The 54,398-nt window shown below is 56.3% G+C and carries 60 protein-coding genes and 2 tRNA genes (2 of these 62 only partly in view); 31 read left to right on the forward strand and 31 right to left on the reverse strand.

The window, feature by feature from the left end; genetic code table 11:
- From AC2TCY_RS16455 to AC2TCY_RS16470, 4 genes are all read left to right on the forward strand, one after another.
- A protein-coding gene (locus AC2TCY_RS16455; protein WP_480848972.1) for an NAD+ synthase crosses the window boundary here: on the forward strand, positions 1 to 282 show its final stretch. 1,377 nt of this gene lie to the left of the window's left edge; 282 of the gene's 1,659 nt are visible here — the last part of the coding sequence; its start codon lies off the left edge, out of view; its stop codon occupies positions 280 to 282.
- 361 nt (positions 283 to 643) lie between these two features.
- On the forward strand, positions 644 to 877 hold the full coding sequence (locus tag AC2TCY_RS16460) for a hypothetical protein (RefSeq protein WP_480848973.1): 234 nt from the start codon (positions 644 to 646) through the stop codon (positions 875 to 877).
- A gap of 161 nt (positions 878 to 1,038) precedes the next feature.
- Positions 1,039 to 2,370, forward strand: coding sequence for an NAD(P)/FAD-dependent oxidoreductase (locus AC2TCY_RS16465; protein ID WP_480848974.1), 1,332 nt, complete (start codon positions 1,039 to 1,041; stop codon positions 2,368 to 2,370).
- Between the two features lie 392 nt (positions 2,371 to 2,762).
- Positions 2,763 to 2,930 carry a hypothetical protein gene (locus AC2TCY_RS16470; protein ID WP_480848975.1) on the forward strand — a complete coding sequence of 56 codons (168 nt, stop codon included), beginning with the start codon at positions 2,763 to 2,765 and terminating at the stop codon, positions 2,928 to 2,930.
- Positions 2,931 to 3,437: 507 nt separating this feature from the next.
- Here AC2TCY_RS16470 and AC2TCY_RS16475 read toward each other — a convergent pair.
- A complete protein-coding gene (locus tag AC2TCY_RS16475) occupies positions 3,438 to 4,370 on the reverse strand; it encodes an MBL fold metallo-hydrolase (protein WP_480848977.1) in 933 nt (310 codons plus the stop codon).
- Between the two features lie 115 nt (positions 4,371 to 4,485).
- Between AC2TCY_RS16475 and AC2TCY_RS16480 the strand changes: the two genes are divergently transcribed.
- Together AC2TCY_RS16480 and gltX are read left to right on the forward strand one after the other, a co-directional pair.
- Entirely contained in the window at positions 4,486 to 4,920 is a 435-nt protein-coding gene (locus tag AC2TCY_RS16480) for a DUF1801 domain-containing protein (RefSeq protein ID WP_480848979.1), read from the forward strand.
- 86 nt (positions 4,921 to 5,006) lie between these two features.
- Positions 5,007 to 6,332: a glutamate--tRNA ligase gene (gene gltX / locus AC2TCY_RS16485; RefSeq protein ID WP_480848980.1), complete on the forward strand. Its 1,326-nt coding sequence runs from the start codon at positions 5,007 to 5,009 to the stop codon at positions 6,330 to 6,332.
- An 80-nt stretch (positions 6,333 to 6,412) separates the two neighbouring features.
- On the opposite strand, the gene AC2TCY_RS16490 is transcribed toward gltX, so the two are convergent.
- On the reverse strand, positions 6,413 to 6,985 hold the full coding sequence (locus AC2TCY_RS16490) for a gamma-glutamylcyclotransferase family protein (protein WP_480848982.1): 573 nt from the start codon (positions 6,983 to 6,985) through the stop codon (positions 6,413 to 6,415).
- Between the two features lie 95 nt (positions 6,986 to 7,080).
- Here AC2TCY_RS16490 and AC2TCY_RS16495 point away from each other — a divergent pair, with 95 nt between their 5' ends.
- Complete coding sequence (locus AC2TCY_RS16495) at positions 7,081 to 7,527, forward strand: RrF2 family transcriptional regulator (RefSeq protein WP_480848983.1); 447 nt, start codon at positions 7,081 to 7,083, stop codon at positions 7,525 to 7,527.
- 2 nt (positions 7,528 to 7,529) lie between these two features.
- Here AC2TCY_RS16495 and AC2TCY_RS16500 read toward each other — a convergent pair whose 3' ends face one another.
- Both AC2TCY_RS16500 and AC2TCY_RS16505 read right to left on the reverse strand, forming a co-directional pair.
- Positions 7,530 to 10,058, reverse strand: coding sequence for an ABC transporter permease (locus AC2TCY_RS16500; protein ID WP_480848984.1), 2,529 nt, complete (start codon positions 10,056 to 10,058; stop codon positions 7,530 to 7,532).
- Entirely contained in the window at positions 10,055 to 10,750 is a 696-nt protein-coding gene (locus tag AC2TCY_RS16505) for an ABC transporter ATP-binding protein (protein WP_480848986.1), read from the reverse strand. Before AC2TCY_RS16505 ends, AC2TCY_RS16500 begins: the two co-directional genes overlap by 4 nt.
- 27 nt (positions 10,751 to 10,777) lie before the next feature.
- On the opposite strand from AC2TCY_RS16505, the gene AC2TCY_RS16510 reads away from it, so the two are divergent.
- Positions 10,778 to 11,437 carry an arylesterase gene (locus tag AC2TCY_RS16510; RefSeq protein ID WP_480848987.1) on the forward strand — a complete coding sequence of 220 codons (660 nt, stop codon included), beginning with the start codon at positions 10,778 to 10,780 and terminating at the stop codon, positions 11,435 to 11,437.
- 8 nt (positions 11,438 to 11,445) lie between these two features.
- On the opposite strand, the gene AC2TCY_RS16515 is transcribed toward AC2TCY_RS16510, so the two are convergent.
- The 4 genes from AC2TCY_RS16515 to ettA form a co-directional block, all read right to left on the reverse strand.
- The gene (locus tag AC2TCY_RS16515) at positions 11,446 to 12,006 is read right to left on the reverse strand and encodes a L,D-transpeptidase (RefSeq protein ID WP_480848989.1); all 561 of its coding nucleotides are present in this window, start codon (positions 12,004 to 12,006) and stop codon (positions 11,446 to 11,448) included.
- Positions 12,007 to 12,174: 168 nt separating this feature from the next.
- Positions 12,175 to 12,381 carry a cold-shock protein gene (locus tag AC2TCY_RS16520; RefSeq protein WP_008757902.1) on the reverse strand — a complete coding sequence of 69 codons (207 nt, stop codon included), beginning with the start codon at positions 12,379 to 12,381 and terminating at the stop codon, positions 12,175 to 12,177.
- A 410-nt stretch (positions 12,382 to 12,791) separates the two neighbouring features.
- Complete coding sequence (locus AC2TCY_RS16525) at positions 12,792 to 13,370, reverse strand: hypothetical protein (protein ID WP_480848991.1); 579 nt, start codon at positions 13,368 to 13,370, stop codon at positions 12,792 to 12,794.
- Positions 13,371 to 13,373: 3 nt separating this feature from the next.
- A complete protein-coding gene (gene ettA / locus AC2TCY_RS16530; RefSeq protein WP_480848992.1) occupies positions 13,374 to 15,041 on the reverse strand; it encodes an energy-dependent translational throttle protein EttA in 1,668 nt (555 codons plus the stop codon).
- Positions 15,042 to 15,111: 70 nt separating this feature from the next.
- Here ettA and AC2TCY_RS16535 point away from each other — a divergent pair, with 70 nt between their 5' ends.
- From AC2TCY_RS16535 to dacB, 4 genes are all read left to right on the forward strand, one after another.
- Positions 15,112 to 15,798: an HNH endonuclease gene (locus AC2TCY_RS16535; RefSeq protein ID WP_480848994.1), complete on the forward strand. Its 687-nt coding sequence runs from the start codon at positions 15,112 to 15,114 to the stop codon at positions 15,796 to 15,798.
- A complete protein-coding gene (locus AC2TCY_RS16540) occupies positions 15,795 to 16,259 on the forward strand; it encodes an MOSC domain-containing protein (RefSeq protein WP_480848996.1) in 465 nt (154 codons plus the stop codon). The genes AC2TCY_RS16535 and AC2TCY_RS16540 overlap by 4 nt, the downstream gene beginning before the upstream one ends.
- 36 nt (positions 16,260 to 16,295) lie before the next feature.
- The gene (locus AC2TCY_RS16545) at positions 16,296 to 16,916 is read left to right on the forward strand and encodes a nicotinate-nucleotide adenylyltransferase (protein ID WP_480848997.1); all 621 of its coding nucleotides are present in this window, start codon (positions 16,296 to 16,298) and stop codon (positions 16,914 to 16,916) included.
- Positions 16,917 to 16,981: 65 nt separating this feature from the next.
- Complete coding sequence (gene dacB, locus AC2TCY_RS16550) at positions 16,982 to 18,460, forward strand: D-alanyl-D-alanine carboxypeptidase/D-alanyl-D-alanine endopeptidase (RefSeq protein ID WP_480848999.1); 1,479 nt, start codon at positions 16,982 to 16,984, stop codon at positions 18,458 to 18,460.
- An 8-nt stretch (positions 18,461 to 18,468) separates the two neighbouring features.
- Here dacB and AC2TCY_RS16555 read toward each other — a convergent pair whose 3' ends face one another.
- Both AC2TCY_RS16555 and AC2TCY_RS16560 read right to left on the reverse strand, forming a co-directional pair.
- Positions 18,469 to 18,891 (reverse strand): tellurite resistance TerB family protein, encoded by a 423-nt coding sequence (locus AC2TCY_RS16555; RefSeq protein ID WP_480849001.1) that lies wholly within the window; start codon positions 18,889 to 18,891, stop codon positions 18,469 to 18,471.
- 211 nt (positions 18,892 to 19,102) lie between these two features.
- Positions 19,103 to 19,768, reverse strand: a complete 666-nt coding sequence (locus AC2TCY_RS16560; RefSeq protein WP_480849002.1) for a cyclic nucleotide-binding domain-containing protein — start codon at positions 19,766 to 19,768, stop codon at positions 19,103 to 19,105.
- 209 nt (positions 19,769 to 19,977) lie between these two features.
- Between AC2TCY_RS16560 and AC2TCY_RS16565 the strand changes: the two genes are divergently transcribed.
- From AC2TCY_RS16565 to AC2TCY_RS16575, 3 genes are all read left to right on the forward strand, one after another.
- Positions 19,978 to 21,552 carry a lysine--tRNA ligase gene (locus tag AC2TCY_RS16565; protein WP_480849003.1) on the forward strand — a complete coding sequence of 525 codons (1,575 nt, stop codon included), beginning with the start codon at positions 19,978 to 19,980 and terminating at the stop codon, positions 21,550 to 21,552.
- Between the two features lie 48 nt (positions 21,553 to 21,600).
- Entirely contained in the window at positions 21,601 to 22,002 is a 402-nt protein-coding gene (locus tag AC2TCY_RS16570) for a DUF4864 domain-containing protein (protein WP_480849005.1), read from the forward strand.
- A gap of 130 nt (positions 22,003 to 22,132) precedes the next feature.
- Complete coding sequence (locus AC2TCY_RS16575) at positions 22,133 to 24,418, forward strand: glycosyl hydrolase family 28-related protein (RefSeq protein ID WP_480849007.1); 2,286 nt, start codon at positions 22,133 to 22,135, stop codon at positions 24,416 to 24,418.
- Positions 24,419 to 24,456: 38 nt separating this feature from the next.
- On the opposite strand, the gene AC2TCY_RS16580 is transcribed toward AC2TCY_RS16575, so the two are convergent.
- A complete protein-coding gene (locus AC2TCY_RS16580; protein WP_480849009.1) occupies positions 24,457 to 25,104 on the reverse strand; it encodes a hypothetical protein in 648 nt (215 codons plus the stop codon).
- A 165-nt stretch (positions 25,105 to 25,269) separates the two neighbouring features.
- Here AC2TCY_RS16580 and AC2TCY_RS16585 point away from each other — a divergent pair, with 165 nt between their 5' ends.
- Both AC2TCY_RS16585 and AC2TCY_RS16590 read left to right on the forward strand, forming a co-directional pair.
- Complete coding sequence (locus AC2TCY_RS16585) at positions 25,270 to 25,596, forward strand: antibiotic biosynthesis monooxygenase family protein (protein WP_480849010.1); 327 nt, start codon at positions 25,270 to 25,272, stop codon at positions 25,594 to 25,596.
- Positions 25,597 to 25,661: 65 nt separating this feature from the next.
- Positions 25,662 to 26,069, forward strand: a complete 408-nt coding sequence (locus AC2TCY_RS16590) for a universal stress protein (RefSeq protein ID WP_480849011.1) — start codon at positions 25,662 to 25,664, stop codon at positions 26,067 to 26,069.
- 11 nt (positions 26,070 to 26,080) lie between these two features.
- Here the strand turns inward: AC2TCY_RS16590 and AC2TCY_RS16595 are convergent, their stop codons facing one another.
- Positions 26,081 to 26,563: a HugZ family pyridoxamine 5'-phosphate oxidase gene (locus AC2TCY_RS16595; RefSeq protein ID WP_480849013.1), complete on the reverse strand. Its 483-nt coding sequence runs from the start codon at positions 26,561 to 26,563 to the stop codon at positions 26,081 to 26,083.
- Between AC2TCY_RS16595 and AC2TCY_RS16600 the strand changes: the two genes are divergently transcribed.
- From AC2TCY_RS16600 to AC2TCY_RS16615, 4 genes are all read left to right on the forward strand, one after another.
- Positions 26,545 to 27,054 carry an excalibur calcium-binding domain-containing protein gene (locus AC2TCY_RS16600; protein ID WP_480849014.1) on the forward strand — a complete coding sequence of 170 codons (510 nt, stop codon included), beginning with the start codon at positions 26,545 to 26,547 and terminating at the stop codon, positions 27,052 to 27,054. The genes AC2TCY_RS16595 and AC2TCY_RS16600 overlap by 19 nt on opposite strands.
- A gap of 151 nt (positions 27,055 to 27,205) precedes the next feature.
- Positions 27,206 to 27,496: a hypothetical protein gene (locus AC2TCY_RS16605; protein ID WP_480849016.1), complete on the forward strand. Its 291-nt coding sequence runs from the start codon at positions 27,206 to 27,208 to the stop codon at positions 27,494 to 27,496.
- A gap of 75 nt (positions 27,497 to 27,571) precedes the next feature.
- Positions 27,572 to 28,135, forward strand: a complete 564-nt coding sequence (locus AC2TCY_RS16610) for an NYN domain-containing protein (protein WP_480849018.1) — start codon at positions 27,572 to 27,574, stop codon at positions 28,133 to 28,135.
- A gap of 45 nt (positions 28,136 to 28,180) precedes the next feature.
- Positions 28,181 to 28,534, forward strand: coding sequence for an MmcQ/YjbR family DNA-binding protein (locus AC2TCY_RS16615; RefSeq protein ID WP_480849019.1), 354 nt, complete (start codon positions 28,181 to 28,183; stop codon positions 28,532 to 28,534).
- On the opposite strand, the gene AC2TCY_RS16620 is transcribed toward AC2TCY_RS16615, so the two are convergent.
- Complete coding sequence (locus tag AC2TCY_RS16620; RefSeq protein WP_480849021.1) at positions 28,531 to 29,238, reverse strand: ORF6N domain-containing protein; 708 nt, start codon at positions 29,236 to 29,238, stop codon at positions 28,531 to 28,533. The two genes, AC2TCY_RS16615 and AC2TCY_RS16620, sit on opposite strands and share 4 nt — an antisense overlap.
- A 229-nt stretch (positions 29,239 to 29,467) precedes the next feature.
- On the opposite strand from AC2TCY_RS16620, the gene AC2TCY_RS16625 reads away from it, so the two are divergent.
- On the forward strand, positions 29,468 to 30,331 hold the full coding sequence (locus AC2TCY_RS16625) for an FRG domain-containing protein (RefSeq protein ID WP_480849023.1): 864 nt from the start codon (positions 29,468 to 29,470) through the stop codon (positions 30,329 to 30,331).
- Between the two features lie 3 nt (positions 30,332 to 30,334).
- Here the strand turns inward: AC2TCY_RS16625 and uvrB are convergent, their stop codons facing one another.
- Together uvrB and AC2TCY_RS16635 are read right to left on the reverse strand one after the other, a co-directional pair.
- Complete coding sequence (gene uvrB / locus AC2TCY_RS16630) at positions 30,335 to 32,521, reverse strand: excinuclease ABC subunit UvrB (protein ID WP_480849025.1); 2,187 nt, start codon at positions 32,519 to 32,521, stop codon at positions 30,335 to 30,337.
- A gap of 82 nt (positions 32,522 to 32,603) precedes the next feature.
- The gene (locus AC2TCY_RS16635) at positions 32,604 to 33,083 is read right to left on the reverse strand and encodes an SRPBCC family protein (RefSeq protein ID WP_480849027.1); all 480 of its coding nucleotides are present in this window, start codon (positions 33,081 to 33,083) and stop codon (positions 32,604 to 32,606) included.
- 178 nt (positions 33,084 to 33,261) lie between these two features.
- Here AC2TCY_RS16635 and AC2TCY_RS16640 point away from each other — a divergent pair, with 178 nt between their 5' ends.
- The 3 genes from AC2TCY_RS16640 (at position 33,262) to AC2TCY_RS16650 (ending at position 34,162) form a co-directional block, all read left to right on the forward strand.
- Positions 33,262 to 33,573 (forward strand): ETC complex I subunit, encoded by a 312-nt coding sequence (locus AC2TCY_RS16640; protein WP_480849028.1) that lies wholly within the window; start codon positions 33,262 to 33,264, stop codon positions 33,571 to 33,573.
- Positions 33,574 to 33,587: 14 nt separating this feature from the next.
- Positions 33,588 to 34,064, forward strand: coding sequence for a GNAT family N-acetyltransferase (locus AC2TCY_RS16645; protein WP_480849029.1), 477 nt, complete (start codon positions 33,588 to 33,590; stop codon positions 34,062 to 34,064).
- Positions 34,065 to 34,085: 21 nt separating this feature from the next.
- A tRNA-Arg gene (locus AC2TCY_RS16650) sits at positions 34,086 to 34,162 on the forward strand.
- 909 nt (positions 34,163 to 35,071) lie between these two features.
- Here AC2TCY_RS16650 and AC2TCY_RS16655 read toward each other — a convergent pair.
- The 7 genes from AC2TCY_RS16655 to AC2TCY_RS16685 form a co-directional block, all read right to left on the reverse strand.
- Positions 35,072 to 35,491, reverse strand: coding sequence for a DUF4345 domain-containing protein (locus AC2TCY_RS16655; RefSeq protein ID WP_480849030.1), 420 nt, complete (start codon positions 35,489 to 35,491; stop codon positions 35,072 to 35,074).
- A 7-nt stretch (positions 35,492 to 35,498) separates the two neighbouring features.
- The gene (locus tag AC2TCY_RS16660; RefSeq protein ID WP_480849031.1) at positions 35,499 to 36,320 is read right to left on the reverse strand and encodes an SDR family oxidoreductase; all 822 of its coding nucleotides are present in this window, start codon (positions 36,318 to 36,320) and stop codon (positions 35,499 to 35,501) included.
- A gap of 143 nt (positions 36,321 to 36,463) precedes the next feature.
- On the reverse strand, positions 36,464 to 37,318 hold the full coding sequence (locus AC2TCY_RS16665; protein WP_480849032.1) for an SDR family NAD(P)-dependent oxidoreductase: 855 nt from the start codon (positions 37,316 to 37,318) through the stop codon (positions 36,464 to 36,466).
- Position 37,319: 1 nt separating this feature from the next.
- Positions 37,320 to 38,720, reverse strand: coding sequence for an aldehyde dehydrogenase family protein (locus tag AC2TCY_RS16670; RefSeq protein ID WP_480849034.1), 1,401 nt, complete (start codon positions 38,718 to 38,720; stop codon positions 37,320 to 37,322).
- Positions 38,721 to 39,129: 409 nt separating this feature from the next.
- Positions 39,130 to 40,137: a tyrosine-type recombinase/integrase gene (locus AC2TCY_RS16675; protein ID WP_480849035.1), complete on the reverse strand. Its 1,008-nt coding sequence runs from the start codon at positions 40,135 to 40,137 to the stop codon at positions 39,130 to 39,132.
- Positions 40,138 to 40,267: 130 nt separating this feature from the next.
- A tRNA-Val gene (locus AC2TCY_RS16680) sits at positions 40,268 to 40,343 on the reverse strand.
- A gap of 83 nt (positions 40,344 to 40,426) precedes the next feature.
- On the reverse strand, positions 40,427 to 41,680 hold the full coding sequence (locus AC2TCY_RS16685; protein WP_480849036.1) for an aminotransferase class V-fold PLP-dependent enzyme: 1,254 nt from the start codon (positions 41,678 to 41,680) through the stop codon (positions 40,427 to 40,429).
- Between the two features lie 179 nt (positions 41,681 to 41,859).
- On the opposite strand from AC2TCY_RS16685, the gene modA reads away from it, so the two are divergent.
- The 3 genes from modA to modC are packed head-to-tail and all read left to right on the forward strand — an operon-like array spanning position 41,860 to position 44,433.
- Entirely contained in the window at positions 41,860 to 42,630 is a 771-nt protein-coding gene (gene modA, locus AC2TCY_RS16690) for a molybdate ABC transporter substrate-binding protein (protein WP_480849038.1), read from the forward strand.
- 4 nt (positions 42,631 to 42,634) lie between these two features.
- The gene (gene modB, locus AC2TCY_RS16695; protein WP_480849039.1) at positions 42,635 to 43,327 is read left to right on the forward strand and encodes a molybdate ABC transporter permease subunit; all 693 of its coding nucleotides are present in this window, start codon (positions 42,635 to 42,637) and stop codon (positions 43,325 to 43,327) included.
- Entirely contained in the window at positions 43,324 to 44,433 is a 1,110-nt protein-coding gene (modC, locus tag AC2TCY_RS16700) for a molybdenum ABC transporter ATP-binding protein (protein ID WP_480849040.1), read from the forward strand. The genes modB and modC overlap by 4 nt, the downstream gene beginning before the upstream one ends.
- Here modC and AC2TCY_RS16705 read toward each other — a convergent pair.
- Entirely contained in the window at positions 44,430 to 45,347 is a 918-nt protein-coding gene (locus AC2TCY_RS16705) for a Hint domain-containing protein (RefSeq protein WP_480849042.1), read from the reverse strand. The genes modC and AC2TCY_RS16705 overlap by 4 nt on opposite strands.
- Before the next feature lies 1 nt (position 45,348).
- Positions 45,349 to 45,861, reverse strand: a complete 513-nt coding sequence (locus AC2TCY_RS16710) for a toxin-activating lysine-acyltransferase (protein WP_480849043.1) — start codon at positions 45,859 to 45,861, stop codon at positions 45,349 to 45,351.
- A 192-nt stretch (positions 45,862 to 46,053) separates the two neighbouring features.
- On the opposite strand from AC2TCY_RS16710, the gene AC2TCY_RS16715 reads away from it, so the two are divergent.
- Positions 46,054 to 46,467, forward strand: coding sequence for a hypothetical protein (locus tag AC2TCY_RS16715; RefSeq protein WP_480849044.1), 414 nt, complete (start codon positions 46,054 to 46,056; stop codon positions 46,465 to 46,467).
- A gap of 3 nt (positions 46,468 to 46,470) precedes the next feature.
- Here the strand turns inward: AC2TCY_RS16715 and hemF are convergent, their stop codons facing one another.
- The 4 genes from hemF to clpS are packed head-to-tail and all read right to left on the reverse strand — an operon-like array spanning position 46,471 to position 49,552.
- Positions 46,471 to 47,355: an oxygen-dependent coproporphyrinogen oxidase gene (hemF, locus tag AC2TCY_RS16720; RefSeq protein WP_480849045.1), complete on the reverse strand. Its 885-nt coding sequence runs from the start codon at positions 47,353 to 47,355 to the stop codon at positions 46,471 to 46,473.
- 5 nt (positions 47,356 to 47,360) lie between these two features.
- Positions 47,361 to 48,161, reverse strand: a complete 801-nt coding sequence (locus AC2TCY_RS16725) for an SDR family NAD(P)-dependent oxidoreductase (RefSeq protein ID WP_480849047.1) — start codon at positions 48,159 to 48,161, stop codon at positions 47,361 to 47,363.
- A gap of 37 nt (positions 48,162 to 48,198) precedes the next feature.
- The gene (locus tag AC2TCY_RS16730; protein ID WP_480849049.1) at positions 48,199 to 49,164 is read right to left on the reverse strand and encodes a class I SAM-dependent methyltransferase; all 966 of its coding nucleotides are present in this window, start codon (positions 49,162 to 49,164) and stop codon (positions 48,199 to 48,201) included.
- A 46-nt stretch (positions 49,165 to 49,210) separates the two neighbouring features.
- Complete coding sequence (gene clpS / locus AC2TCY_RS16735; RefSeq protein WP_480849051.1) at positions 49,211 to 49,552, reverse strand: ATP-dependent Clp protease adapter ClpS; 342 nt, start codon at positions 49,550 to 49,552, stop codon at positions 49,211 to 49,213.
- Between the two features lie 92 nt (positions 49,553 to 49,644).
- Between clpS and AC2TCY_RS16740 the strand changes: the two genes are divergently transcribed.
- On the forward strand, positions 49,645 to 50,346 hold the full coding sequence (locus AC2TCY_RS16740) for an HAD family hydrolase (RefSeq protein WP_480849052.1): 702 nt from the start codon (positions 49,645 to 49,647) through the stop codon (positions 50,344 to 50,346).
- A 250-nt stretch (positions 50,347 to 50,596) separates the two neighbouring features.
- Positions 50,597 to 52,009 carry a D-alanyl-D-alanine carboxypeptidase family protein gene (locus AC2TCY_RS16745; protein ID WP_480849054.1) on the forward strand — a complete coding sequence of 471 codons (1,413 nt, stop codon included), beginning with the start codon at positions 50,597 to 50,599 and terminating at the stop codon, positions 52,007 to 52,009.
- Positions 52,010 to 52,079: 70 nt separating this feature from the next.
- Here AC2TCY_RS16745 and AC2TCY_RS16750 read toward each other — a convergent pair whose 3' ends face one another.
- The 3 genes from AC2TCY_RS16750 to AC2TCY_RS16760 all read right to left on the reverse strand — a co-directional run.
- Positions 52,080 to 53,327 (reverse strand): hypothetical protein, encoded by a 1,248-nt coding sequence (locus AC2TCY_RS16750; RefSeq protein ID WP_480849056.1) that lies wholly within the window; start codon positions 53,325 to 53,327, stop codon positions 52,080 to 52,082.
- A gap of 170 nt (positions 53,328 to 53,497) precedes the next feature.
- Complete coding sequence (locus AC2TCY_RS16755; protein WP_480849058.1) at positions 53,498 to 54,259, reverse strand: LamB/YcsF family protein; 762 nt, start codon at positions 54,257 to 54,259, stop codon at positions 53,498 to 53,500.
- Positions 54,260 to 54,271: 12 nt separating this feature from the next.
- Positions 54,272 to 54,398: the final stretch of a 5-oxoprolinase subunit C family protein gene (locus tag AC2TCY_RS16760; RefSeq protein ID WP_480849059.1), read on the reverse strand. It continues 872 nt past the right edge of the window; 127 of the gene's 999 nt are visible here — the last part of the coding sequence; its start codon lies beyond the right edge, outside the window; its stop codon occupies positions 54,272 to 54,274.

Consider the following 54,398-nt stretch of genomic DNA (forward strand, 5'->3'; position numbering starts at 1 on the left):
CCGCCGAGCGCCGAGTTGCGCGAAGATCAGAAAGACAGTGATAGCCTGCCGGATTACCCGGTTCTGGACTCCATTCTTGATATTCTTGTGGATCAGGATGGTTCGATTGCTGACTGCGTTGCCGCCGGGTTTGACGAGACTGTCGCGCGACGGGTCGAGCGCCTGATTTATATCAGCGAATACAAGCGGTTCCAGTCTGCGCCAGGAACTCGGTTGACCTCACGCGCCTTTTGGTTGGACCGACGGTATCCCATCGTGAATTGTTGGCGAGACAAGGGCTGAATAGGGGCTGGTTTTCGCGTTGAGAATACAACAGTTGGAGTCCGCACCTCTAATAGTTGACAAATCGGATGTAATTTCGAAAATCTCACATCATTGTCTATAAAAAACAGCTAGTTGCCGAACATTCTGACACCTGCGCCTTGCGCTTTTGTCCATTTTTTGCCACATTTGTGACCGGGGTTTGCCTTAGTTGGGGCAAGCGTGACGCAACCCGGTCGGTCGATCTGCCTTCTGACCAAAGCGCCGGGTTTGTTGAACTGGGAGTATTGCGCCCGTGTGTGTGGGTGCAGGTAAATGTTTTGGTGGTCAAATGTATAATGAATACGATAAGTCGCTTCATTCGCCTTTGAGGTACAAGGCGATGGAGTCACCTGCGCAAGAACTGGACGAGGTAGCATTGGATGTCGCTATTGCCGATATTCTGAGCGAAGAGACAGCTGCCGATCCAAAAACTACCCTAAATGAGCCGAATGTCCGATCCGAGTTTCCAACCCTGATGTCGCATGAGACATCTGAGGAAGAAACCAAGCCTCAGGAAAGCGGCGTAGGCGCGATCCTGCGTCAAACTTGGGCGCATTTGTCCGGCGCGGCGTAAGTCAAACGGATACGGTTGTCCTGAAGGGACTCTATTCCTGTGGGTTCGTTTGCTAATGTGCCACAGGCTCGGGCAATCGCCCGGTTTATTGTTTTTCTACATTGTCTGCACCTACGTCTTGGGGCTCCATACCGGTCCGAAGAAATGAAGTTGAGCAGTTGATGCCCGGCCCTAAGCCAACACATGTCGAATCCGATTTTACCTTGCCCAAACAGGTGGACGTCGTCGTAATAGGCGGCGGCATCATTGGCGCGTCCTCAGCGTTGGAGCTGGCAGAGCGAGGGCTTTCGGTTCTGTTGTGTGAAAAGGGTCAGATTGGGGGCGAACAAAGCTCTCGCAACTGGGGTTGGGTCCGGCTAGGGATGCGCGATCCCCGAGAGATTCCACTAATGCAGGAATCTATTCGTATCTGGCAGGGGTTGGATGCGCGGATCGGGCGAAAAACCGGTTATGTTCCATCGGGAATAATGTTTGGCGCGCGAAACGCACTGTCAGAAGGAAAGCTGAACCGCTGGCTTCGTCATCTTGAGGGGCTTCAGACCGGTGCGCGTATGGTCTGGGGCGCTGAACTGGATCAGCTGTTGCCAGGCGCTACTCTGGATTTGTCTGCGGCCCTGTACACGCCGCAGGATGGCCGGGCAGAACCACAATGGGCCGCGCCCGCAATTGCCGAAAGCGCCCGGGACAACGGAGCTACGATCCTGACCAACTGCGCGGTTCGCAGCCTTGATGTTCAGGCGGGTAAGGTTGCCGGTGTCTACACCGAGCGCGGTCGTGTGGCCTGTGAAGGGGTTGTTCTGGCCGGTGGGGCGTGGTCCCGCCTGTTTGCCGGGAATCTCGGTATCGCGCTGCCGCAGCTCAAAGTCCTGAACACCGTAATGCGGACTTCGCCGACTGAGGCAGGACCGGAAATCGCCTTGTGGTCAGACGATTGTGCGATCCGAAAGCGGGCAGATGGCGGGTTTACCATTGCTTCGGGGCACGAAAACACCGTGGACATCGTTCCCGATAGCTTTCGTCTGGCGTGGCAATTCCTGCCTGCCTTTGCACAGGAGTGGAAATCGCTGCGGTTTCGACTGTCACGACGCTGGTCGGTTGAAGCGCGGCAGAACCGGACCTGGTCTCCATCAGACATCACAGCGTTTGAAGATTGCCGCATTCTGGACCCGGAACCCTCGAAAAAGGCATTGCGGCAGGCGTTGTTCGCAGCGACCAAAGCCTTTCCCGATCTGAAGAATTCGGATGTTGTGGAAAGCTGGGCGGGCATGATCGATGTGACCCCGGATGCTATTCCGGTGATCTCGGATGTGGAAAGTCTGCCGGGTCTGTGGATTGCCACAGGTTTTTCTGGCCACGGTTTCGGGATCGGGCCGGGTGCCGGTCGGTTGGTTGCCGATCTCGTGACGCAGGTTGCGCCGTGTGTCGACCCATCGGCCTTTCGCCTGTCCCGTTTCACAGACGGTTCGAAAGTAAGGCCGGACCCAGGGTATTAGGCTATTGTGTGGTAAGCAATCTAACGCTTTTTGGTTTCCCTGTAGTCAGGATTGAGTGTTGATTTTAGGAAATCAAAATATGGAAACGCATTGTAACCGGCCCGGATTGACGACCTCCAACTGACATGACTGATTCATTGCGTGCGTCTCGGACATATCATCTTGAATCATCACGTCTGGCCGATCTCGGGCTTCGGCGAGAGATGAAGCCGGACCATACCGGTGACCCGGAATTCATCGATAGAAACTATGATTTCGACACGGTTTGGATGACGCCATTCGGGACAAGGGCAGAACTGAGATCAAATGCCCGAAACTATTCGGTCTTCACAGGGTAATTAGTGAGAGCAGTTTTCACGTGGATGGATAACGTAGTCGGCAAGTTTTACAGCATGCAAAAATTTCTATACTTCGATAACGGCTCCACAGGGTACGAAGTAGAAGATGTAGGAGAGGCATCGCAAGGCGCCGGTCTTGTGGAATCCGTCGTGATCAGTGTGCCCTTCCGCTATGGTGAGATCACTCAGCGTTATCACTCAGCGTTTTTGGCTTACCATTAACCGAAGGGCTGGTTTCGTGCGGCTGAGTATTGTGAGGCGATATCCAATGACAAATGGACTGGCCGTCCAGACATTCGGATCATATCCATGCTGACCAGATGATAAGCCTGCGGGGGAAGTACTGAATCAATCCGGCCGGGCGCCGGAGTGTTTCTGAATGGCGCGTTCACGCGATCGGGTTTCTGAGAATCTGAGGCAGGTTTATTGCTCGCGAAAAAGCACGAAAATTGGCCTTGCAAGGCAATCGCGGACAGTGACTGGAGGAGGTGTTGACGCGGCCAATCCGTAGATATTGAAATTGCCAGGAAAACTCAGTCGCAGCTTCGCGCAGGGAACTGGGATGGCGAACAGGGCTACCTGCCCAGAGGCCGAAGGTCAGGTTGCCCCCCGTCACAGTGTTTGCACCACAAAGAAACCACCGAGCGTATCGGCCACATAAGTAAGTGCCGCTCGCGAAGGGCGCGCGTGTTTTTACCCCGACGCTCCGGGCGCCGGGGCTTTGTGATCTCAGCCCATCATCTGATAGCTGACCGGGACAAAACGGAATCCGTCACCGCGGGTTTCGACATACCCGGCGGCGGGGAAAGGCATGTGATAGCCGATCATCGGAACCTTGTCGGCGGCTAGCATGCCCAGCACATTGCGCCGCGCCTCGGTGGCAGCGGCTTTGTCCATGTCAAACTGCACCTCCCATTCCGGATGGGCGAAGGACCAGACATAGTGGTTAGCAAGGTCGGCGGTCAGGATCAGGCGTTGGCCGTTGTTTTCCAGATGATAAACCATATGACCTGGCGTATGCCCAAACGCCGCCATGGCCGTGATACCCGAGGTGACCTCGCCGCCGTCTTCGACAAACGTCATCTTTTCCGCCAGTGGCGTCACCTTGGCGGCCACCAGATCACCCACCCGGTTACCTGCATCCTGAGCTGCCCAGAAGTCATATTCCGTCGCCGCAGTAACGTAGCGCGCGTTCGGAAATGTCGGAGCATCGTCAGTCGTCATGCCGCCGATGTGGTCGGGATGCATGTGAGTGATGACTACCACGTCTACCTGATCCGGAGTCACGCCTGCGTCAGCCAGAGCAGCCTGTATGCCGCCCTGTCCAAGGCCGGTGTCGAACAAAACCAGTTCAGACCCGGTATTGACCAATGTGGGGGTAAAGAAGAAATGCGCCTTGTCAGCAGGTATGAAATTCTCGGCCGAGACCTTGGCAAATTCTTCGTCTGTGGCGCCGCCGCCGAAGATCTCTTTGGCTCCATCGCGCGGCAGGCTACCATCCAGAAGCGTAGTGACTTTAAAACCTCCCAGCTGGAAGGACTTGGCGATCGTAGAATTGGCTTTGGTGTCCGATTCCGCGGCCAGAACCGGTGCTGCCACTGTTGCAAATGGCAAAGCAGCGGCAGTTCCAAGAGCCGACCGGCGTGTCAGTTTAATTGTCATTTTCGTTCTCCCTGTCAGAACATCAGGATTTCAACTAGGTCGATGCGAGCGTCCCGCCACTCTATACCCCAACACATGGGCTGCGCAGATGAACATTACGTGTTAATTTTTGTTCATGCCGCGATCTCAGAACAAAACCGTTCCAACAAAGCAAAGCGTCGAGAGCTTTGTGTCGGGCGTCCTGCCGCCTCGCAAAGCGGAAGAGGCGCGTGTGCTTGACGCGCTGTTTCGCGACATTACGGGGTTCGCACCTGTTATGTGGGGGCCTTCAATCATTGGCTATGGCAGATACCACTACCGTTATGACACCGGGCGCGAGGGGGACTTTCTGGCAACCGGTTTTTCTCCGCGCAAGGCCGCGCATTCCATTTACATCATGCCGGGATACGCCGATTTTGGAGAAATCCTGTCTCGTTTGGGAAAGCACAAGCTGGGCAAGTCGTGCCTGTATGTGAACAAGCTGCCGGACATTGATCTTCAAGTTTTGTCAGAATTGATAACTTCTGGGTTGAATGACCTGGGCCGCTATTGGCCTGTGGAACCAAACTGACACGCCTCTTGGCTGGGTATCTCCTCAAGCGGCTGCTGGACAAAACGCTGTTCATGTGACAAGAGCCGCGCCAACAGGAGACACCCATGACAACCACCCGTTTTGCCCCGTCGCCCACCGGTTACATCCACGTGGGCAACCTGCGTACCGCCCTGATGAACTATCTGATCGCCCGCAAGGCTGGCGGCACGTTCATCCTGCGTATCGACGACACTGATCCTGAGCGGTCGAAAGAAGAGTATGTCGACGCCATCAAGCAGGATCTGGAATGGCTGGGATTGCATTGGGACCGGGTTGAGCGGCAATCCGAGCGGTTGGACAGGTACGCTGAGGCCGCTGACAAGCTGCGTGAGATGGGACGGTTCTACGAGGCGTTCGAGACGCCGACCGAGCTGGACCTGAAGCGTAAGAAGCAATTGAATATGGGCAAGCCGCCGGTCTACGACCGCGCCGCGCTCAACTTGTCGGATGCAGAGAAAGATGCGCTGCGCGCCGAGCGCGGCAACGGCGTCTGGCGCTTCAAGCTGGACCATGAGCGGATCGAATGGACCGACGGTATTCTGGGTGACATCTCGATTGATGCGGCCTCGGTGTCCGACCCGGTGCTGATCCGGGGCGACGGTCAGGTTCTCTATACGATTGCGTCGGTGGTGGACGACACCGAGATGGGCGTGACCGACGTTGTGCGCGGCTCGGACCACGTGACCAACACTGCGACCCAGATCCAGATCATCGAGGCGCTGGGCGGCACATGCCCGCGCTTTGCGCATCATTCGCTGCTAACCGGCCCGCAGGGCGAGGCGCTGTCCAAGCGACTCGGTACGCTGGCACTGCGCGATCTGCGCGAGCAGGGGGTGCAACCGATGGCTCTGCTCAGCCTGATGGCGCGGCTGGGTTCGTCTGATCCGGTCGAGTTGCGGGCCGAGATGGCCGAACTGATCGAAGGGTTCGACGTCACTCGCTTTGGCGCAGCGCCGACCAAATTCGACGTACAGGACCTGTTCCCGCTGACCGCCAAACACCTGCAGTCGCTGCCTCTGGTTGACGTGGCTGATGCCGTTGCCGATGCAGGAGTTCCGGCAGCGTTGGCTGAACCGTTCTGGGCTATGGCGCGCGAGAACATCACCACTCTGGCCGACCTCAAGGGTTGGTGGGAGTTGTGCCGAGACGGAGCAGAGCCTCTGATCGCCGATGAAGATTGCGATTTCATTGCCGAGGCGATGGCATTGCTGCCTGAGGGGCCGTTTGACGGTGAAACCTGGGGTGCATGGACCAAGGCCGTGAAAGAAGCCACAGGCCGCAAGGGTAAAGGCCTGTTCATGCCATTGCGCAAAGCGCTGACCGGTATGGAACGGGGTCCGGAAATGGCGACTCTGTTGCCGTTATTGCAGGTAATCCGCGCGCGGGGCTGACGTTCCCTGCGCAGCAAGGTGAGCTGCCACTGTCAGTAATATGGATTGGAAGAAGGGTGGGGTGAAAACTCCACCCTTTTTTAGCGGGCGTCCTGCAATATCCGCGCGGATATCCGATGCAGCCGGTCGTCCACGAATTCAGTCTCGGAAGGGTTCAACTGCTGATGGCGCGGATAACGCGGTTCACTGCGGTCGTTCAGAATCGGGGCCTCCCAGCCATCAGTGGTGGCAAAGAACAAATCTGCGCCTTCGGAACCGAATGCACGCAAATAACCCTGCACGACAACGTCAATGTAACTCAGCAGCAGAGGGTGGCAGTTGGTGGGTTCGTTTTGACGGCCCTTCGGCACGGCATAAACCGCAATCTCGACATCATGCGTCAGGGGATGGGTGATGGACTGTGTCGCCGGAATTCGGTCATAGGCCCATTCTCGTTCATCCAATGCGACCCAATCGTTTTTAGGGACGTGCGCGACCATGCCCTGAATTTCGGAATTCGAATCGGGGACCGCAGTCAGGAAAGCGACTGGTCGCAGATCTGTGTGCCTCCAGACGCGTCGCCAGCCTTTTAAAACAGCCGGCTGCGGATCGGGAAAATCATGTGTGGCAAGGTTCACCAGGCTGCCATAGCCAAAGAAATAGGGGTCTGCCATGCGCTGAGGCTTCCTTTTGTAGCGATTGATGTATGTCAAACCGCTTTTTTGTCGGGCATGCAATAAGATTGCATCTAGTATTCTGGGAGGATTCCATGCGGATTACCAAACGGACAAATATTGCTGTGCGGCTTTTGATGTATTGTGCTGCACATCAGGATCGGCTGGTGACCAAATCCGAGATTGCAGAGGTGTGCAATATCTCGGAAAATCATCTGGCTCAGGTGATCAACCAACTTGGCCAGCTGAACTATCTCAGTACGCAGCGCGGTCGGAATGGCGGTATGTCGCTAGCGCGGCCCGCGGATCAGATTCGTATCGGGTCGGTCTTTCGCCACGTTGAGGGCGGTCTACCGATCGCCGAGTGTTTTGCCGACGCAGACAATACGTGTCCCCTGACAGATGCCTGCCGGTTGCGGTTGGCCCTGCAGGACGCCGCCGAAGTGTTCTATGCCTCGCTGGACGAAATCACGCTGGATGCACTGGTTTGCGACAATGATCAGCTGCTCAGGATATTGCAGCCCGTCGCTTGTGTGCACTGAGTTCAGTCGCTGGCACGTAGGGTACGGCCTGGCCGGACGGAAAGTGGGCGAATCGCAAAGATCAGGCCGGCGCCCAGCGTCACGGCTATACCGGTGCCGATGATGATCAGTGCTGATGACCAGATGACGGTGAAATCCGTTTCAAAGATATAGGTCGCAACGGCCCATCCACCGAGGATTCCGGTCAAAAGGGCGACGCACCCGGCGGCAGCGCCCAGCAAAATGGCCCGCAAGGCAAAGCTGAACAGAACGCGTCGCCGACCAGCGCCCAGCGTCTTGAGGATCGCGGCCTCGTAACGCCGTGCGGGTTCCCCCGCTGCGGCAGCGCCGATCAGTACAAGAAAACCTGTCAGTAGCGAGACTCCAGCACCATAGGACGTCGCGGCAGCCAGTCCTTCGAGCAGCCCCGAGACTCGGTCGATTGCATCCCTCACGCGGATTGCCGTGATGTTGGGGAATTGCCCGGCAAGATCCCGCAGAATGGCAGCTTCAGCATGTTCCTCAGCATAAACGGTTGCAATAAAACTGTGTGGCGCGCCAGCCAGTGCCGTAGGGTTCATCGACATGACAAAACCCATGCCTGCCGTTGAAAAATCCACTTCGCGTAGCGAAGTAAGTTCCGCGGTGATATCGCGCCCAAGGATGTTGACAGTCAGCTCATCCCCCAGTTTCAAACCCATTTCCAACGCTTCTTCTGCGGCAAAGCTGACCTGTGGGGGTCCTGAATAGGTGTCAGGCCACCATCTTCCTTCGGTTATTCGGGTGTTCGGAGCTGGGCGTTCTGAATAAGTTACGCCCCTGTCGCCCTCCAATACCCAGTGATCACCAGCAACCTCGTGGGCTGGGCGCCCATTGATCTCTGAAATGATGCCGCGCAGCATCGGCGCGCTTTCGATCCGACTAACGGCGGGGTCGGTCTCTAGCCGTTTGGAAAATCCGGGCATCTGGTCCTTTTGAATGTCGACAAAGAAATATGATGGAGCGACGTCGGGCAGATTCCCCGATATTGCGTTTCGCAATGTCCCATCAATCTGACCGACAGTAGCAAGAACCGACAGGCCTAACCCGAGCGACAGTACAACAGAGGCCGCTCCTTCGCGTGGGCCGGAAATCGCAGATAATGCCCACCGCAAGGCAGGACGACCACGTGCCAGGGGGCTGCCTTTGAGCGCAAGCCATTGGATGGCAAAGGCCGATAGCGACAGAAGGAAAAGCGCGCCGACGATCCCGCCGCCAGTCCAGAGCGTCAGCTGGGTAGACCCGCTGAACACTGCAGCAGCGGTGATCAACAACGCCAGCCCGATCCCAGTTGCGAGAACGTAAACAGGGCGTGGAATGCTGCGCGCGGATGACAGGGCATCCCTGAACAACGTTGCTGCGCGTACCTCTTCTGTGCGGGCCAAAGGCCACAAGGTGAACAGAAACGCCGTAAGCAGCCCATACAACGCAGCCTCTGCGAGAGGTTGCGGATAGAGTGTAAATACCGCTGGTACAGGCAGACGGCTTTCGATTGCCGGAGCCAGCAACAGGGGAAGCGCGCCACCAAGAAACACGCCTAACAGAACTCCTATGCCGGAAAGAACGCCGATCTGGATCATATAGGTTTGAAAAATTGTGGCTCTGTCAGCGCCCAATGTGCGTAGTGTTGCGATGGTATCGGTCTTCTGCGCCAGATACGCGCGAACTGCGGCTGAAACGCCGATCCCACCAACAGCCAGCCCGGACAAGCCCACCAGGACCAGAAATGCACTGAGGCGACCAACGAATTCGGTAATACCCGGCGCACCGTTACGGGCATCAGTCCAGCGCATTCCGGTGCCCTCAAAGGCTTGTCCTGCGTCCGCAGAAATTCGGGCGAGATCGGTTTCCCCCGGCAGGTTCAGACGGTACTTGGTAGAAAACAATGTCCCCGGCTCTAGCAAGCCGGAGTTCTCGAGATCTTGTGTGCGAACCAAAGTCCGTGGACCCAAGCCAAACCCGTCTGCGGCGCCGTCCGGTTCGTGTTCCAATGCTGCCATCAGCACAAAATCCTGTGTACCGAGTGCAAACCTGTCGCCGAAAGACAGCCCCATACGTTCAATAAGCGTAGGTTCCATAATTGCGCCCGGCAGGCCGTTCGTCCCATCAAGCGCTGCTGACAACGAAATGCTCGGTTGCAGCTGGACGGAACCCAACAAAGGGTAGGCATCGTCCACTGCCTTAACCTGTGTTAGCGCCCGTTGCGTTTCGCCGTTGTGGTCTGTTACGGCCATCGAACGGAAGTCGACAACTTCGGATACAGCGTGCGCAGCTTCCTCCATCCACGCCCGTTCTCGATCATCCGCAAACCGATTAGTGAATTCCAGCTCGGCGTCTCCGCCAAGTAAAGCTGCCCCTTCCTGCGCCAGACCTGTCTCAATCGCCGATCGTACAGACCCGACGGCTGCAATTGCCGCGACACCCAGGGCAAGGCAGGCCAGAAACACGCGAAAACCGCGTAATCCTCCGCGCAATTCCCGACGCGCCATCCGCGCAGCAAGTCGCAGACTCATTCTGCGGCCTCTCTCGTTATGTACTCGGAAATGCGACCATCCCTTAGCCGGGCAACCCGATTACATTTCTGCGCCAGCGTATGGCTATGGGTGACCAGAACCAGTGTTGCGCCATGCTTGTCTCGCAAGTCAAAGAGCAGGTCGACAATGGCCGCCCCGTTGGCTTCGTCCAGGTTGCCGGTGGGTTCGTCTGCCAGCAAAATCTTTGGGCGCGGGGCCGAGGCCCGGGCCAGTGCCACGCGCTGCTGCTCTCCGCCCGAAAGCTGGGCGGGATAGTGATCGCGCCGATGGAACAGGCCGACAGCGTGCAATTCCTGCTCGGCGCGGACGAATGCATCCTTGTAACCTGCAAGTTCCAGCGGAGTCGCGACATTCTCAAGCGCAGTCATGGTCGGGATCAGGTGAAAATTCTGAAAGACGACGCCCATTGAATCACGCCTGAACCGAGCCAGCGCGTCTTCATCCATTCCGGTTAGGTCACGGCCAAGTGCCATCACGCTGCCAGCCGTCGCTTGTTCCAGCCCGCCCATCAGCATCAGAAGTGAGGATTTTCCTGACCCGGATGGGCCAACCAACGCCAGTGTTTCGCCTTGACCTACCGTTAAGGTGATTTCATGCAGAATATCGACACGACCGGCATTGCCATCCAGCGACAAAGCGGCATCTTTAAGCGTCAGAACTGGTGTCGTCATCGATCATTCCAAAAGGAGTTCAGTCAATTGGGATATGGCGCCGTAGAAAAAATTCGCAAGGCTTTGATTTCAGGTGTCTTCATCTGCTGCGGCTTCGCGGCCACAGCCGAGCCTGTGGTGATTGCGGCTTTGGGGGACTCGCTGACGCAGGGACACGGGCTGGCCAAACAGAACGGATTTGTACCACAATTGGAACGTTGGTTGCAGGATCAAGGGGCTGAGGTGCGTCTGATCAATGCAGGTGTCTCGGGGGATACAACGGCGGGCGGGGCGGCACGGGTGGAGTGGACGCTGACACCCGATGTTGACGGAATGATCGTGGCGCTGGGCGGAAACGACCTGTTGCGGGGTATAGACCCGACCGTTTCCCGTGCGAATCTGGATTATATTCTCAGCGTGGCCGATGCAGCGGACGTGGATGTCCTGCTGATTGGGTTGAAGTCGCCCGGCAACTATGGTGCCGCTTACAAGCAAGCGTTCGATTCAATATATCCCAACCTGGCCGGACAGTATCAGACGCTATTTGCTCCAAATTTTTTTGAAGGCTTTGGGGTCGGTGATGATCCAAGGGCTGCGCGCCGATTCATGCAGGCTGACGGTATTCATCCCAATAAGTTCGGCGTTTCCGTGATTGTAGACGCGCTTGGTCCGCATGTGCTCGAGCTGGTTGAGCAGGCCTCGGAATAAGGGGTAAGTCAAACGACCGTTACGACCGTTCCCAACGGAACCCGCTGGTACAAGTCGATCACATGCTCGTTTAGCATCCGGATACACCCGTTTGACACGGCATGCCCGATTGTCTGTGGCTGCGTTGTGCCGTGGATGCGGAAATAAGTATCGACACCGTTCTGGAACAAATACAGCGCCCGCGCCCCCAAAGGGTTGTCGCCACCTCCCGGCTGAACATAGTCATTGTCCTTAAAGCGGGCATAAGTCACTGGCTCGCGCTCGATCATTTCGTCGGTCGGGCGCCAGGTCGGCCATTCCTTTTTCACATCAATCGTGGCGGTGCCGGTGAATTCGAGTCCCGCCTTGCCGACGCCGCATCCGTAGCGAATTGCCTTGCGCGGCTCGGTCACGAAATACAGATAGAATGAACGGGGTGCGACCAGAAGCTGGCCGGGTTGAAACTGCTTCTTGATCCGGACAACTTGCGGTGTCGGGTCATATTCGACCGGTTTCTTTTTGGCCAAACTCATACTGGGTGCGAGGCTGGCGGCAGCAGTTGAGGCTAGAAATGTGCGGCGTGTGAACATGGCAGGGCTCACTTATCGATCAATGAAAACATGAATCCAGTTTCCAAAGGATATCCGATCTGGTCAATCGGCGCGCACAGATAAAGAAAATGTGATGTATTGCGAGCGCCACACTCTCGGGGGCTCTGAAAGAAAAAGGGCGGGGAAGATCCCCACCCTTTCAACTGGTTAAGCCAGTTCGATGTTGTCGGCGCTTTCGCGGCCGTCACGACCAGCGCGCAGCTCGTACGTGACTTTCTGGTTGTCGGCCAGACCGGTGAGGCCCGAACGCTCTACAGCAGAGATGTGTACGAAGACGTCTTTGCCGCCTTCTTCAGGTGCGATAAAGCCGAAGCCTTTGGTGGTGTTGAACCATTTTACGGTGCCTGCAGGCATATCCGTGTCTCCTGTTTTAGTGCTGCCCACGGAGTTGCGGCAGCCTGGCGTCGTTGTCTGTATCGATAGACTGAGCGCCGGAAACGGAGACAGTAGGTCGAATAGAAAAACGTAAGCCCCATGGATATGGCATCGGGAAAGGCGTGTGACAAGGGAAGATTGTTGGGATTCTGGTGTGCTTTCAGGCCGAAAAAGGCACATTGAACGGGAATCCGCCGAGGGAAGAGTACCCAACTACGTGGTCGTATTCGTCGATCCATCGCGGAATTCGTGCGGGTCGGGTTGATCCGGAATGGAGTTGTGGTGTCGCCGTAGGGAAATTCGGAGAGCCGTAGGATGGGTGACTTCACCCATCAATTTATGTGGTTGGATATTCGAGAATTGAGGAGTGATGGGTGCGAGCACCCATCCTACGCTTGCCCATCATCGTTGCTTCCAAAAGGTTCGTCCGGGTTCCAAAGTATCGCCCCAAATGAGCCGAAGTCCCCAGCTAACAAGCCGTGCTTAACCATAATCCTTGAAAAAACGCTTTTGGCGTAGCTAACGTGGCGCGCAACATATCGCGTGTATTCGGAAAACTGGTCTAAACTATAGCCGTATCGAGCCCAGTCTCCGGGAAGCGGAGTTTGATCCATCAATCGGTGGACAAAATCGTTCCTGAGATTAGTGATTGCTCGAAGGTAGTTGATGTCTCTACCTTCTACGCCGCTTTTTTCAAGTACTGTTACTAAGCGCCCAAGCGTCGATTGAGAGGCCACTCGATGTGTTTCGAGAAACAAGTCGGCTCGTTCGATCTCTACTTTGTCTAAACTTTTTAGCAATTGGGCCCTTGATGTGGCCACCAAAGTCGTAACTAGGTCTTCGAAGGTGCAGATCGCGCAAAAAGCACTCCCAATGCACGCCAATGCTAGAATATTGTCGCGTGCATCAGGATCATCCTTCATTTCCTTTAGAATGAAATCTCGATCTTCTGTAGCGGAAAAAATCACCTGTTACCGCGCAAACTTCTTATGCTTCAACCGCTTAGGTTCCAACGCATCCGGTCCCAACCGCCGCTTTTTGTCCTCTTCGTAATCCTCGAAGTTCCCTTCGAACCACTCCACATGGGCGTCACCCTCAAACGCCAGAATATGCGTGCAAATCCGGTCGAGGAAGAAGCGGTCGTGTGAGATGACCACGGCGCAGCCGGCGAAATCGACGAGGGCGTCTTCCAACGCGCGCAGGGTTTCGACGTCCAGATCGTTGGTCGGTTCATCGAGCAGCAGGACGTTGCCGCCCTCTTTCAAAAGGCGGGCCATGTGGACGCGGTTGCGCTCACCACCTGACAGCAGCGAGACCTTTTTCTGCTGGTCACCACCCTTGAAGTTGAAGGACGAGCAATAGGCGCGGGAATTGACCTGCGCGTCGCCCAACTGGATAATCTCGGCCCCGCCGGTGATCGCTTCCCAAACGGTGTCGTTGTCTTTCAGGTCGTCGCGGGACTGGTCGACGTAAGACAGTTCAACCGTGTCGCCCAGCGTGATGGTTCCGCTGTCGGGCTGTTCCTGACCGGTGAGCATCTTGAACAGCGTTGATTTACCGGCACCGTTGGGGCCGATGACACCGACGATGCCGCCGGGGGGCAGGGCGAAGTCTAACCCTTCGATCAGTTGCTTGTCGCCCATATGTTTCGAGAGGCCTTCAACCTCGATCACCTTGCCGCCAAGGCGCTGGCCGTTGGGGATGACGATCTGGGCGCGGGTCAGCTTTTCGCGTTCGGACTGCTCGGCCAGCTCGTTATAGGCGTTGATCCGGGCTTTGGATTTTGCCTGACGGGCCTTCTGGCCCTGACGCATCCATTCCAATTCGCGCTGCAGGGTCTTCTGCTTGGACTTGTCCTCGCGGGCTTCCTGCTCCAGCCGTTTGGCCTTTTGTTCCAGCCACGCGGAATAGTTGCCCTCGTAAGGAATGCCGCGACCACGGTCGAGTTCGAGAATCCAGCCGGTGATGTCATCCAGGAAGTAACGGTCGTGGGTGACGATCAGGATGGTGCCTTTGTAGTCAATCAGGTGCTGTTGCAACCATGCGATGGTCTCGGCGTCCAGGTGGTTGGTCGGTTCGTCGAGCAGCAGCATGTCGGGCGCTTCCAGCAACAGCTTGCAGAGCGCCACGCGGCGTTTCTCACCGCCCGAGAGGTTGGCGATGTTGGCATCGTCCGGCGGGCAGCGCAACGCCTCCATCGACACGTCGATCTGGCTGTCGAGGTCCCACAGGTTTTCCGCGTCGATCGCGTCCTGCAAGGTGGTCATTTCCTCCATCAGCTCGTCCGAGTAGTTCTCGGCGATCTCCATGGCGATCTCGTTGAAGCGGTCGACCTTTGCCTTTTTTCCGGCCACGCCCAGCATGACGTTTTCGCGGACGGTCAGGGTTTCGTCCAGCTGTGGTTCCTGCGGCAGATAGCCGACCTTGGCGCCCTCAGCCGCCCAAGCCTCGCCGGTGAAATCGGTGTCGAGGCCAGCCATGATCTTCATCAGCGTCGATTTACCCGCGCCGTTGACGCCGACAACACCGATTTTTACACCGGGCAGAAAGCTCAGGTGGATGTTTTCAAAGCACTTCTTGCCACCGGGATAGGTCTTGGAGACACCCTGCATGTGGTAGACATATTGATAGGCGGCCATTGATCTGCTCCGATGGAATCCAAGTTTAATGGCGGTAATATATTGGAAGAGATTGAGGAGCAATCAGCAGATGTCATTTGACAAGATGGGAATTAGACGGCGGCACATTCAGGACGCCATAGATTGGACGAAATCACTGAGTTATTTGCCAACTGGACGGGCACCTTCGCAAAACACCTACGTCTTATGTCCGGTTGACCATACGCTTTGGGATCTGAAGATCGTCGTGAACCAGGCAATGTCAGGTGTGCCTGCCGCGACAAAGCCGCGCGAATGGGTCACGCAGACATATGAACCCGATTTGAGCCGTCTGGGATTTGAAATCGTCAAGTTTGCGACAAGCAAATCTCGAATTCTCGGCGTGCGCGGATTCGACCCGAATGAGCTGTCCGACCCACACATTGTGATCACGGCAGACGGTGAAAATGAAGAAAACGGGTTGGCGATCAACGCCGGGGCGCAACCAGGGCGCAAGTTGGTGAGCAGCAACAGGTTCGTTCGGAATTCTGATTTTGTCAAAGGGGTCCGATCCAGAGCTGCGGGGCGGTGTGAATGTTGCGGCGAGCGGACGTTCAGGAATGCGTTGGGGGAGTGGTTTCTTGAGGTTCACCACAAGGTCTGGCTTTCTGAAGGCGGTGCCGATGAGGTTTTCAACATGATAGCGCTTTGCCCTAATTGTCATAGGCGGGAGCACTTCGGAACCGACCGCCGGTACGGGCTTTCCTGTGACGCGGAATTGAGTGAAATCAGAACATGATGATTTCCGATCTTATCGGCGGCTGGACGCAGCCGGGGAGGGTTGAATGGGTTGGTCTGCGCCCTGACCGGCGGGTTGAGATGGAGATTGTGGATGCTGCCATGATCTCCGCCGGCGGGCTTTCTGGTGATCGCAGCAGGGCAGGCAAGCGAGCGGTGACTCTGATTCAGCAGGAACATCTGGTGGCCATAGGCTCGTATCTGGGGCAGGGCTCGGTGGCACCGGAAGTCCTGCGGCGCAATCTGGTGGTTTCGGGGATCAATCTGGCGGCGCTCAAGGGGCGTGAGGTGCAGGTAGGCGAGGCCATATTGCGCTTTACCGTGATCTGCGCGCCCTGCAGCCGGATGGAGGAGGCGCTGGGTAAGGGGGGGCTACTCCGCTGTGCGCGGACATGGCGGCTGGTGCGCCGAGGTGGTGCGGCCCGGGCGGGTTCGGCTGGGCGACGCGGTGCAACCTGTTGATTGACAACACCCCTGAGTTCTGAACATCAGCAAGGGATGTTGCGAAGTGCTGTTCCATATGCGCGGCCGGGACAGGTCGTGGGGCTGTTCGGTGGGTCTTTTGATCCGCCGCATCAGGGACATGTGCATGTCACGCTAGAAGCGATGAAGGCTTTCGGGCTGGATCGGGTCTGGTGGCTGGTATCTCCGGGAAATCCGTTGAAAGTGAGAGGGCCTGCGCCGCTGGCGCAGCGAATGGATGTTGCGCGAGATGTGATGCGGCACCCACGGGTTGAAGTGACGGACATCGAGGCAAAAACGGGTACGCGAGCAACGGCTGATACGCTGGCTGCGCTGCAACGATTGTATCCGGAGGTCAAATTTGTCTGGCTGATGGGCGCGGATAATCTGGCGCAGTTCCATAAATGGAAAGATTGGCGGTTGATCATGGACAATGTGCCGGTAGGCGTGGTGGCGCGGCCAGGGGACCGGATCTCGGCCCGGATGTCTTCCGCAGCGCGGGTTTATGCCAAGTACCGGATCGACGGGCAGGCGCGGCGTTTATTGGGGCGGGCGTCGGCACCGGCCTGGTGTTTCGTAAATGTGCCGATGGTCGATGTCAGCTCGACTGAAATCCGTACGCGGGGCGAATGGACGACCGGAGTGTTGCCTGAATAGCCCCCCTGGGCTCATTATCGTAATCGATGGTTGTTTGGCGGAGATCTCTGGGATTTTAATTGACCATGGTTGATCGTTTTTCGCGTCGTGCATTTCTTGGTGGGTTAGGGGCGTCTCTGCTTCCGGCCTCCGCTCTGGCCGAAGCGCCATTGGTGTCATTGCGTCCTCAGGTGCGGGGCGTACAGCTAACAGGGGCGGAGCGTCTTGTTCAGTCTGCCGGGTTGCGAGGCGAAGTCGTATTCGCCGTTGCTGATGTCAAGACAGGTTCTCAATTGGAGGCATTCGGAGGAGACCGAGGCTTACCGCCGGCGAGTGTCGCAAAGGCGCTGACTGCGCTTTATGCGTTGGATGTTTTGGGATCGGATTATCGGTTCGAGACTAAGCTGGTGGCAGATGGGGTGATCGAGAAAGGAATCCTCAAAGGAGATCTGATCCTTGTCGGTGGCGGTGACCCATTGTTGGATACGGACGCCCTGGCCGTTATGGCCGCAAATCTGCGCAAGGCCGGAATTACCGAGGTTAGAGGCGCCTTCAAGGTCTATGACGGGGCTTTGCCATATGTATTCAGTATTGACCCTGGCCAGCCCGACCATCTTGGGTATAGCCCGGCTATCAGTGGCATTTCGTTGAATTTCAATCGTGTGCATTTCGAGTGGAAGCGCGAAGGCGCTAGCTATGGCGTTTCAATGGATGCGCGCAGTCAGCATTACAGACCTTCGGTCGACATGGCGTCGATGAAGGTCGAAAGTCGCAGTCTTCCAATCTACACATATCAACCCAGCGCACGGCAGGATCGTTGGACCGTGGCCAAAGGTGCGTTGGGCAATGGCGGCGCGCGTTGGCTGCCGGTACGCAAGCCAGCGCTGTATACGGGCGACGTTTTCCGGACGCTGGCACGAGCGAACGGAATCGTGTTGGGCCGCGTACAAGTCACGCGTGAAGCGCCGCAGGGAACAGTTCTGGTGGTGCACCAAAGCGACCCGCTGGATAGCATTATGCGCGGGATGCTGAAGTATTCGACCAATGTCACGGCGGAAATGGTCGGGATGGCGGCGTCGAAAGCACGCGGCGCCAACTTGCAAAGCCTTGCGGATTCGGCGGCTGAAATGAACCAATGGGCTTCCGAGGTCTTCGGCGTGGGCGGGATCGCAATGGTCGATCATTCCGGTCTTGGGGACACGTCACGCATGGCGCCGGGTGATCTGGTGGCTGTATTGGTCGCGGCGCGTAACTCCGAGGTTTTGCGACCTTTACTTAAGCCATTTGCTCTGACCGACCGAAATGGAAGACCGGTCAAAAATCACCCGATCACTGTCGACGCCAAAACGGGAACGCTGAATTTTGTATCGGGGCTTGGCGGCTTTCTGACAACGGCGGAAGGTGCCGAATTGGCCTTTGCCATCTTTTCAGCCGATGTAGATCACCGCGCCACAATTCCGCGCGCATTTCGCGAGCGCCCAGAAGGCGCCCGTAGCTGGAACAGAAGATCTCGCAAATTGCAGCGAGCCCTCATTGAACGGTGGGGCGCGCTGTACGGCAGTTGAAACCAAAGTCAGACAGTATGACGGGCACGAGCCCCGCGTTCGATGGCCGCGGCATGCAGGCGATCGATATTCAGCTCGTACCGGATCTCTTCCAGCAGACGCAGTTCAGTCTCGGCCAATGATCCGTCAGCAGCTGCCACGTCACAGGCCAGCGCATACGCGGTTTCGTGCAGTCGTTCGGGCAGGTTGTTACGGATCAAGCCGAAAAGCGCATCCAGACCATCTTCCTGTTCGAACAGATCAAAAACGATCTGTGAAACGCGGCGGGTGCGGTCGATGTCATATTCAGCAAAAACCGGCAGCATGTTCACGGCAGTTTCGATCTTAACCAACTCGGCAGTGCGAATGGTTTCGTCCGATGCCGAGACCGCAACCATGATTGCCACAAGGCAATCTTGCGGGGACATTGGGTGGGGAACTTGCTCGGTCATGGGTTCGTCCTGCTTGGGTATAACTCGTCGCGCACGATATGAGGGGCCGGGAGCAGGTTCAACACCTTGTTTGCACCGGAGGCAGAGTCGACTTGGTTGGTGCGCACACGGGTCTCACTTGCCACTTGCCAATACCGTTAAAATGACAGGGCTGACCGGCAACAGTGTCCCAATCTATCTAAAATTCGCGTTCTGATCTATCTAGGCAGGTTCAAAGCAACTGCGCTCTTGCGGTCTGCAAGAAACGTGAGACTTCCAGCCCAAGACGGGATTCTATTGCAATTTGCAGTTCGGAATTCTGTGCAAATTCAGCATTTAAATCTGGCAGGTTCCAAACAATGATGCGTGATGCCTTTTTGGCGCGTACCGTGACTGGTGCAGTGAAGTGTTCGTCATTGCTCAGCAAGGCGGTGCCTCCGAGAAAGCGACCCTCGCCAAGTGTGTCCATTGGAGTGCCGTTCATTTCGACGCTGACTTCGCCGTCGGCAATGAGCGAAAGGTTGCGAACGTTTTCACCTTGTTGGAGCAGCGTAGTTCCCGTTGGAACCGATTTGCTGACACCCATCCGAAGAAGCTTGAAAGCCTCCGGTTCACTAAAATTTCGGAGGGCCAGTTCGTACAGTCGTCGTTCTTCTTCGGTAAACGGCGGAGGGCGGCGTTCCAACAAAAGGCGGGCAACCCAGTATATATTAATTGCCATGAAAAACAGGTTCCAACCAATCGGTGCCCATAGCGGCGTGCTTTGGAGATAGTAATAGGGCAACAGAATAACTGCGCCGACTATCGACAAGATACGTAGCCAAAGAATGTCTTTTACAGAGTAAGACAACAGATAAAAAACGTTCGCAGCGTTGACCAGCAGATCTAGTCCCAACATGTCTTTGCCCCATCCATGATGTACAGACGCCGACCACCGTAAAACACATTTAGAAATGGGCAAGACAAGTCCACTGTCACGGAAATAGTGGTAGACATGTGGCGAAAAGAGCCGTGCTTTATTGACTCATGCTGCATGAGCACAATAGGAGAAGCCGGGTCGGTTGCATGGGGTAGCTGGCACTGTTCCCCCGATGGAGATCAAATCAAATGTCTGAACTGCGTGAAACCGCGATGTCGTCCAAGGCCTGGCCTTTTGAAGAGGCGCGCCGGTTGCTCAAACGCTATCAAAAAGGCGCTCCGGAGAAGGGATATGTGTTGTTCGAGACCGGATACGGTCCTTCCGGCCTGCCGCATATCGGAACATTTGGCGAGGTCGCGCGGACCACGATGGTCAAACGCGCGTTCGAGTTGTTGTCTGATATTCCGACCAAGCTGATTTGTTTCTCGGACGATCTGGACGGGATGCGCAAAGTGCCCAGCAATGTTCCAAACCCGGAGATTCTGGAACAACATTTGCAGCGCCCGCTGACTTCGGTGCCGGATCCGTTTGGCGAATATGACAGCTTTGGCGCGCATAACAACGCGATGCTGCGCCGGTTCCTCGATACCTTTGGGTTCGAGTATGAGTTCTACTCGGCTAAGGAATTCTACGAGTCCGGACAGTTTGACGAGGTCCTCAAGCGCGCGGTTGAGCGCTATGACGAGATCATGGCGATCATGCTGAAAAGCCTGCGTGAGGAGCGTCAGCAGACTTATTCGATCTTCCTGCCGCTGCACCCCGAAAGTAGGCGGGTCATGTATGTGCCGATGAAAAAGGTCTGCGCCGAGACCTACACTGTCACTTTCGACGACGAGACGGGCAAAGAATGGACCGTTCCCGTCACTGGTGGCAACGTGAAGCTGCAATGGAAGCCGGACTTCGGCGCGCGCTGGGCGGCGCTGGGTGTCGATTTCGAGATGTACGGCAAAGAGCACGCCACGAACGAAAAAATCTATGACTCGATCTGCCGGGCTCTGGGCGGTCGCGCGCCGGAACATTTCTCGTACGAGTTGTTCCTGGATGAGAATGGTCAGAAGATTTCGAAATCGTCCGGTAATGGCGTATCAATTGACGAGTGGCTGACCTATGCGCCGACCGAGAGTCTGGCATACTTCATGTATCAGAAGCCAAAGACGGCCAAGCGGATGCATTTTGATGTGATCCCGAAGGCGTACGACGAATATCATCAGCAACTGAGGGCCTACCCGGGGCAGGAGTTGAAGGCGCAGTTGAATAATCCGGTGTGGCATATTCATGGCGGAAACGTTCCGGAATCAACACTGATCGTGCCATTTGCGATGCTACTGAACCTAGCATCTGTTTCGGGCGCGGAAGACAAAGAGGCGCTATGGGGTTTCATCCGCCGTTATGCACCGGAGGCTACCGCGGAAAGTCACCCCGACCTGGATCAGGCGGCTGGATTTGCAGTGCGTTACTTCAACGATTTCGTCAAACCGACCCGCAAGCATCGCGCACCGACGGACCAGGAACGTGAAGCATTGGAAGCGCTGAAAGCTGCGTTGGAAACCTATGACGGGCCGATCGAAGACGAGGCACTGCAATCTGTGGTATATTCCATAGGGCGCGAGCGATTTGACCCGTTGCGCGGCTGGTTCACAGCGCTCTACGAAGTACTGTTGGGCGCATCCCAGGGGCCGCGGTTTGGCGGGTTCATCGCGCTATATGGCGTGTCCGAAACCATTTCGCTGATTGACAAGGCTTTGGCCGGGGAACTGGCCTGATTTGACCTGATTACGCATGGGGCTACTCTTCCTTCAGGAGGTGGCCCCATGCGTCGTTTTTTACTTGCAGTTTCCGTGAGCATCGGATTGGCCTCGGGGGCGTTTGCCCAGAACGCCGAGATTGAGGCCAGCATCGCGGCGCAGATACAAGCCTTTAAAGCGGATGATTTTGCGACCGCCTTTACCTTCGCCAGCCCCAACATTCAGCGTCTGTTCCAGAACCCCGAGAATTTTGGAGATATGGTGCGAAATGGGTATCCCATGGTTTGGCGACCCAGCGATGTGCGTTTTCTGGAATTACGCGAGGTTGCCGGAGCATTGTGGCAAAAGATCATGATCACCGATGGTGGTGGCCGGGTGCATATTCTGGACTACCAAATGGTGCGGCAAGGCGGCGACTGGAAGATCAACGGTGTGCAAGTACTTGGGAATTCGGACCCCGCCGCCTGAGGCAACACCACCGTAACGGAGGTATGAGCAGCGGTTAATCCCTTTTCGGTATTCAAACTTTCGCGCTCGGGAACTGCCCGGGCCTTGGGTTTTGACGCGCGTAGCGGGCGCGATTGGGAAAGGGATATCAATGAACAAGGCAATCACCGACGGTATCGTGTTTATGCCGCCTGCTTTCGCAGATGGTCTGGGCGTCTGGTCTAGTGGCGACGGGACGCCAGGTTCTCCGACATACGACGGGTCAGGCACCGGCGTGTTTGTGCCTGCGGACGCGGATTTCGGAGGGTGTCTCGAGGTTTTTAAGTCGAGCCCCACCCAGCAGCTGCGCTATATGGGCCAAACAGTTTTGCTGCCCGGCTGCTACATTCAGGTCAAGGCTCGGGTCAAGGCGATCAGCGGCCCGCTTCCGTCTGTCCGAATTGCTGGGTGGGCTGGGGGCGCGGGCGACGTGCATGTCTCCGGGGTGGTCGAACAAGGACCGGTGACACAGCTTTCTGGCTATGGAAGGGTGCACGAGATTTCAGCCATTATTGGCACCGGTCGTCGGGCTGGCGTTGACATGTCGTGGGGACCGTCCGCCATTTATGGTCACTTCGGGATCGACATCGAGGGCACTAACGGCGCCGTCGTGCGGATCGACGATATCGTTGTCACTGACATTACATCGGTTTTCCTGCGCGACATGATAGGAGTGGTCGATGTACGGGATTTCGGTGCGGTTGGTGACGGTGTTGCAGATGACACAGCAGCGTTTGAAGCTGCGGATCAGGCCGCGAATGGTCGTCGGGTTTATGTACCGCAGGGTAGTTTTCTACTGAACCAGAACACCAGCATCGGATCGGAGATTGAATTCGACGGCACGGTCACAATGCCTGACGACAAGATGCTGTTGCTGACCAAGAGCTTTGATCTGCCGACTTATATCAACGCTTTTGGGGACGAAACTCTGGCTTTCAAAAAGGCGTTTCAGGCGTTGCTGAACAATTCGGACCATGAATCGCTGGACATGTGCGGCCGAAAAATATCGGTCAGCGCGCCAATCGACATGCAGGCCGCTGTGCCCAACCGCACGGGCTATTCCACACGCAGGGTGGTGCGCAACGGACAGTTCGATGTCAAAAGCAGTTCGGCCTGGGATACCGAATCTTTCACCTCGGTCGCGACGTACAATCCCAACACCCCATACAAGCTTTCGAATGTCGCAAATGTCGTGAACATTCCTGTCGGCTCGCTGATTACAGGCAGCGGCGTCGGGCGCGAAATTTATGTGCGGTACAAAAACGACGTTTCCGGAGAGATAACGTTGAACGCCCCGATTTACGACGCTGCGGGAACTCAGAACTTCACGTTTACTTCCTTCAAATATCTGCTGGATTTCAGCGGTTTCAGCGCGTTGCAGAAGTTCAACATGGAAGACATCGAGTTCCAGTGCAACAGCCGTTGCAGCGCAATCCGCTTGTCCCCAGGGGGCAATACCTTCGTTCTGAAGAACTGCTTTGTTAGCCGCCCAAGGGATCGCGGGATTACCTCAACTGGTGCTGGTTGTCAGGGGATGTTGATCGACGGTTGTCAGTTTCTGTCGGCAGAAGAAAGCCTGAATGTTTCGGCGCGGCGTTCAATTGCGCTCAATTCCAATGCCAATGACGTCAAGCTGCGCCACAACCGTGCCTCCCGGTTCCATCACTTCGCCGTTCTGGGCGGTGACAACAATCTTGTGTTAGGCAATCACTTCTTTCAGGGTGACAGCGTTCCCAACGGTGTGCGCAACGCGGGTTTGGTGATGATCGGTGGATACAACAGTTCGTCCATAGCCGAGAATTACGTGGATAACTGTTTCATACAGTGGACTAACGAGCGTGACCCCAAACCCAATTTCACTTCCGGGTACTCTTTCAGCGCAATGAGCGTCACGGATAATATCTTTTATTCCAGCAACGTCGCCCCTTGGTTCAGCTATTTCGTTATCCGCCCATACGGAACCGGGCATTTCCTGAACGGGTTGACAGTGACAGGGAACAAGTTCCGTACAAATGCAGGCAATATCGACCGGGCTGAACGGGTGGATACTTCCTTTGCGGGCCTCAATCCCGAGCGGTTCTTCAATGTAACTTTCGAAAACAACACGTTTCATGGGATCACGAAGCATACTGCAAACCCGCTGAGAATCCGCCACTCACAAAACTCGACGTCGTCCGCCTGGACAATCAGTTCTCAAGGGCGATTGCCGTTCGGCGGCAGGGCACGTGCATGTGACGCGGTGGTTCCTCTCGGCCCACTGAAGACTGTGTTGAACACTACTCGGTACACGGCGTCATATGTCGAGGTGAAGCAGGGCTCTAATCAGGACGGTATACGGCTACGGTGGCCCGAGTCATTGAAAGGCACGGTTTGGGCCACCATGCGCGTCGAAAACTGATAAAACCAGGCGCCGGTCGTCACTGGGTGGCCGGTGCTCTAATACATGCTCCACAGAGCAAGCTTGATGCCCAGGTCATCGTGCGCTTCGTTGCGTTCAACCCCCAGAATCCACGTCGTTTTGCCAGATTTTGGGCGGTACATGACAGAAGGGCGCGTGCTCCAGTAAAGGGGACGGCCCGGAGTATAGGATGTTTCTATCTGGACCAGCGGATCAAACCTTCGTTTCGAGGTTAATCCCACTGTCAGATCAAGCTTGCGGATCAACGCTTCGTGCGTGCGGTATTCCAGCGCCGTGTCGATTGCAATCCAGCCGCCGCCCCAGCCGGTTTGAATTCCTCTGCCATAGGACAAGGTTGCCTTGTACATCGCCCAGGTACGATACCCCTGATGGTGTGCACCCACCCCGAATTCGGCCGCGAGATGACCTGGCGTGCCGAATTCCGCGATGGGGAACCGCGCAAACACCAGGGCGTGCCCAAAAAGGTCTTGATGCTCTTCCGCATCCAGCCCAAGCGTGAGCCGAGGTCGAATTCCCCATTCGGCGTATAGCGATGCCTTGTATTTTATTGCTTCGTCGGCTTCTTGAAAGGCTGTGACGGAAGCAGCCGTGAACACCTTACCATCCTCTCGTAGCCAGGCGCCGGGCCAAGCAGGTGCGCTCAGAAGGCATATCAGAAGTGTCACAATCAGGCATCTCATGCGGGCAGCATCGGCTAGCATGGTTAACGGATGGTTAGTTTATTCCTCGTTTCTGGAACGAAATTGTGCCTTTGCATCAGACTTTTGCAATGAAACGGGTTGCGTTTTCAAAAGCTGTGTTAGGCTTGGTTAAGTAAAAGGAGAAGCCAGATGCCTCACATTTCGAAAAACAGCAGCAGCCAGACCGTCATAACAACATTCGAGATGACCCCGGGTACTTGTCAGGATCTGTTGGAAGCACTGACCGACGCGTACGCGTCTTTCATTTCAAAGCAACCGGGTTTCATTGCGGCAGGTTTGCACGTTAACGATGCACAGACCCGAATCGCGAATTATTCCCAGTGGGAGCGGCGTGAAGATTTTCTGGCCATGCTGCGTACACCCGAGATGCGTGAGCGGAATCGCAGGGTTAATGAATTATGCAAAAGCTTTGAGCCCGTCATGTACGATGTCGCTGAAACATTTGGAGAATCCTGACCTAGATCAAGGCCAGCAAGCCCATTGCGGTTCAGTTTAGGTTCGTAATGACGGAGGCGCAAAACATGTACCACAACATCCTTGTTCCAATATCATTTGATGCCGAGAGAGACATCTCGGCACCACTGAAACTTGCGCAGCTGTTGGCCACGCCGGACGCGAAAGTCACTCTGCTGCACGTGGTCGAGCATATCCCCGACTATGCAATTTCCTATATGCCGGTCGAGTATCTGTCCGAAGCTCGGAAGGCCATACAGACCGAGCTGGACAGTTTGGCAGCACAGGTCCCTAACGCGATAGGGCTCGTGGTCGAGGGGCATTCAGGGCGTACAATTCTGGATTGGACCGAGGCCAACAACCCGGACCTGATAATCATGGCATCGCACCGACCGGGGATGCAGGACTTGCTGTTGGGCTCCACGGCAACCCATGTTGTACGTCATGCAAAATGCGCGGTGCATGTCGTGCGCTGATCCGGAACGGATCAGAAATCGCCAGGCGACAGTCGCCAGGCTTTGCCGAAACCGCCGTTGAGCAAGCCATCGCTGACATCGAATCGGACAAAGCCGAAATCGGTGAAATCGATATACAGCCGCGCCTTTGGCCGCATGGACAAATAGCGCGAGCGCAAGTCTGCATGATCTCGCGAATTGCGCTCGACCATGTTGGCGGTGCAATGCAGGGTCAAACGCGGATGGGTTAACGGATCGCCTTTGTCGCCGGGTGCCCCGACCAGCAAGGAACAGGCCGGGTCGGCTTGAAGGGCGCATGTGTGTTCTGCCAGAGTCGAAATCAGGGAAATAGGTTGGTTTAACTCGTCCGTGGCCAGAGCAATCCGGGTTACCGAGGGCGTCGTGGTTTCGGGTCTCAAAACTGCCAGCGCTGCATATTCGGCGTTGGCAATCAGATCGCGTGCGATGGTGCGGGCCGTGTCGTCTACAGGTTGAAATGGATCGGATCGTTTCACTGCTTGCCCTCGAGTTGCGTCATCCCGATGCCTCGGCTTTGCCACATAGTTGGTGTATCGCCAAGCGCATGAAGTTCAAGACTACAGAAGACGACGGCCAGATTCCAACCCAGCGCTCCACCAGGCGGCACCGGCGAGCGGACGCGCTGCGCAGAAGGGCGTTATCACCTATTCGCATTTTGTTTATGGTGCTCTGTCTGCCTGTTACGACCGCGATTATCGCAACTGGCGTTTTTTTGAGGGTCACCGATTACGACCGTCACGAAGCCGTAGTTCATTTGGTAGCGCTGGCTGGGTGCGACGCGGCGCAGGCCATAGGTCTTGGCCCGTTTCGTGAGGGTCAGGCGGGATACCACACGCGCAACGATCCGGACGGCGATGGTGTGGCCTGCGGAGCTTTCGTAAAGAAAGGTGTTTCGAGAGCTCCTGTTGTGCCCACGCAGCCAACTACCAACCGAACCGTCGGCAGTGCAAAATTCGTGCGACCCTGACCGGTCTTTCGGGAAGGGCGGCATTTGGGGTGCTTTGCTGCTCTGTGACCTACATCTCTGAACTTGAGTGGGCTTTATGATATGACCCGGTTGGTGGGCGCGCTTTCGCCGCCCGCCACAGGGCGCTTGTGCCCAACGAGGGAGGAATACCATGTTTGCACGTGTAACTCAGTTCAAGATGAAGCCAGGCACGCGTGAGGCGGCGACGGCAAAGATGAACGAACTGAAAGACCAGATCATGGCTATGCCCGGCATGCACTGCTTTACCAATGTGATGAACGAAGACGGCACCGGTTACGTGATCTCGGTCGTCGAAAGCGAGGCGACTTCGAACGCGAATGCGCCCAAAGTGGCCGAGTTGTGGGGGCATTTTGCAGAATTTATGGAAGGCCCGCCAACACCTGCAGGATTCGACGTGATTGCCCATTGGGATAAAGGCTGAGGCACGGTCGATAAGCTGTGCCTGAATTGTGTCTAGGGCCTTGCGGAACACTCTGAAGTTGGTAGCAATGCGCTTATGCGTTTTCCTTCTATTCTTCTGTCGATTTCCACGACTGTAGTTGTCTGGTCAGTTCTTAACTTTGGCGCAATCCTCACACCCCCGCTGATTTTCGCCGCATTGGGTGTTTGCGTTGGGATCGCTCTGCTGCTGCGGGCAATAGTCAGGCGGCGACCCAGGCCTAATTGGGTCGTCGTCGATGGCTCGAACGTGTTGTATTGGAACAATGACACGCCTTCTCTCGGGGCGGTTCGGGTGGTGATCAAAGAGCTGATGTCACTTGGGTTGACGCCAGTTATCTGGTTCGATGCAAATGTCGGCTATTTGGTCAGTAACAGATATATGGGCCCGGACAGGCTTGCGTCGGCATTGAAATACTCGTCGCGGTATATTTTTGTGGCGCCGAAGGGCACGCCCGCAGATCCTATGGTGATCAAGGATGCGTGGGAGCTGAACGCGCAGATCGTGACCAACGACCGGTTCAGAGACTGGGTCGAACAGTTCCCACAAGTGCAGCAACAAGATCTGTTTCTGCGTGGTACTGTGCAGGGCGGTGCCGCAACGATTGATATTGCGTCTTGACGGCGAACGCATACTTGTCGGCAAACACAAGGATTGAGTGGCTCAATGACACGAGAGGAATTCAATACTTTCTGTTCCGGCCTCAGGGCCACCAGCCATGTCGTGCAGTGGGGCAATGCGGATGTGTGGAAGGTGGGCGGCAAGGTCTTTGCGATCTGCGGCTGGAACGACGGGAAAGACGCCTTCACCTTCAAGGCCACCGATCTGGCCTTTGAGGTGCTGGGCGGCGAACCCGGCATCCGCCCAGCGCCCTATCTGGCGTCGCGCGGGATGAAATGGCTGCAGGTCTATGATGAATGCGGCATGAACGATGCCTCACTGCGCGAGCATATCGTGACATCGTATGATCTGGTCGTGGCCAAGCTGACCAAAAAGATAAGGGCAGAGTTGGGGGTTTAACCCTTCATCGCGTGCAGCAACTCCAGCAATCGCTTCCGGTCAACATCGTCGGTGTAGTCGCCGGTCGCCAGACGCTCGGCTATGTTCAGGCGCAGGCGTTCGTGCTGGGTGCGGACTTCTTCTCCAGCGGTTTCTGCCAGCGTTTTCATGATCACTGCCACCGCCTGCTGACGCTTGGTGGTGGGGTTAGCGATATAGTCGACAAGGCTCTGCTGACCGGAATCGAGGATGTTTTCGGCCAGATCGCGCAGCTGATCCCCATTGGGTAACAGAGGGGCGGGGGCGTCTTCGGGCGGCAGGATTTCCGGTACGCTGCGTGGGATCTCGGCCAGGGCATTTGCGCCGTCGACGAACGCCTCGGTGATCATGCGGGTGATCTTGATCGCGCGCGGGTCCTTGAACAGGGCCGAGGCGATGGCCACGCCGTAATCCGTATAAACCCACGGATTGACCCGCCGCCCGCCGCGGCCCTTGGGTTTTGAGATCACATTCCGTGATTGCAAATCGGCGACCTCGGCATCGGTCAGTTGAAAGCGGTAACCTTCGAACAGGTCCTTGTTACGTGAAACGGCCTGATTGAAGGCGCTGACGGACTTTCCGTAGAACTGCGCCAGATCCTCGGCCAGCACCACGCGGGCGCCGCGCACCCGGTGAATGGCGCTTTGGACCTCATGGGTGCTGGGCAGGGTGTTCGGGTTCGTCATGGCAACCGTTTGGAATCACAATTTGTGATTTCAAACGTGAAGGAGAAGGCGCTGGGCTGCAAGGTTGAAGTGTGGGAGGCGCATAGGATGGTTTTTTTCCCATTGTGAGTTTGGGTCGCGACTTAGCAAGAAGTTGGAAACCCATACTAGGCTTACTTAGGGTTGCTACCGATGAAAAAGCTGTCAAATAAGCATATTGAGATGTTCAAGCAGTAAAGTGATAAAATCTATGTCTTTTCAGACCATTCGCCCAGAAACATGGGAAGAGCTTCATGCTCAGCTATTCGAAAACGACTGGGATAAAGAGTTAAAGCGCCATCGGTCAACCTGTGTCTTCCGCGGTATGACAAATTCGGATTGGGGATTAGACACCAGCCTGCAAAGGCTTGGCGGGCCAATTCAGGACATCGAATATCATCTACTGCGAAATTTCAAAAAATACGCACACAGAAATGTTGTCGAGCGGGACTCTTTTTGGAATTGGTTGACCGTAGCGCAACATCATGGTGTTCCCACGCGGCTTTTGGACTGGACTTACTCGCCCTACATCGCTCTGCATTTCGCTACCGACAATATAAGTTCGATGAATATTGACGGAGTTGTTTGGGTCGTTGATATGCCAAGTGTCCACGAACTATTACCAAATGCACTGAAGGAGCATTTGAGAAATGAGGGGTCCTTCGTCTTTACCACTGAAATGTTGGAGAATTTCTCTCAAACGGGAATCGAACAGAGCCGCGAAGGCAATACAATAAACATTGATATGTTCGCATCGTCGATCAGTTCTCTTAAGGATTTTGGAGGCTTGGACCATAAAGATTTTGGGTTGTTTTTCGAGCCATCTTCCATTGATGATCGAGTGGTAAACCAATTCGCATTGTTCTCTGTCTTTTCTGGATGCAAAATATCTATTCACGACTGGCTCTCATCGAACCAAATTGTGGCAAAGAAGATCATTGTTCCAGCCAGTCTGAAGTGGAAAGTGCGCGATAGACTTGATCAGTCGAACATTACGGAAAGAGTAATTTACCCTGGCCTTGATGGTCTGGCGACATGGCTAAAGCGGCACTACTCGAAGGGTCCAGAAAACTAACCTTCACCGCTTCCGCCGCTTCACATTCCCACCCCGCTGCCCCGGCCTGCCAGCCGTTGACCGCCCGCGCGATTTCACCGCGTCTTCCGAGGCTTTCTCGACCGCCCATTGACGCGCCATGGGGTCGTCGGCGATGGCCAGATCGACCGCTTCCAGACGTTTGATCTCATCCCGGATATTGGCGGCCTCTTCGAACTCCAGGTTCTCGGCGGCTTTGCGCATCTGGTCGCGCAACCCGTCCAGATGGGCTTCGAGGTTGGCGCCGTGCATCGGTTTGTCGATGGTGGCGGTGACGCGGTTCATGTCGACGTCGCCTTCGTAGAGACCGGCCAGAACGTCCTCGACATTCTTCTTCACCGTCTCGGGGGTGATGCCGTGTTCCTCGTTATAGGCAAGCTGTTTGGCGCGGCGACGGTTGGTTTCATTCAGCGCGCGTTCCATGGAACCGGTCACCTTGTCGGCATACATGATGACCCGCCCGTCGGCATTCCGCGCGGCGCGGCCGATGGTCTGAACCAGTGAGGTCTCGGAACGCAGGAAGCCTTCCTTATCCGCGTCCAGAATGGCGACCAGCCCGCATTCGGGGATGTCGAGACCTTCACGCAGCAGGTTGATGCCGATCAGCACGTCGAAGGCCCCTAGCCGCAGGTCGCGCAGGATTTCGATCCGTTCCAGCGTATCGATGTCCGAGTGCATGTAGCGGACCTTGATGCCCTGTTCGTGCAGGTATTCGGTCAGGTCCTCGGCCATGCGTTTGGTCAGCGTGGTCACAAGCGTGCGATAGCCATCTGCGGCAACCTTGCGCACTTCGTCCAGCAGATCATCCACCTGCATCGAGACGGGGCGGATTTCGACTTCGGGATCCAAGAGGCCGGTGGGGCGGATCACCTGTTCGGTGAAGACGCCGCCGGTCTGTTCGATCTCCCATTTCGCAGGTGTGGCCGAGACGAAGACGGATTGCGGGCGCATGGCGTCCCATTCCTCGAACTTGAGGGGGCGGTTGTCCATGCAGGACGGCAGGCGGAACCCGTGTTCGGCCAGCGTGAACTTGCGCCGGTAGTCGCCCCGGTACATGCCGCCGATTTGCGGGACCGAGACGTGGGATTCGTCGGCGAAGACGATGGCGTTGTCTGGGATGAATTCGAACAGGGTTGGGGGCGGTTCGCCCGGCGCGCGACCGGTCAGATAGCGCGAGTAGTTCTCGATCCCGTTGCAGACACCGGTCGCCTCGAGCATTTCGAGATCGAAATTCGTGCGCTGCTCCAGACGTTGGGCTTCCAGCAGTTTGCCCTCGCCGACCAGTTGGTCCAGCCGGATGCGCAATTCCTTTTTTATGCCGATGATCGCCTGCTGCATCGTCGGTTTCGGGGTCACGTAATGCGAGTTGGCGTAGACCCGCACCTGTTCCATCGTGTCCTTGCGTTCGCCGGTCAGCGGGTCGAATTCGGTGATCTGCTCCAGCTCTTCGCCGAAGAATGAGAATTTCCAAGCGCGATCCTCGAGGTGGGCGGGCCAGATTTCCAGAGAATCGCCACGCACGCGGAACGAGCCACGCTGAAACGCCTGATCGTTGCGGCGGTATTGTTGCGAGACCAGATCGGCCATGATCTGACGCTGGTCATACTCGCCGCCGACCTTCAGGTCCTGCGTCATCGCACCATAAGTTTCCACCGAACCGATCCCGTAGATACAACTGACGGAGGCCACGATGATCACATCGTCCCGCTCCAACAGCGCTCGCGTGGCCGAGTGGCGCATCCGGTCGATCTGCTCGTTGATCTGGGATTCTTTCTCGATGTAGGTGTCCGACCGGGCCACATACGCTTCGGGCTGGTAGTAGTCGTAGTAAGAGACGAAGTATTCGACCGAGTTTTCAGGAAAGAAGCCTTTGAACTCGCCATACAATTGCGCCGCCAGTGTCTTGTTGGGCGCAAGAATGATAGCGGGGCGCTGAGTTTCCTCGATCACCTTGGCCATAGTGAAGGTCTTGCCGGTGCCCGTCGCGCCCAGCAACACCTGATCACGCTCGCCATCGAAGACGCCACCGGTCAGTTCCTTGATAGCCGTCGGCTGGTCACCCGCCGGTGCAAACTCGGTATGCATAATAAACTGCCTGCCGCCCTCGAGCTTCAGGCGCGCGCGAACGTCATCGGCGGTCAACTGGGTTTTGTCGGAATGGGCGTAGGGCATGGGTTGGCTCCGGGGTCAGGCCTCTACATTTGTTCTTATTTTGTCCACTTGCAAGGCCTGATCCGGCTTGGAAACCGCAGTTTCAATAATAGGCAAACTGGCCGTCAGGAATTTGTTCCGAATGCACCTTTTCTGCGAGCGCTTTCAGGTTGCCATCCAATACCCGGCCCATCATCGCCTTCAACAGTGTTTGCCCAATCAGCCAACCCAAGGGGCCGTACTTCATCTGATAATCCATACTCCAGATGACCCGTGAATGGCTGTTTGCAAGCGGTTCAATGGCGATGGCTGCGTGTGCTTCGGTCAAAGGCATTGCCGACATCTCGGATAAACGAACGCGATAGCCTCGGTTAACTCGCCACTCTGTGACTTCTTCGACAAGCGAGGTTCCGTTCTCAAAATGGCAGCGCCGTTTTGATCCGATGCCAATTTGAGCATTAGTCAAAGCATCCACGGATTTTACTTGCGGTGCGAATTCGTCGATATGCATGAACCGGCTCAGAATGGCCCAGATGGCATCGGGCTGAGCATCTATTTCCAAGCTTCTTTTGTAGTGGATCATCTTTTTGTCCTCATCCTGGGGGAGTGCATTTCATAAATGACCCTGATGACAGTTTCTGGCATTAGAAGAGTTGCGCACTGCCTGAACGGCAGTTTCAGGGCCGCGACAATTGCCACCTTGTCCCGGCTCGCGCCCTGACGCATAAACAAGCCCAGCAACGTGAGTACGGAGAGGCGAAATGCGCGCACGGATTTACCAGCCCGCAAGAAATGCGATGACTTCTGGGATGGCCAAGACCCGCAAGTGGGTTCTGGAATACGCCCCTGCATCGGCGCGCGAAGTTGATCCACTGATGGGCTGGACCTCTTCCAAGGACACGCAGACTCAGGTGCGCCTGAAATTCGATACCAAAGAAGAAGCGCTGGATTATGCCAAGGACAATGGCATCGATGCGCTGGTCAGCGAACCGCATAAGCGCAAACCGAATCTACGGGCGCGCGGGTATGGCGAAAACTTCGCCACCGACAGGCGTGCACCCTGGACTCATTAATCGAGAATCGTTGAATGATCGAAATTCGCGAGGCTGATCCCACATCGGACGCGCTGCGCCCGGTGATCGAATCCCATTTTATGCATGGCGAAGCCGCAGGCCCTGCTGAAAGCAACCACACTTTGGACGCCGAATCTTTGGCTGACCGGGATATTCAGTTCTGGGCAGTTTTCGAAGATGAAAAAGCACTGGGTTGTGGTGCGCTCAAGGTTTTGCCTGACGGGACGGCTGAGGTGAAGTCTGTGCATATGCTGGCCCAGGCGCGCGGACGTGGTCTGGCGCGGCAGATGATGTCGCATCTGGCGGATCTGGCACATAGTGAAGGTGTTTCTGCACTGGTTCTGGAAACTGGTGCCGCGCACCTGCCCGAATATGACGCGGCCCGTAAGCTCTACGAGGCACTGGGTTATTCTTATTGCGGGCCGATTTATGGGTACGAAGCCGATCCGAACAGCGCCTTCATGCGCTTGGCACTTGAACCTCGCCCCTAAAAGCAGCAAGAAGGGCTCAGCGGTCCCGTAGCTCAACTGGATAGAGCAGCTGACTTCTAATCAGCAGGTTGAGGGTTCGAGTCCTTCCGGGATCGCCATTTTTATCAATGAGTTATGTGGCATCTCAAGGTTTTTGCGTTTTGTCTGGCTACCACCAGGCTACCACCGTTTAAGATTTCGCGCGATTATTGGCAGTCAGATCGGGTATCAATCCATCCCCGCGCCCCGCAGGGGCAAGTGGCTCCGTCGCACCAACTCGGCAGAGTTCAGGCTCCATGAAAGGCAAGGGACGCTCCTGCTAGGTCGGCGGGTGATCAACGCCCCCTGAGCACAGATTATTGCGTGGTAGCTTCAAATTGCCTGTAACTTTTGAAACTCTGTTACCACTACATTTAAACTATTGTTTTCACTTACTTATATTGGCTCTACTTGGTTACAAAAGGAGTTACAGATATTTCGATCCGTTACGCATAAGTAATTGATTTTATTTGATAAGCGGTTTCGTAACCCCCCCCTTAAACTTGACACGCGAAAAAATCTCATTACCTCCGCCGGTCCCTTGCTTAGTGCCCCGAGCTTTTCATGCCCCCCAACCCATGGGCTTTTTTCCATGACGCTGGCCGAGCGAAAATAAAGGCATACCCGCCGGTTAAGGTAATTGGGCACTAAAAATAGCATACCCCCGGTAGGTGGCTGAAATCCCCAATAGAAAGATTAAATTTCGGGGTCCTTGATTATTCAAGGCAATGTGCCACCTCGCCGCCGGTCGAAGGCTGGATATTTGTGCGCGACAAAGCCACTTGCCCATGCCGGGCGCGGGGAAAGAAAGTAAGCGTTGCTCTGGCCACCTATCTCGCCCCTTAACCCGACGTTGACAGATCATCCTATCACGAGATGCTGCGCCACGTCCGAGGTCCGCTTAGCGGACGAAGCCGACCTCCCGCATTCCCAGACCAATGACCGCTTTAGGTCGGTCCACCAACCGGACACACCATACCTATTTGCAATCACAGCTTTCGATGCGGAGCCCGAAACACGAGCCACCAAAGCATGAGCGGCGCGATGATCAGTTCTGACAAGAGCCCAGCACAAACCAAGGCAAGACCCAACGGGGCTTCTGGCATCCCGTATTGAATGATGGAAAGCACACGGCCCAGGCCGCCAAGTGCCACAATCGAAAGCAGTGCGATCATGGCTGGCCAGTATCGGTTCATATCTCGAATAAAGAGCAGAAACAGGACGCCGACACCGAACCAAAGACCTGCAAAGAACCGAAAGAGGTTGTCTGCCATCGGATCACCGAACGCCTGTTCTGGTAGCGTCGATCCGAACACCTTGAGAGATGCGAGGCCCTGGATCAGGTCATTTGCTCCAGTGAGAAACGCGATGGCTGCAAATATGTAGATGCCGATGGTAAACAGTCTCATGGTATCCTCAGAGGCCCATATTTCCACGAACCATGGCAAGGTATTCGGGGTCGTCCATGGCCTTGCGGGCCGCAATGATCTGTTCTGCGTCGGCCCCTGCGATGTAGCGCAACTGGTCGGTGCCGTCGGTCGCTGCTTTCCAGATGGCTTCAGCCACGACAATTGGCTCTGATGGCTGACTGCCTGCCTGCTGCATTCCGGCCATGACTTTCTCGACAAAGGGGCCGTATTCGGTCTGCGCCGGATCGATGTCGAACATTGTGTTGACGGTTTCAGCAAAGTTGGTGGCGATCATGCCTGGCTCGATCATTTTGACCTTCACGCCGATTGCGGACAGCTCAAACGAAAGCGCTTCCGACATCCCTTCAACCGCGAATTTCGACCCGTGATAGAGCGTGCCGAGCGGGAAGGTAATTTTGCCGCCCATCGACGAGATGTTGATGATCGTCCCCTCGCCGCGTTCCCGCATATGCGGCAGAATTGCCTGGGTGCAGAGCAGCGGGCCAATGACGATGACGTCGAACTGCATGCGGATTTTGTGCTCTGGCGTCGCTTCCAGAATACCGTATGCGCCATAGCCAGCGTTGTTCAGCAACACGTCGATGGAACCGAACCGCTCGATCCCTGCCGCAACCGCAGTCGTGATTGTATCGAGCTTGGTCACATCTAGAGCAACCACCAACACGTTTTCGAGCGCATTCAGTTCAGCGTCGTCTTCTGGAGCGGAACGAACCGTCGCGACGACGTTCCAATCCTGCTCTTGGAAGAATTGCGCGGTCATCCGACCGATACCAGTGCTACAGCCGGTGATGAGGATCGTCTTTGTCACACGGTTTCTCCTTCGGAATCCATTTCGTTCAGGGCCGGTTCCAGCCCGACCATTTCGCGGCACAACTCGACCAAGCGCTTTGCTTTGTTCATGTCTCGCGCATTGGGGTTCGGGGATTGCATCGGCCAGCCGCCGTTGCGGCATTACTTATCCCGGTAAAGGACGCTGGACTGGCTGAAGTAGGCACCTGAGTGATTGGGCGCGTCGTTGGAAAGCAGCAAATGCAATGAGGTTTGCGCCGAAGCCCAATTGCTGTCGCTCATGGATCGGGTGAGCGGGCGGGCGATTGCCATCAACGTGCGTGTGAAAAAACCACCGCCAGACCCGAAATTTGATCGCGCCCATCCGGGATGGATCGACGCTGTGGTGACGCCGGTCCCTTGCAGTCGGTTGCCGAGTTCCAGTGCATAGAGCACGGAGGCGAGCTTGGCCTCGCCATAGGCGTCAAAGGCACTGTAGTTGCGAGACACCCAGTCTAAGTCATCGAAGTTCAGATCGTAGCGTTTCGACGGGCTGTTAGCATGCACAACTGAAGAGACGATCCCGATCCGCGACGGGGCCGAAGCCTTCAACACATCGAGCAGCAGTTCAGTCATCAGGAAGTGCCCATAGACGCTGGCGGCCATGGTCATCTCCAAACCATCCTTCGTACGCTTGGCCTCATTGCCCATGATGACGGCACCTGCATTGCACATTAGGCCGTCCAGCCAGGGGTGACGGGATTTGAATGCACCGACGAAGTCGCGCACCGATTGCAGATCAGCCAGATCGCAGCAGATGACCTCGGAGCTGCCATGCAGATCGGCAAACGCCTTGGCTTCCACCTCGCCAGCCTCAACGCGGCGACAGGCCATGACGACATGCGCGCCCTGCTTCACCAATTGCCGGGTCGTTTCTAGACCGACACCCGAATTCGCACCAGTCACGACATAGGTTTTGCCGGACAGGTCCTTGGCAAGGTCCGAAGGATCGACCCATTTGGTGTTCTTACGGGCCACCTCAGAAGTCCTTTCCGTGCATGCCGTCGACCACCATTTGTCCGGCCAGTTTGGCAAAACGGCCCCAGCCCTGATCGACGGAGAATTTCGAGGCGTTGACCAGCAAGTGGTCAACCTGCTTACGATTTGTGAGCTGGAAAGTCTGCGCACCAAAATCGTCAATGATGACGGATTTAACGATGTTCTCGAAGTTCAGCCCATTGCCGAAATTGCCGACGCCGGAGACAAAATCTTCGATGGTTTCGCCACATCCGCCCCAGGTCAGATAGGCGTTGAGCCAGATATTGGGCGAGATGTTGTTCACCGCGATCCCGCCGTAGTTCAACGCGCGCACAGCCTGGTGCACACGGTCTTCGTTCGCTTTTAACGTGTCGGTGTCGACCAGCACCATGCAACCGAGCGAGCCAAGCAGCTTGTCATTGCAGAACGCCGTCGCTTTGGTGAGGAAGTCGTCGACATCGTTTTTGGTATCCAGCGGCAACTCGCTGAAGACTTGGCAGAAAGCCTCATTCGCCACCGCAAAATCATCTTCGCCAATGCCGGGAATGAACACGAAGTCGCTGTTGGGGTGTGCGCCGTTCTCTGGCTTCAACACCTCTGCCGTCGGCTGGTTTTCAAGGAACGCCTCCTTGGTCTTGTCCACGCCGGGATAATAGGTCGCGGTGCCGAACGTATCTTCGGCGATGGCCTTGCGCAGGGCTGTGATGAATTGCTCACGCTGGGGCCAGTTCTTTGATGCGATGACCGTTTGAGGACGTCCGCACACGGCCCCGCCGTTCAGCTTTCCGGCAGAGGCAATCTGGATCGCCCAATGCTTGATTTCCTTGTCGGTCCATTTGCCCGGCACAACGATACAAGGGTTGTTGCCGCCGCATTCGGACACGAGCGGTGCACTGGCCGCATCCTGAATGGCGTGTGCAACGCCCGTCGACCCGGTGAAGTAAATGGCGTCTAGGCCTTCCAGTGCAGACATTTCGCGGCCCTGATCAGCGTCAATGAAGGCAAGTGCCTTTCGCTCGATCAGCGGGGCGAAGATTTTAGCCCACACCGCATCGCTGGCCTCGTTCAACTGATGCGGCTTGTGAATGACAGCCTTGTTTTCAAGAAACAGCGCCATGGCCATCTCAATCGACGAGCTGTAGTTCCCCGCACCCGAAACGGCGATCACTCCAGCGGGCTTATCGAGCGGGCTGACTTGTTTGGGTTTGCCTGCGATATGAAGATAGCCGCGCGCCTTTCCCGCGAGCAGTTTGTCCTTGCGGTGGATCGGGAAGACATCAACCTCATAAAGATCGTCTCCGATTTCTTGTATGCCATTGGCTTGAGGCATGGGGCATGCAAGCCTCCTGTGTTTGGTCCATTGGACCGGTTTGGGGAATGCGCTCTGGTGGATACCGAGCAAATGGAAATGCCCCGTTGGGGCGTTTTTTGGGAGAAAATCCCGGCGAACACGCAATGGCTAAACTAGAGGGATAAATAGCCCTCTTTTCAGTACCTTTGCTTACAGGTTGGCGTGATTTTGTGTTTATTAATATGCGCTTAGCGAGCACTTACTCCACTCGCATTGGAGCGAGGGAAGCCCATGTCCATAACGCGACCCGATCAACACCAAGAAAGCGAAACCTATTTGCTCACATGACGGAGGGGTTTTGCTTCACTGAGAGGCGGTTGACGCCTGTATGTTCATAAGAGGGAGGGTTAGAGCCCTTGCCAAATGTGCGAAGGGGCACTTTTGTTGCAAGATAGGGAACAGGGTGGTCCAAGCTGGCGCATTTGGAGACTGCGACCACCCTGCGTTGCATCAAGGCAATCTATGCAAGTTCTACGGCGGCCAGCTTTGCCACGATGTCATCGGTTTGTAGGTGGGTATAACGCATCAGCATCCGCAAATCCCGATGCCCGCTGATCATCTGGACCTGCGCTAGTGACAACCCGCTTTCCACAAAGCGCGATACCGCCTCGTGCCGAAGATCATGAAATGTCAGGTCGACCACACCTGCACGTTGTCTGAGGCGTTCAAAGGCTAATCGCACAGAGTTACCAGACAGGGGGAAACAACGGTCCTCTCTGCGTGGCAGGCTCATCAATACGGCAACGGCATTCGGGCTGAGAGGCACTGTACGGGCGCGACCGTTTTTTGTTTGCGGCAAGAACACTGTCCGACGCTCAAGGTCTACATGCCTCCATTGTATCGACAGTAATTCCCCGCGTCGCATCCCGGTCGCCAAAGCCAGCGTCAGCAACGGCTTCATAAAAGGAGACCGAGCTTGGTTCACGGCACCCAACAAAGCCTGCCATTCTCCGTGCTGCAATCGTCTCTCGCGGCGGTTGTCGATCTTGGGTCGCCGGACATGCTTGACCGGGTTCCCCTGTGGCAGGTTCTGCCCCCAATCCTCACAGGCGACATCAAGGGCGTGTTGCATCCAACCCAGTTCCCTCACCACAGTCGCCGCCTTCATGGATTTAACGCGCTGGTCACGATAGTGGACAAAGTCAGCGGACCGCAGCTTGTTGACCTTCATATCGGCCAGCCTGCGACACTTCCTCAAGAACCCGGTGATTGCATAGCTTTCGTTGTTCGCGCACCGTTTTGCGCTCGTGACGTTATCTCGGTATTTTCGCAGCACTTCACCAAGTGTCATCGCGGATGCGTTCACACTAAGGTCTGGGGTTAGCAATCCCCTGTCGGCGCTCAACTCCGTCTCACGAGCCCACTTCGTCGCATCGGCACGCTTTATAAAGGACTTGGATCGGGATTGCCCGTCCTTACGAACCGTCGCCTGCCACTTTCCGCTAGGCCGTTTTACGATTGTTGCCATGGCCCATATCTCCTGTGTTGGAGACATCTTTTCTGTCTAAGTGCAGCGGAGGCGCAGCGGACACAGTTTCATGCGCAGCAACGCAAAAGGTGCTAGTCGCGTAAGACCTTGATACATTGCGGGGAAAGGATGGTGGGTGATGAGAGACTCGAACTCCCGACATCTTCGGTGTAAACGAAGCGCTCTACCAACTGAGCTAATCACCCGTGAGGGGGGATTTAGCCAAGCCAGCGGGCAGGCGCAAGAGGGTTGGCAGAATTTCTTTGCGTCAATTGCGTAATGTGTCGGATCAGGGCGTTATATCCTTGATAGCGGCCAGCAGTTGGGCGACCTCGTGTTCGGTGTTGTAGTGACATAGCGAAATGCGGACACAATCGTTCAGCCCCAGCGGGTCCAGAACATTGCCGCTGTAGTGATCGGCCTTGCGCGTATGGGTGCGGATGCCTTGCGCGTTCAACAGCGCAACCACCTGAGCCGAGGGGATGTCGCGCACTGTAATGGAAACCAGCCCTTCACGCGCCGCATTATCGGCACCGGCCAGGATCGAGACATGATCCATGTCGCGCAAACCTGGCAAATTGCCCGTGCCGTTGATCATCGCTTTGGTCAGATGGGTTTCATATGCGTGAATCGCTTTTCCGGCAGCCCGTAGCCTGTCGCCGCGTTCCGCAGAATCACTTACCTGCGCACCCAGCCAGTCGAAATACGACACGACGTCAGACATTGTGGCATAGGCGCCTGTATCTCGCGTGCCGAATTCCCACCCATCGGCCGGGGCATCGATCAGCTGGTCATGGGGTAGGGATGTCAGCCTGTCGGAAATCCAGGCGATTCCATAACCGTGGCGAGAGAAAACTTTGTAGGGTGAGATCGCATAGCCATCCACTTGGTAACTGTCGATATCCATCTGACCGTGGGCCGCGTGCTGAATACCGTCAACGATGATGAAACACTCAGGCGAAACTGTACGGATAGCTTTGGCGATGGCAGCAACATCCATGCCCATACCGGTGACTGGGGACGCATGCAGGATCGTTGCCACTGTCACGTCCGGAGTCATGAACGCCGTGTAATCGTCGGCAGTAACCAGCCCGGTGGCATCGTCATGTGGGACGTTAACGTAGTCCAGTCCGGCAATCCCGGCCCAACGGCGGGCGGCGCTGCGGCTGGCAGGGTGTTCGATCGAGCTGCCGATGACTTTGCTGCCCGCAGGAGCGTTTACACAGGCAGTGCGGATCATGCGGAACAACAACTCGGTACCGCTTTCACCCACAAAGAACTGACCAGATGAGGCGTTCATGAAGACAGATAGGTCGGCCTTGGCCGTGTTGATGATATCGACTAACGCATGGCTGGCCGCGTTCTCGCGGCCTTGGTTGTCTGGGATGGCTGCAAATTTCGCGGATGTCTCGGCAACTTTATTCAGAGTCAATGCACCACCGGCATTTTCAAAGAAAATGCGCGGGCCCTGAAACGGACAAGTTTCGACATGAGCGAAACGGGCACGGATTTCGTCGATAAGTCCGGGGGTCTGATGCAACATGAGCTAGGTCCTTTGGTCTGCAGCGGTAGCTTCAGCCTGAATTAAGCGCAGGATCAATCCCGTTTGCGACAGATTCTATAAGCTTTGGCAGCGGGCTAAGTCTGCAAAGGGCCTTGCCTGTCCGGTGCCGCCTCCGATATGCCCGTGGGGACTGCAACCCTCTGAACCGGAGGCACAAGATGACCGGCGTCTGCCGCTGTCTGATCGCCGCTTTGGCCTTTTGCGCTGTGCTGGCGGCTCCGATTCGAGCCGGCGCAGAAAGTGTGTTGGTGTTTGCAGCAGCCAGTCTGAAGACAGCCTTGGATGAACTGGCCGTCGAGTTTGAGCAGGAGACCGGGCAGCAGGTAACAGTCTCCTATGCTGCGTCCTCGGTTCTCGCGCGGCAGATTCAACTGGGTGCGCCTGCGGATCTGTTCATCTCCGCCAATGTAGACTGGATGGACGTGCTGCAGCAGGATCAGTTGATCGACCCTGTTTCTCGAGTGGATTTGCTCGGTAACGAGCTGGTTTTGATCGGCGCGCAAAGCGCAGAAAGGACCGAGATTGGCCCTGATTTCAACCTGCAAGCCAAGTTGGATGGCGGTTACCTTGCAATGGCGCTGGTCGATGCGGTCCCTGCGGGGATCTATGGCAAGGCAGCTTTGCAGGGATTAGGTTTGTGGGACGGTGTCCATACGCGTGTCGCGCAGGCAGACAATGTGCGCGCTGCTCTCGCCTTGGTAGCAACGGGAGCCGCGCCTTTGGGGATCGTCTATCAGTCCGATGCGCGGGTCGAAGACAGAGTGCAGGTTGTCGCGCTCATACCATCTGATCTGCATCCGCCGATCATCTACCCTGCAGCATTGACCAGTTCGGCTGGACCAGAAGCCCGGAACTTTCTGTCTTACCTGCAATCGGACCAGGCGAAATCTGAATTTCTGAGGCAGGGGTTCTCCCTGCCTGACGGGTAGTCGAATGGATTGGTTGGGACCAGCAGAGGCCGAAGCGCTGCGGTTGTCGCTGCGTGTGTCCTTTTGGGCCACGCTTGCTACTTTGCCCTTTGGGATTTTCATTGCTTATGCACTTGCAAGATGGCGTTTCCCCGGTCGTCAGGTGCTGAACGGTCTGGTGCATTTGCCACTGATCTTACCGCCGGTGGTCACGGGGTATCTGTTGCTGCTGACCTTTGGTGTGCAGGGGCCCCTCGGCAAATTGTTGGCAGAGTTCGGTATCGTGGTGGCGTTCCGCTGGACCGGAGCTGCATTGGCTGCGGGGATCATGGCCTTTCCCTTGATGGTGCGCGCAATTCGCCTGTCGATCGAGGCAGTGGACCCTCGGCTCGAGGAAGCCGGCGCAACACTTGGGGCTTCACGGTTACTGGTTTTCGCCACGGTGACTTTGCCGATGATCCTGCCCGGTGTGATCGCGGGCGCCATTTTAGCCTTTGCCAAAGCGATGGGAGAATTTGGAGCAACCATTACCTTCGTCTCGAATATTCCCGGGCAGACGCAGACCCTTCCTTCGGCAGTCTACGCATTCTTGCAGGTTCCGGGAGGTGAGGCTGCTGCAACACGTTTGGTCATCATTTCGATCGTCATCGCGATGGGGGCGTTGTTGTTGTCAGAGTATGTCGGCCGCCGCGTGGCGCAAAGGGTGGCCGGGTCATGAGTCTGTCCGTGCGCCTGAACCATCAACTGCCAGGGATCGCTTTGGACTTGGATTTCGACGCACCGCCGGGTGTGACGGTTCTGTTCGGACGTTCAGGATCTGGCAAGACAACTGTGGTCAACGCGGTTGCCGGGTTGTTGCGGCCAAATGCCGGGCGCGTCGCAGTCGGAGACTGGGTTCTGTTCGATACGAACAAAGGCGTGTGGTTACCGCCGCATCGACGGCGTTTGGGATATATCTTTCAGGAAGGAAGATTATTCCCTCACCTGACCGTACGCCAGAATTTAGCTTATGGTCGCTGGTTCGCACCCCGTAAGGAACGCCGGGAAAACCCGGACCGTGTGATCGAGATGCTGGGGATCGGGCACCTGCTGAACCGTCGCCCGGCGATGCTGTCAGGGGGCGAGAAGCAGCGGGTCTCTATCGGGCGAGCATTGCTGGCCAGCCCTCGCTTGATCCTCGCGGACGAGCCGCTGGCCGCACTGGACGATGCGCGAAAGGCAGAAATCCTACCTTATTTCGAGCGGCTGCGCGATGAAGTCTCGGTGCCAATTCTATACGTCACACATTCCGCCGCCGAGGTAGCCCGGCTGGCAACCTCTGTAGTGGCGTTACAGGATGGTAAGGTCCTGCGCCACGGACCGGCGTCGGACGTGCTGGCGGACCCCTCTGTTGCGCCTGCCGGCGTACGCGCCGTTGGTGCTCTGCTGCAGGTAAAAGTCGCAGCGCATCACGCAGACGGGTTATCCGAACTCGAGGCTGGCGACGCGCGGTTGTTCTTGCCACGTATCCCGCACCAGATTGGCGAACCGCTGCGTATTCGCATCCCGGCTCAGGAGGTGATTCTGTCCAGTAAGCCACCAGAGGGCTTGTCTGCACTGAATGTGCTTGAAGGCCGGGTCGAGGCGGTACGGTCCGGCGAAGGCCCGGGGGCAATCGTATCGGTCCAAACTTCGGCAGGTGTCGTATTGGCGCGTGTCACCCGGCGTTCAGTTGCTGCATTGGGTCTGCAACCGGGCAGCCCATGCCATGCTGTCATAAAAACCGTGGCGCTGGCGCCGCAGGATGTGGGCGGGCGTATTTCCAGAGAAAACGGGGCGGGCTAGACGAGTGCGCGCGCCTCATGCTCGCGCAGGACCAAGCGGGCAGCGCGTCCAAAGCTCATGCCGTTGGGTGCTGCTTGATCGGGATAAATTGCGGCCAATTCCTGCAGCGCCTCTGACGACAAGGTGTGCAGCGCCTCTTCGCCCAGAAACAGGCTTTCAGCCAATGCGCCTTCGGCAGTCAGGATTTCATGGCGGTCAAGCAGGATGTGCAGGTATTCGATGGGCCGATCCGACGTATCGATCGATATACCGGGCCAGCCACACAAGTGTTTGGCTGCGACCAGAACTTCGGGCGCACCGAACAGCAGATCGACTTTCGGACCGCTCACCAGAATGCGGTGCTGTTGCGAAACCAGCAGATCGCGCGCCGGAGTGTTTCGCCCAAGGCTGCCGGCCGTGATCCGAACCGGTCGCATGTCGGGATTGTCCCTTAATCGATCTGAACCGAGTTTGCTGCTTTCGATCCATCGGATTGGCTGCAATCCGTTATCCGCAGTCATTACTTCGTCACCGACACTGAGCGTTTCGATGGCGCGTGACCCATCCGCTGCATCGATCAGCGTACCCGCGGTAAAACACACGCCTTCGATCGTGATGGTGACCTGCTGAGTCTGAGTGTACGGCTGAGCCCCAAGGATAAAGGTCTGAACGTCTCCTGAAACCTGAACGGTAAACGTGTCGGTAACGACTTGGTTGTCCAGCAAGCTGTCGAAAAAGGCGGGGTCGACTGTGTAGGTCCAATCCCCTGTCACCGGGTCGATACTCGCCGTGCCGTGGGCGGGAGGGGTTTGAATCGCCCAGGTCTCAGAGAGGATTGGAAAGTTGCCGCTCACGTCCAGATCACCAGTGGCCTGGTTGGGCGGCTCTCCTGTCACGAATCCTGTTGTATCGCCGCTGATCGTGATCGAGACCATCTTATGCTCCCTCCTGTTTCAGCGTCTGCGCGAATTCCTTTTTCTTAAATAAACGCATATGTATTTCACCCGCGTCGTCCCGGGTCCATTCGACGATCCGGTTGCGGGTCAGGTCACTGTCCATTCGGTTGGTCCGCACACGCGGATGCGGAATTTCACGCTTGAGAATATCCACCATCTGGTTGGTTTGTCCAAACGGCGCGACAAAGTCGACGATCCAGAAGGAGGAACCGCAGGTGAAGTCCTTGTCGGTCAGCGGTTTTTCCTGAACCGCGTATCTGTATTCCGCCTCGGGGCTGAGACCCGCAAAAGTGACAAAGCCGCGGGGAAAGCCGTTCTGGCGGAAGATGTGGTACTGGCCCAACCGCAAAGGCGTTTCAAAGGCGTAAAGCACCTGCGCCAGTCGTCGTTGCTGGTGCGTTTTCGTCAGTGCCGCAAGGTAAAACAACGCGCCAAAATCGGCGTATTTTTCCGGTGTCAGATCGAACCAGTCTTTAGGAAACGACGTTTGCACACAGCACCCCGGAAACTTCTACTTCAGAAATAATAGCGCTCATCACATTCAATCATAGTGTTTTTGCTAGTTTAAGCAGCTTGGGGATGACAGTGTTGCGAGACGGACATTTTACAAAGTCCTTGCCTGCTGCCTGTTCAGTCTGTTCTCTGGAGAGACAGGTTTTTTGATTTTGTCACTTTGGGGTGAGCAATGAAGCGTATTTCGAAAGCGATTCTTTTAATCGCAGTGATGCTGCCGCCGGGATTGGCGCAGGCTGTCGGATTTGGTGTTGGCATCCGAATGGGATACCAAACCGAGGTCACGCCTCTGGAAAATGGGGTTTACGAAGTGAGGGCCATCAGCTCATCCGCGCCGGTAGCCTTTTGGTGCGGAATCGGAGATTTCGCGATCCGCACACTGCGCACAAAGTCCTCGCAGCGCATCTATATATCGCGCGCCTACGAGCGTGGCACAAAGACGGTTCAGTTCACGCTGACTCCACCGCCCGGGGTCGACACAAACCCCGGCTATTCCATCACCGTAAAGCGCGTAGGTGAGAACATGTCGGCAGCATCAGCATGGCGCTATTGCACTGACAACTTTATGATGGATAGGCGGTTCTGAAAATCATACCCATTTGGCCAGCGGAGGCAGGCTCATAAGAACGGCATCCGGATCGTGCCCGGTTTCAAGCCCGAATTTCGTGCCCCGGTCATAGACCAGATTATACTCGGCGTAGAGGCCGCGATGCACCAGCTGGGTGTTTTTGTCTTCGTCCGAAAAGCCCTGCTCACGGCGCTTTTCGACTAAAGGAAGAAAGGCTGGCAGAAACGCGCGGCCAATATCCTGCGTCAGGGCAAAATCCGACTGCCAGTCGCCGGTGCAATAATCATCCATGAAGATACCGCCGACACCGCGCGCCCGTTTGCGGTGGGGGATATAGAAATACTCGTCCGCCCAGTCTTTCAGGCGCGGGTAGTGACCGGGGCCATGTGGGTCCAGATGTGCCTTTTGCGTAGCATGGAAATGCGCCGTGTCATCGTCATATTCGATGCAGGGGTTCAGGTCCGAGCCACCGCCGAACCACCAGGCGTGCGGTGTCCAGAACATGCGGGTATTCATGTGAACCGCGGGTACATGCGGGTTCTGCATATGCGCAACCAGGCTGATGCCTGATGCCCAGAAACTTGGATCTTCGCTCATGCCGGGAATGCCTTTGCGAGCAGCCATTGCCTGTTGCGCGCGTTCACCCAGGGTGCCGTAAACAGTCGAGACGTTGACGCCAACCTTTTCGAAGACACGCCCGCCCCGCATGACCGACATTAACCCGCCACCGGCATCGGATCCGTCCTCGGACTGGCGCGTGGTCTCTTTGACTTCGAACCGGCCTGGTTTTGCATCGGAAAACGGACCGCTATCGTGGCTGTCCTCGAGTGCCTCAAACGCCGCGACAATGTCATCACGCAGTTGACGGAACCACACTGAAGCAGTGGATTTTTCAGTTTCAAACATGGGTCTCAATGGGCTGGAGCGGCGACCGGGTCCAGCAGGGTGCGGCCACCGTCGATGGTCAGAATTTGTCCGGTCATGAAACCCGCCGCGTCAGAGGCCAAAAACTGTGCGGTTTCGACCAGCTCGTTCGGCGCGGCAATGCGGGCCAATGGTGTGTGTTTTTCGATGTCGTCGCGGAAATCGCGGTTGTCCTTCAGCGTTGATTGCAACGATGCACTCATAACCGATCCCAGCGCGATTGAATTTACCCGGATGCGGTTTGGGGCCAGCGCCACGGCCAATGACCGGGTCATCTGATCCAGCGCAGCGGTCGATACCGAATATGCCATCAGATCGGGGTGCGTGCGCCGGGCCGCGATGGACGACAGGTTGATGATGGAACCCGCAGGGTTCTCGTCGTCGTCCCCGGCCTGCTTGATCATACGCTTGGCGATCAGCTGGCTGAGACGCAGGGCCGGCATCAGATTTTGGTTCAGAAGTGTGCGAACCGAATCGTCCTCCATGTCCAGCGGGTCCGAAGGTATTACCTGCCGTGATCCGTTGACCAGTATGTCTACTTGATCAAAGGCATCCAGGGTGGCTGAAAGCAAATTGGCGATCGTCAACTTTTCACGCAAGTCCCCTGTAAAGTACCTGATATTACCGTCATCAGCCTGATCGCCCAGCTCTTCTGCCAGTCGCTTTTCATCCATGTCGGCGAACATGACATTAGCCCCGGCATCCGCAAAATGGCGCCCGATGGCCAGACCGATTCCACTGGCGCCCCCGGTCACGATCGCTGTCTTGCCAGTTATGGAAAAGGACATGGGCTTTCTCCTGAGTTGCGGGGCACGTTAGCCGGGATTACCGACGAGGGCGAGAGGCATGAAACACCTTGAACCGATTGTTGCCGGCAACCTCGTCGACGCGGAGAAACACCTCGGTCAGAGCGGTCTCGTAAGGCAGGTAGCGGTTGGCGACCATCCACAGACCGCCTGCGCGGGCCAGATTGCGTGCTGCGGAGGTGATGAACCCCCGGCCCAAAGCAGGATCAGCGGCGCGGGACGTATGGAAGGGCGGGTTCATGACGACCGTGTCCAGAGGTTCCGGGGCTGTCCACGTGACAGCATCTGCCCAATGGAACTGCGCCCGTTCGTCCGCGATATTGTCGCGTGCACAAGCAAGTGCCACGTGATCAGCCTCGACCATATGTAGACTGCGAATTTTGTCATCTACCAGAAGCTGAGCAGACAGAAAGCCCCAGCCTGCACCCAGATCAGCGACCCGTGACCCCAGCTTTTGAGGCAGTGCTTTGGCCAGCAAAGCAGACGCCGGATCAATCCCGTCGGCGGAAAATACGCCGGGCGCGGTTCGAAACCCATCCACCTGTTGCCGGTCCGGTGCCGCCCAATCTGCAAAAGCCTGTTCGTTGGACTGGAACCAGAAGATCTTGCCATGTGCCTTAGAGATTGGCCCTTCGATGGAAACCCGTTTGCGAACATCCTTCAGCACGCTGTCGATGCCATCCGTCTTGGCGCCGTCTACAACGACAACACCGCTGGCTCGGGAACATGTCTGACTGATCAGCGCACGCGCCAGCGCTTTTGCGCGCGGCAGGAAAACGACAGCATCTTTGCAGGAGGTTTCCGACTCGGGTTTGGTATCGAAACCCAATGAGGCAAAATGATCGTGAAACGGCCGGAAGGGTTGTACAATCTCGGTCTCCCTCGAAAGGGCTGACAGGTCGTGCTCGGGCGTCGCTCCGATTACGGACAGCGGCCCTGACAGGCTCAGGCCGGTATCCAGTGCAAGGCTGAGGCGAGGGGACATTACTAAATCCAGCAGGCGGAGCGGATCAGGCGCCAAACAGGCTGCCTTACTCTTCGCGTTCCATTGTGCATTGCAGGGGGTGCTGATGGCGGCGCGCAAAGTCCATCACCTGACCCACCTTGGTTTCTGCGATCTCGTGACTGAAGACGCCAACCACGGCTACGCCCTTCTTATGGACCGTCAGCATAATCTCGAACGCCTGCGCGTGGGTCATGCCAAAGAACCGTTCCAACACGTGAACGACGAATTCCATCGGTGTGTAATCGTCGTTCAGCAACAGCACCTTGTACAGCGGCGGGCGTTTGGTCTTTGGACGCGTCTGTACCAGGACCGACGTGTTGTCATCCTCGTCCGATTTGTCAGACATCATCCACGGGGTTTCGAGCATTGCCTTAAAGAATCCGTTTCATGCTTCGGTTTGTGTCAGGGCTTATATAACGTCAGGTCAGTCAGAGAAAAGAGAAACCGGACGGAATCAGAATGAGTAACAGGCTGACTATAATCGGTTTCGATGCCGATGACACGCTATGGCACAATGAGCGGTTCTTTCAGCTCACACAGGCGTATTTCGCCGAGCTGCTGGCCGACCACGCAGAACGTGACCACCTGATGGAGCGGTTGCTGGCCGCGGAAAAACGCAACATCCGACACTATGGATTTGGGGTGAAGGGGTTCACCCTGTCGATGATTGAAACGGCAATCGAGGTGACCGATGATCGCGTTCCCGCCTCGGTAATCCGGCGTTTGATTGAGGCCGGACAAGAGATGCTCGCCTATCCGATTGAGCTTTTGCCACACGCCCGCGAAGCGATTGAAGAAGTCGCCCGCTTGCAAAAAGTGGTACTGATCACCAAGGGGGACCTAATCGATCAGGAGCGGAAGCTGGCGCAATCAGGCTTGGGAGAATTGTTCGACGCGGTCGAAATTGTGTCGGAGAAAGTGCCCGAGACCTACCGGTCTATTTTTGCACAACATGGAGACGGCCCGGCTTCGGCGATGATGGTGGGCAATTCCATGCGATCCGATGTGGTGGCACCCATACAGGCCGGATGCTGGGGCGTCTACGTGCCTCACGGACATGTCTGGGAAGTAGAGAAAGCCGAAATACCAACCGGGAATCCGCGCTACCGCGAATTGATGGATCTGAGCGAACTGGCCGAACTTGTTCGGGCACTGTGCTAATGTTGCGGTTTGGCCTCAGTTTCCAAAAAAGCGCGGCTGGTCTGATCTTGGTGCCTTATTTTGTCGCTGGTGTGGTGGGTTGGCAGTCGATGCGCACAATATATAGGGGTGCCTAGGCGGCCAAAACATTCGCGTGAAATTCCAGCTTTCGGTTTATTTCATTGGGCCTCTGTGCTAGCCTTGTTCGTAATAAAATAATTTTAGCTGACCGGGAAAACCCGGCGGCGCGAGGCAGACAGAGGCAAAGATCGTGCAGATTCGGCGGACAGTTCCGGCCCGAACGGGCTTTCTCTTTATAGCATTCGTGTGGCTGCTTGTTATTGCGCCACTGAAGGTCGCGGCGGCCCCCTACGCGGCAATGGTAATTGATGCGCGTACCGGGGAGGTTCTGCATTCCCGCAACGCGGATACCCGGCTGCACCCGGCGTCCCTGACCAAAATGATGACCCTCTATATCGCGTTCGAGGCGGTGCGAAATGGTGAGATCACACTGGACACACCGGTCCGGATCACAAAGAAAGCCGCGTCCGAGCCTCCTTCCAAGCTGGGTTTGAGATCGGGACAGACGATCGCGTTTCGCTATCTGATCCGCGCCGCAGCTGTGAAGTCTGCCAATGACGCGGCTACCGCCATCGGGATCGCGCTCAGCGGATCAGAGGCGGCGTTCGCCCGTCGCATGACACGGACGGCCAAGGCGATGGGAATGAGCCGGACGACCTTCAAGAATGCCCATGGGCTAACTGAGTCGGGGCACTTGTCCACGGCGCGCGACATGACGACTCTTGGCCGCCACCTGCTCTATGATTATCCGCAGTACTACAATCTGTTCTCGCGACAATCGACGCATGCCGGGATTAAGACAGTTCCAAATACGAACCGTCGTTTGCTCGCTGCTTACAAAGGGGCCGACGGTATCAAGACTGGCTACACCCGCGCCGCGGGTTTTAATCTTGTTGCTTCAGCCAAACGCAAGGATGAGCGTATTATTGCGACCGTCTTTGGCGGTAAGTCCGGCGCATCACGCAACGCTAAAGTGGCCGAGTTGCTGGATATGGGCTTCCGCCGTGCACCGTCGCGCGCTCCGATCCGCAAGCCTGCGCGGCCAGTTTATGCAGGGAATGCTGGATTGGGCGCAGTGGTCGCAAGCCTGACCGGAGCGCCCAAGTCCAGCCTGCGTCCGGTTCTGCGACCGGGGGCTGGTGCTGCCGTACAGGTGGCTGGGGCCGTAGCCGAAACCGCTGTCAAAAATGGGGCTCGCATTCAAAATGGTATCGCTGCTGCCATTGCAGCTGCGGATATCGCGCCTTCAAACGACAGTGATACACGCCCGGCTCCCCGCCCAGAGGATTTGGTGTTGGCCTCAACAGGATCAGCGCAAAAGCTCGAGCCAGAGCAAGAAGTTGTTACCCGCCTGTCCACATCGGGTGGGCACCTATGGGGCGTAAATGTGGGCCGCTATACGACGCGTTACGAGGCCGAGAAAGTCTTGTTGAAAACAGCCTTGTCGGAAATGACCACTCTGGAGGGCACTTTGCGCAAGGTTAACCAAAGTTCGCGAGGCTTTGATGCAACGTTTCAGGGCATGACTCGCGAACAAGCCGATCTGGCCTGCCGCCGTCTGCAAGCGCGAAACGTCACCTGTTTCATGATCGGGCCGTCATAAGACCCGACGTACTCTCACTCTTGAACCTTGGCTGTGAACGAAAGTTCACAGCCTTTTTCATTGTGGCGTGTCAATCAAATACGTGGCCGTGTTCGTATTGCTCGTCCTGTCCCGCAGCGGCGGTCAGGGCGGCTACATTATCCTTGGTAAAGAAACCATCATATTTGTGGCAGCGCTCGATATACTCGGTGATCAGCAAAGTGTTCTTCGAGTGCTTCGAGAAGATCTGCTTGAGGTTCGGATCATCTTTGCACTCTCCAACCACATGCGCCAGGAAAGGTACGCCTTTGTCCTTAAGCGTGTTGACGACGAAATCGACATTCTTTTCCCCCGCACCGTGATCGCCATCCTGAATCTCAACCGCCATGTGGTGCAGACGGCGTCCGAAGTTGCGCACGAAGTCCTCGGTCGGCATGGGTAGCTTGGCGAAGGAGTTCACGAAGGACGGGGTGTTGTTTGCTGTGAACACCTTGGCGGGCGATTTCTTGTCATCGTCCACGTTGGCGTTCCGGTTTACGTTGGTCGATGAGTTCATGTCGAAGATGTTGTAGGCCCCCCAAAAGTAATAGGGCACCATCGTCAGGAACTCGAGGATAGCATCTTCGCGTTCACCGGCGAGAACGCGCGTGGCCAAGTGGTCGATCCCCAGCATCAGCGGCGCAATTCTGCTGTCTGTTCCAAAGGCCTTAGCCTGATCCAGACGCGCCTGCTCATCCGCGCTTAGCAGTACCCGGTCGCCCAGCCCCAGACTGTCTGTGTCTTCAAAGTCCAGCGTGGAATATCCCACCCGATTGCAGGTGAAATCGGATGGCGTTGTAAAGCGAAACCCGTCCTGCGTGTAGAATGGGTTCTCTGTGTCACCGCTGTATTCGAACCGGATGTTCTGATCTTCAAGTGTTCCAGTAAGCGTGTTCAGATCCGAAGCCGCAAAAATCTCACCGACATAACGGGTCTGCGGAGTGTTTCGCGCCAGCGGATACATGCGGTTGATGCGCGGGATGAAGTCCTCGAACGTGTCGCTGAGAGGTGCCATCACGATCATTGCGGGGTAGTCGGGATGGGAGTGCAGGACCGAGAATTTATGGGTCAATCCAAGATAGCTGGCCGTGTGGCGATAGGGCGTCATGACGTACAATTCGACCATCGTGTCGAACAATGCAGCCGCCTCGACCTGGATCACAATCGCGCGCATAGCGCCCACCTGCTCGGCAATACCCGAGCTGGCGCGGCGTTCGTAGATCTTTGGAAGATACTCGGTGAAGAAGTCCGAGTTCTTCTTGTCACCTCGTGGCTGATAGGACATCAGGTCGAAAGACATTTGTGCCTCCTTGCGCGAAACTTGGCCGCGTTCGGGAAAGCCGGGGTCTCCCACGCGAATTACATTGCTTCAATTACAGTATTCAGAACATGCACTTGCAGGCATGCTAGGGTCTGAATCCTGTTCGGGCAACAGTAAGAAGCTGGGTCGCAGAGATTGCGCGTATCTGTCTATCGGATGAATTTCGTTACATCGACCCCACCTGCGATCAGGTTCTCGCGAACCGCGCGTGCGATCTGAACCGCGGTCGGCCCGTCGCCATGCAGACAGATCGTATCGATCGATGTTTCCAGCCGCTTTCCGCTTTCAGCAATAATGGCGCCTTCGCGAACCATGTTCAGAATGCGGGGTCCCGCAAGTTCTGGATCATGGATAACAGCGCCTGGCAGGCTGCGATCAACCAATGTGCCATCATCGTTGTAGGCGCGGTCTGCAAAGATTTCTCCCACCCATTTGCAACCGAGCTCCCGCACAGCCTTTTCCTGTTTGGTGACGGCCAGAACCATGATGATGATATCGGGATCGACATCCAGTGCGCCTTGGTAACAGGCCCGCGCCATGTCAATATCGACCGAGCACATATTGGCCAATGCCCCGTGCAGTTTCAGGTGACGCACTTTGGTTCCAATTGCAGTTGCCACACCCATTGCCGCCCCTAACTGGTACCGCACGAGATTGCGCAAGGTATCATGTGGGACTTTCATGTTGCGACGCCCAAAGCCCTGCAGATCCGGAAATCCGGGATGCGCGCCGATACCGACATCGTTTTCGGCAGCCAGGGTCATGGTTCTCGACATCACATCAGGATCACCCGCGTGAAAACCGCACGCGATATTGGCCGACGTGATGATCTGCAGCAGGCTTTCATCGTCACCCATCTTCCAGGGGCCAAAGCTTTCACCCATATCGGCGTTCAGATCAACTTGCGGCATCGGCATATCTCCTTAATCCGTGGCAGAGATTACTCCGCCAATCAATTGGTAGGACAACAGGTCGGCGATGTCATGGGGATCGCGGATCAAGGCCTCAACCCTGCCCGGTAGGCGGGCAAGGTCCGTAACAAAATCCGAT

This window comes from Ruegeria sp. HKCCD7181 (genome assembly GCF_057221055.1).

What these genes read in the sequence shown, in the direction of transcription:
- AC2TCY_RS16460 (WP_480848973.1), top strand. Translation starts at nt 644, where the DNA reads ATGGAGTCACCTGCGCAAGAACTGGACGAGGTAGCATTGGATGTCGCT.
- AC2TCY_RS16465 (WP_480848974.1), top strand. Translation starts at nt 1,039, where the DNA reads ATGCCCGGCCCTAAGCCAACACATGTCGAATCCGATTTTACCTTGCCC.
- AC2TCY_RS16470 (WP_480848975.1), top strand. Translation starts at nt 2,763, where the DNA reads ATGCAAAAATTTCTATACTTCGATAACGGCTCCACAGGGTACGAAGTA.
- AC2TCY_RS16475 (WP_480848977.1), bottom strand. Translation starts at nt 4,370, where the DNA reads ATGACAATTAAACTGACACGCCGGTCGGCTCTTGGAACTGCCGCTGCT.
- AC2TCY_RS16480 (WP_480848979.1), top strand. Translation starts at nt 4,486, where the DNA reads ATGCCGCGATCTCAGAACAAAACCGTTCCAACAAAGCAAAGCGTCGAG.
- gltX (WP_480848980.1), top strand. Translation starts at nt 5,007, where the DNA reads ATGACAACCACCCGTTTTGCCCCGTCGCCCACCGGTTACATCCACGTG.
- AC2TCY_RS16490 (WP_480848982.1), bottom strand. Translation starts at nt 6,985, where the DNA reads ATGGCAGACCCCTATTTCTTTGGCTATGGCAGCCTGGTGAACCTTGCC.
- AC2TCY_RS16495 (WP_480848983.1), top strand. Translation starts at nt 7,081, where the DNA reads ATGCGGATTACCAAACGGACAAATATTGCTGTGCGGCTTTTGATGTAT.
- AC2TCY_RS16500 (WP_480848984.1), bottom strand. Translation starts at nt 10,058, where the DNA reads ATGAGTCTGCGACTTGCTGCGCGGATGGCGCGTCGGGAATTGCGCGGA.
- AC2TCY_RS16505 (WP_480848986.1), bottom strand. Translation starts at nt 10,750, where the DNA reads ATGACGACACCAGTTCTGACGCTTAAAGATGCCGCTTTGTCGCTGGAT.
- AC2TCY_RS16515 (WP_480848989.1), bottom strand. Translation starts at nt 12,006, where the DNA reads ATGTTCACACGCCGCACATTTCTAGCCTCAACTGCTGCCGCCAGCCTC.
- AC2TCY_RS16520 (WP_008757902.1), bottom strand. Translation starts at nt 12,381, where the DNA reads ATGCCTGCAGGCACCGTAAAATGGTTCAACACCACCAAAGGCTTCGGC.
- ettA (WP_480848992.1), bottom strand. Translation starts at nt 15,041, where the DNA reads ATGGCCGCCTATCAATATGTCTACCACATGCAGGGTGTCTCCAAGACC.
- AC2TCY_RS16535 (WP_480848994.1), top strand. Translation starts at nt 15,112, where the DNA reads ATGTCATTTGACAAGATGGGAATTAGACGGCGGCACATTCAGGACGCC.
- AC2TCY_RS16540 (WP_480848996.1), top strand. Translation starts at nt 15,795, where the DNA reads ATGATGATTTCCGATCTTATCGGCGGCTGGACGCAGCCGGGGAGGGTT.
- AC2TCY_RS16545 (WP_480848997.1), top strand. Translation starts at nt 16,296, where the DNA reads ATGTTGCGAAGTGCTGTTCCATATGCGCGGCCGGGACAGGTCGTGGGG.
- dacB (WP_480848999.1), top strand. Translation starts at nt 16,982, where the DNA reads ATGGTTGATCGTTTTTCGCGTCGTGCATTTCTTGGTGGGTTAGGGGCG.
- AC2TCY_RS16555 (WP_480849001.1), bottom strand. Translation starts at nt 18,891, where the DNA reads ATGACCGAGCAAGTTCCCCACCCAATGTCCCCGCAAGATTGCCTTGTG.
- AC2TCY_RS16560 (WP_480849002.1), bottom strand. Translation starts at nt 19,768, where the DNA reads ATGTTGGGACTAGATCTGCTGGTCAACGCTGCGAACGTTTTTTATCTG.
- AC2TCY_RS16565 (WP_480849003.1), top strand. Translation starts at nt 19,978, where the DNA reads ATGTCTGAACTGCGTGAAACCGCGATGTCGTCCAAGGCCTGGCCTTTT.
- AC2TCY_RS16570 (WP_480849005.1), top strand. Translation starts at nt 21,601, where the DNA reads ATGCGTCGTTTTTTACTTGCAGTTTCCGTGAGCATCGGATTGGCCTCG.
- AC2TCY_RS16575 (WP_480849007.1), top strand. Translation starts at nt 22,133, where the DNA reads ATGAACAAGGCAATCACCGACGGTATCGTGTTTATGCCGCCTGCTTTC.
- AC2TCY_RS16585 (WP_480849010.1), top strand. Translation starts at nt 25,270, where the DNA reads ATGCCTCACATTTCGAAAAACAGCAGCAGCCAGACCGTCATAACAACA.
- AC2TCY_RS16590 (WP_480849011.1), top strand. Translation starts at nt 25,662, where the DNA reads ATGTACCACAACATCCTTGTTCCAATATCATTTGATGCCGAGAGAGAC.
- AC2TCY_RS16600 (WP_480849014.1), top strand. Translation starts at nt 26,545, where the DNA reads ATGGATCGGATCGTTTCACTGCTTGCCCTCGAGTTGCGTCATCCCGAT.
- AC2TCY_RS16605 (WP_480849016.1), top strand. Translation starts at nt 27,206, where the DNA reads ATGTTTGCACGTGTAACTCAGTTCAAGATGAAGCCAGGCACGCGTGAG.
- AC2TCY_RS16610 (WP_480849018.1), top strand. Translation starts at nt 27,572, where the DNA reads ATGCGTTTTCCTTCTATTCTTCTGTCGATTTCCACGACTGTAGTTGTC.
- AC2TCY_RS16615 (WP_480849019.1), top strand. Translation starts at nt 28,181, where the DNA reads ATGACACGAGAGGAATTCAATACTTTCTGTTCCGGCCTCAGGGCCACC.
- AC2TCY_RS16620 (WP_480849021.1), bottom strand. Translation starts at nt 29,238, where the DNA reads ATGACGAACCCGAACACCCTGCCCAGCACCCATGAGGTCCAAAGCGCC.
- AC2TCY_RS16625 (WP_480849023.1), top strand. Translation starts at nt 29,468, where the DNA reads ATGTCTTTTCAGACCATTCGCCCAGAAACATGGGAAGAGCTTCATGCT.
- uvrB (WP_480849025.1), bottom strand. Translation starts at nt 32,521, where the DNA reads ATGCCCTACGCCCATTCCGACAAAACCCAGTTGACCGCCGATGACGTT.
- AC2TCY_RS16635 (WP_480849027.1), bottom strand. Translation starts at nt 33,083, where the DNA reads ATGATCCACTACAAAAGAAGCTTGGAAATAGATGCTCAGCCCGATGCC.
- AC2TCY_RS16640 (WP_480849028.1), top strand. Translation starts at nt 33,262, where the DNA reads ATGCGCGCACGGATTTACCAGCCCGCAAGAAATGCGATGACTTCTGGG.
- AC2TCY_RS16645 (WP_480849029.1), top strand. Translation starts at nt 33,588, where the DNA reads ATGATCGAAATTCGCGAGGCTGATCCCACATCGGACGCGCTGCGCCCG.
- AC2TCY_RS16655 (WP_480849030.1), bottom strand. Translation starts at nt 35,491, where the DNA reads ATGAGACTGTTTACCATCGGCATCTACATATTTGCAGCCATCGCGTTT.
- AC2TCY_RS16675 (WP_480849035.1), bottom strand. Translation starts at nt 40,137, where the DNA reads ATGGCAACAATCGTAAAACGGCCTAGCGGAAAGTGGCAGGCGACGGTT.
- AC2TCY_RS16685 (WP_480849036.1), bottom strand. Translation starts at nt 41,680, where the DNA reads ATGTTGCATCAGACCCCCGGACTTATCGACGAAATCCGTGCCCGTTTC.
- modA (WP_480849038.1), top strand. Translation starts at nt 41,860, where the DNA reads ATGACCGGCGTCTGCCGCTGTCTGATCGCCGCTTTGGCCTTTTGCGCT.
- modB (WP_480849039.1), top strand. Translation starts at nt 42,635, where the DNA reads ATGGATTGGTTGGGACCAGCAGAGGCCGAAGCGCTGCGGTTGTCGCTG.
- modC (WP_480849040.1), top strand. Translation starts at nt 43,324, where the DNA reads ATGAGTCTGTCCGTGCGCCTGAACCATCAACTGCCAGGGATCGCTTTG.
- AC2TCY_RS16705 (WP_480849042.1), bottom strand. Translation starts at nt 45,347, where the DNA reads ATGGTCTCGATCACGATCAGCGGCGATACAACAGGATTCGTGACAGGA.
- AC2TCY_RS16715 (WP_480849044.1), top strand. Translation starts at nt 46,054, where the DNA reads ATGAAGCGTATTTCGAAAGCGATTCTTTTAATCGCAGTGATGCTGCCG.
- hemF (WP_480849045.1), bottom strand. Translation starts at nt 47,355, where the DNA reads ATGTTTGAAACTGAAAAATCCACTGCTTCAGTGTGGTTCCGTCAACTG.
- AC2TCY_RS16725 (WP_480849047.1), bottom strand. Translation starts at nt 48,161, where the DNA reads ATGTCCTTTTCCATAACTGGCAAGACAGCGATCGTGACCGGGGGCGCC.
- AC2TCY_RS16730 (WP_480849049.1), bottom strand. Translation starts at nt 49,164, where the DNA reads ATGTCCCCTCGCCTCAGCCTTGCACTGGATACCGGCCTGAGCCTGTCA.
- clpS (WP_480849051.1), bottom strand. Translation starts at nt 49,552, where the DNA reads ATGCTCGAAACCCCGTGGATGATGTCTGACAAATCGGACGAGGATGAC.
- AC2TCY_RS16740 (WP_480849052.1), top strand. Translation starts at nt 49,645, where the DNA reads ATGAGTAACAGGCTGACTATAATCGGTTTCGATGCCGATGACACGCTA.
- AC2TCY_RS16750 (WP_480849056.1), bottom strand. Translation starts at nt 53,327, where the DNA reads ATGTCTTTCGACCTGATGTCCTATCAGCCACGAGGTGACAAGAAGAAC.
- AC2TCY_RS16755 (WP_480849058.1), bottom strand. Translation starts at nt 54,259, where the DNA reads ATGCCGCAAGTTGATCTGAACGCCGATATGGGTGAAAGCTTTGGCCCC.